Here is a 56932-nt window from a genome sequence, read left to right on the forward strand (position 1 = left end):
GGACCCCTCCGGGGCGCGGCGCACGCGGGGTGTTCGGGGTCGGGGTGTCCGCTGGTCGGGGGCTCGTTCGGTCGGTCGCTCGGTGGGCGATCCGCGGGGGAGGGCGGCCGGTCGGCAATCCGGTCACCGTCCCGGTCCCGACCAGCACCAGTGCGAGATGATCCGGCTGAGGAGGAGGGTTTCTCAGTGGAGTGCCGTTCTCTGTCCGGTCAAGTCTTCCCTCTCCGGTGCTTCTGCCGAGGAGGTGGCGTTGCTTCGGAGGGTGGGATCCGGTAGTAAGTCGGAAGGCGTGGTTGGCGGGTGGGTGATTTGTCTGTTTCTTGAGAAGTTGCAAAATCGCCTGGTTTCCATTGGAATCTTCCCAGGTCATTTACTCTGCTCCCCGCGCACGCGGGGATGGTCCCAGATGTACGCGGGGTTCCTGGGCGGGATGCTCCTGCTCCCCGCGCACGCGGGGATGGTCCCGATCTCCCCGTGCTCCAGCAGCTTCGGGCCCGCTGCTCCCCGCGCACGCGGGGATGGTCCCGCCGCGTCCGGGTGCCCGTCCGCAACGAGCCGCTGCTCCCCGCGCACGCGGGGATGGTCCCAGCCTGCTGGGCGCCGCCCAGGCCCAGGCGCTCTGCTCCCCGCGCACGCGGGGATGGTCCCGCCGCGATCCCGGCCGCGACCGCCTCGGCCTTCTGCTCCCCGCGCACGCGGGGATGGTCCCGCCGCGATCCCGGCCGCGACCGCCTCGGCCTTCTGCTCCCCGCGCACGCGGGGATGGTCCCCGTTCGTGCTCTACCCGGAGCAAGAGGACTTCCTGCTCCCCGCGCACGCGGGGATGGTCCCCTGCGCAAGGCCTGAGGGCGGCCGGTGAGGGTCTGCTCCCCGCGCACGCGGGGATGGTCCCGGCCCCGGCCGCCAGGACGGCGGTGGCGACCACTGCTCCCCGCGCACGCGGGGATGGTCCCCGGGGCATGTCCCCGGGGTCGGTGTCCGCGCGCTGCTCCCCGCGCACGCGGGGATGGTCCCCTAGTGAGCAACCTCGGGGCCTACTCCGCCCGCTGCTCCCCGCGCACGCGGGGATGGTCCCCCCTGCGCGAGGAGGACCTCGCCCCCTGCGGCCTGCTCCCCGCGCACGCGGGGATGGTCCCCCCGCGCACATGCGCCCGGACGCGACCCCCCCGGGGTCCCGTCCGCCGTACGCTGCTCCCCGCGCACGCGGGGATGGTCCCGCCTCACGCACGATGACCGTGGAGCCCCCCGGCTGCTCCCCGCGCACGCGGGGATGGTCCCCCATGGACATCTACCGTGAGCGCGCCCATCTGCTGCTCCCCGCGCACGCGGGGATGGTCCCCCATGGACATCTACCGTGAGCGCGCCCATCTGCTGCTCCCCGCGCACGCGGGGATGGTCCCAAGGTGAAGTAGTAGGTGAAGTAGTAGCGGTCCTGCTCCCCGCGCACGCGGGGATGGTCCCCAAGGAGCCACCCATGGACCACACGCCCTTCCCTGCTCCCCGCGCACGCGGGGATGGTCCCAGGACGGCGGTCGGATCGGCGGCGCGGACCAACTGCTCCCCGCGCACGCGGGGATGGTCCCTCATCGCATCGGGTCACGGTCGCGGCCTGTACCTGCTCCCCGCGCACGCGGGGATGGTCCTGGCCTGGACAGCGCCGATGACGTTCGTCGCACCTGCTCCCCGCGCACGCGGGGATGGTCCCGCCGACCTGCGCCCCCTGCCCACTTGGCTCAACTGCTCCCCGCGCACGCGGGGATGGTCCCACGTCGAGCATCGAGTTCTCCGCCTCTCGGGCCTGCTCCCCGCGCACGCGGGGATGGTCCCTCGAAGAGGCACTCGCCGAGCGCCTGCGCACGCTGCTCCCCGCGCACGCAGGGCGGTGCAAGGACGAGCCCCGGTCGTATGCCGGCCGGGGCTCGTTCTGCGCGTTAACGGTGGCGGGCCTTGTTCCAAGGGGCGGGCAGCGTCCCTCCGCGTTTGAGATGGTCATGGAGGGTGTTGAAGGCCCGGTCGGCTCGGCGGAGAGCCGTGGCGGGATCGACGCCGGGTTCCTCAATATCGCGCAGGGCCGAGGAGACCTCATCGAACAGCTCATCGGCCCGCTCCCGCTGGGAGCCGGTCGAGGGCCGCTCGCAGCGCACGGTGGCGGGTTCGATTCGGGACATGCTCTCGTCCTCTCCTTCGGGTGGGCGCTGGGCGCGAGTGCGTCGTGGCAGCGTGGTCCGCTCTGCCGGGCGCGGTCCCGGGAGCGCGCGGGTCCGCGGCGCGGTGAGCCGGGCGAATTCCTCCCAGATCAGCGGCTTGCGCGGCATCACAGCCGCCCCAGGAGTTCGGCCACCAGATCGCGGGCGAGCACGTCCTCGTCCCCGGAACGGGCGACGGGGACGGTGACGTCCGGTTCGCCCGGCATCGGCCGCCACCACCGCCGGTCCACGTAACGGACCATCACCCGGCGACCGGCGTACTCCACGCACACGCTCCCGGGCAGATCGCCCTCCATCGCGGCGATACCCCGACGCCGCAAGGCGGAGTGCAGAGCGAGCACGGCTTCCTCGTGAAGTTCCGAAGACGGTGCGGGTGGCATTGGCGGCTCCCAGTGCGTAGCGAACTTGGTACACCTGAAGTGTCCGCTCATGGAAAGCCGCAGGTAAAGCGCGCTGTCTGTCCATCGGCAGTGTTCCGGTCGCTTCGGAATTCCTCGGAATCGCTCCAGCGGGTGCGGCGAATGTGGTCTGCTGAGAACATGCCTCCTGTACCGAAGCAAGTTCTGCTGCGTTATGGCCGAGAGGTGGCGCGTCTACGCACCGAGGCGGAACTGACACAAACCGCTCTGGCTCATCGAGTTCAGAGCAGCAAAAGCCAGATATCGGACGTGGAGCGAGGGAAGGCCCCGCCGTCCCCCGCGCTTCGCAAGGCGCTGGACGGGACGATCGGCTTCGGGAGACTCTCGCGCTTGTGGGAGGACCTGACCGGTAGCAATCGCGCTCCCTGGCTGTCGGAGATCGCGACGGCGATCCAGGAGGCTGAGGCGATATGGGAGTATCAGGCCTTGGCTCTGCCCAGTTACCTTCAGGTCGAGCGCTACGCCCACACCCTGATCCGAACGGCTTTGCCGTGGCTCTCTCCAGACGAACTCGCGAAGAGCGTGGAGGAGCGTGTTACGAGGGCGAAGAATTTCGCGGAGTCACTGCGTCCACTGCTGTGGCTGGTACTCGACGAAACCCTGATCCACCGCCGGTACGGGGGAGTCCGTGTCACGAAGGATCAGCTTACCTACCTCGCTGATCTGGCAGAGAGCGGGCGCATTACGCTACAGATCATGCCGGCCGATCATCCTGGACATCCTGGTAACTCGGGTTCCTTCCGGGTGATCACCATGCGGGACGCCACAGAACTCGCCTACGTTGAGAGCGCCGAAGAAGGGCGCATCCTGACCAGCCCGACGGTGGTCGCTCAACGCAGGATGTTGCTGGGGAGTCTGCAAGGGTTGGCATGGGAACCGGAGACCTCGCTCCGGGCCGTCCGCGAAGAAGTGAAGAGGTTGGTCAGTGACTGAGTGGCACAAGTCGAGCTATAGCGGGGGATCGAATGACTGCTTGGAGGCGCGGGAAGGCTCCCAAGGTGCGGATGTCCGTGACACGCAGAACCGTGAGGCCGGGCACCTGAGATTCGATCGGGTGGAGTGGACCGCACTGGTGCAGTCCGTGGGACGCTGATCTCTTCCCGGTTCTCTCGCCTGGCCCCCTGCGTTTTCGCAGGGGGTTTCTCGTGTGCGGATGTGAATTTCATCCGTGAGCGCGGAAGCGACGGTCCCGCGAGCATGGACCGCATCTACTTCTCAACGTTTTGGGGTCCCGCTCATGGCCGCCGTCCCATGGGCCCCACACGATCGAGGTCGGGGGAGTGGGTCGTGCTCCTGGGTGCCTTCATGTAGTAGCACCGAAGGGACGAGACCGGCTCCTACCAGAGATGCCGAAGGGGACAGGCCGTTGCTGCATGCGGCCATTTGCGCTTCCTGTAGTGCTTCGTCGAGGCAACCGCTCGGCCAGTCCTGAACCGCTTTGATGAACATGTCCTGTATGACCGAGTCCCGCGACATCGACACGGTGTTTTCCTCTCCAGTGCCTCTGCGGGGCAGGTGGCGTTGCTTCGGAGGGTGGGATCCGGTAGGAAGTTGGAAGGCGTGGTCGGCGGGTGGGTGATTTGTCTGTTTCTTGAGAAGTTGCAAAATCGCCTGGTTTCCAGTGGAATCTTCCCAGGTCATTTGGTCTGCTCTCCGCGCACGCGGGGATGGTCCCCAGGCGCACCAGACCGGCTCCAGGCCGGGCCGCTGCTCTCCGCGCACGCGGGGATGGTCCCGATGCCCGCCCCGAACGCCAGCACCAGGGCGGCTGCTCTCCGCGCACGCGGGGATGGTCCCGCTGGACGGTGATTTCGAGGCGGGCGTGGACGCTGCTCTCCGCGCACGCGGGGATGGTCCCCCGAAGCTGATGAGGCGGACCAGGGGCGGGAGCTGCTCTCCGCGCACGCGGGGATGGTCCAGCGGGCTCCCCGCCGTCGCGACCGCCTCGCGCTGCTCTCCGCGCACGCGGGGATGGTCCTAGGGCCTCGGGTTTACCTCGGAAGGTAATCAACTGCTCTCCGCGCACGCGGGGATGGTCCCCAGCGACCCCGCAAGGGGTGCCGCGCCAGCTTCTGCTCTCCGCGCACGCGGGGCTGGTCCCTGGGGGCTGATCTGAGCGGCTGCGGCCAGGGACTGCTCTCCGCGCACGCGGGGATGGTCCCGAGCTGGGCGCCTACACCTACACCTCCCGGATCTGCTCTCCGCGCACGCGGGGATGGTCCCGCCCGCCTGAACCGGTCCGCCCGGCGCGGGCACTGCTCCCCGCGCACGCGGGGATGGTCCCCCGAACCGGGCCATCATCAGCGAGCCCGGCCTCTGCTCCCCGCGCACGCGGGGATGGTTCCGTCGCAGCCATCGCTTCTTGGAGCCTCGGCCCCTCGGATGCTCGGCTTCCTCGTGCTGTCGGCGGTGGTACCCCTCTATCGTTTCCGAGGGGGTCAACAGGAAGGGTGTTAACACGACGTCGATCAATCCTGGCCACGCGAGCCACACGGCAGGTGAAGATCAGTGCCGTCCCCTGACGTTCCCCATGGTCCTCTCTTCAGAGAAGGATTTTATTCGTGGGCGTGAATACTCCCAAGAATCTTGACCGCCACCCCTGGAGTCTCTACCGTGAATTCTGAATTGTGCTGGACGGAAAGGCTGTTTCGTGGCACTTCAGAAGCTTTCTGGTGATTGCAACCGTAACGACTGTCCCGGGGTCTACACGAGCGGAGACGGATCCGTCATCGTTCAAGGGCCGTTGTTGACCTCCACCGAGGGGCTGACCTTCTCCGAGGGAGAGGTGGCCGTTCGCATCCCGGCCCACCTGATCGAGGAGGCCGCCCGTGCGCTTGGAGGGTGAGGCCTGGCAGGAGTTCTTCCACTCTTTCCAGCGGGAGGCGTTCCGACTCGAAACGCTCCCCGGCTATACCGTGCCCGAGGAGGAGGATGAACTGCGCCAGTTCCTGGCCGGGGTGTCCCGACCGGCCCAGGAGTTGCACACCGACACCTACCTGGTCCGGGTCCGTGAACACGTCGAGGCGGGCCGTAGGATGCGCCGGGTACACACCCTCACGAGCCCGCTCAACGACCATCTCCGCTTTCAGTTCGAGTGGGGGTACGCCTTCAGCGTCGCCGCGGGAGAGGAGGTCAACATCCTTGACTTCGCCGCCACCCCTGACCCCGGACTGCCCCAGCAGGACTTCTGGCTCTTCGACGACGAACACGTGGTGCTGATGCACTACGCTGCCGACGGCACCCAGATCGGCCGGGAACTCCTGGAGGGTGTGGATCCCGCCCCCTACGTCCGGTATAAGGACCTGGCCCTGGAACACGCCGTCCCCTTCAACGAGTACTACAAGGCCGCACCGCTTGACCCTTGAGCCCGAACACGCCGACCGGCAGCGCGGCGAACTGGCAGACGCCCTACGTCGCCTGCGCCGCGCCGCCGGTCTGACCGGAGCCAGTCTCGCCTCCCGCACCGGGATGAGCCAGGCCAAGGTCAGCAAGATCGAGAACAACCGCGTCCGCCCCTCGGTGGTGGACGTCGAGCGCATCCTCACCGCACTCGGTGTGCCCGCCAGGGGGGAGGACGGGAGCCGTCTGCTGGAACTGGCGCGCGTGGCCAACTCCGACTACCAGGGTTTTCGCACCGCGCTCCAGCGAGGTTTGGGAGAGCTCCAGCGTGACCTGGCCGCCGTGGAATCCTCCGCCGCCACGATCCGCTTCTTCCTGCCCTGTATGATCACCGGGCTGCTACAGACACCCGAGTACGCTCGGCAGACTCTGGCGCACCCGCTGGTGAACCGGGGCGCGGAATGGCAGTCCGCTCTGGCCCGGCGTCTGGAACGCCAACAGGTCCTCTACCGCACCGGTAAGCGGTTCGTGTTCGTGCTCACCGAGGCTGCGCTGCGGTGGCCATTGTGCCCGCCCGCGATCATGGCCTTGCAGGTGGACCGGATCGCCTCGCTCAGTGAACTGTCCGGGGTGGAGATCGCTGTGGTGCCTTCCGATTCTCTGGTGCCCAGCGGTCCGCTCAACGGCTTCACGCTCTACGACGACCGTCTGGTGACCGTGGAGGTTTTCACTGGGGAGCTCGCCCTACGCGACCCCCGGGAGGTCTCCTACAGCCGGGAGATCTTCGACTTCTTCCACGAGCACGCGCTCACAGGAGAGAGCATGCGTTCTTTCCTGGAAGAAATCGCCCGAGGGTTCCGTTCAGACGCGAAATATGACATTTCGTAGCGCGAATTTATTCGCACCCGAGAAAGCCCTTCAGTCGGTTGTTCCGGGTGCCTAGTGTTTCCCATGCACAAGCCCTTATGGCGAAGGAGCCACCCTTGCAGGCTGCACCGGAAACTCGACAGGACAACCCTTCTTCTCCCTTCACCCTGGACATCCGCCTGATCGAGAACAGCGACACCGCACCGCTGATCAACCTGACCGACGACGGGTGCGGATCCAGCTGCCCCAGCGCTTGCGCCACCAGCGCCTCGGACTGATCGGGCGAGTCGATGGGCGGGCCGGACCGTTCCGGCCCGCCCCCCTTGAGGAGAGCGGGAACCATGGCTGTGGAAACCCCGTCCTGGCGGGTGGTGGGTGACCCCCAAGTGCGTGTCGGTGCACTCGATCTCGCGGATACCGCGGTTCCGGACCTGTCAGGCGCGGATGTCGTCGCATGGATCGAATGGGTGCGTGTGATCTGGGCCGATGAGGGGGTGGCGGAGGCGATCACGCACGCCTCCCCCGCTCTGGCGGAGGGCATCGAGGCACTGTGCGGTCGGCAGGTGCCGGATGTCCCTCTGCGACGTGCTCGCAAGGTGACCGCGGCTCTACTGCGCTACGTGCTCCGCATGCGGTACCGAGCCACTCCCTTCGGGTTGTTCGCAGGGGTGGCACCGGCCGAGTTCGCCGATCGCGCCATGGCCAGGTTCGGAACCCGTCACGAGCGCGTCGCCCAGGTGGGTGGGGTGTGGGTGGCGGAGGTCGTCAGAGAGCTCGTATCGCTGCCCCAACTCTGCGAACGCCTACTGTTGGCAGCGGACGACACCATCGTCGAACGAGATGGTGAGTTCGTGGTCCCGCAGTTCGCCCGCCTGGATCCGGGAAACAGCCCCAGGGAGGTACGGATCCGTGCCACCGCACCGGTCCGTTTCGCATTGGACAGAGCGCGGGTACCGGTCACCTGGGAGTTCCTGATTCAGGAACTCGTCAGTGCTCATCCGAACGGTTCTCGAACGGAAGCCGAGCACATGATCATTCGACTTCTCGATGCGCGGGCGTTGCACCCTCAGGTGTCCGTCCCCCTCACCGCCGAGGACCCTCTTGAGTACCTGTTGAGCGTCCTCTTCGCCCTACGCGCCCACACTCTGCCCCAAGCCCACCCCTAGGTGTCCCGCCTCGAACAGGCTCACTCCGCGATCCGGGCGCACAACCGGATCGGCACCGATTCCGCCTTGCTGAGGAAGGCACAGGAAGCCATCGCGGAACTGTCACCCGCACGACCTCTGGCAGTGGACGTGCGCATCGATGCCCGGCTCGTACTCCCTCCACTGGTCGTGCAAGAAGCCGAGCGAGCCGCCCACCTCCTCGGTGTGCTCTCGACCCACACGGACGGTCTCCCGTCCTGGCGCGGTTACCGGGACCGTTTCGTTGATCGCTATGCGGACCGCCTTGTACCCCTGGCCGAAGTGACGGGTCCCGAAGGGCTGGGGCCACCTCCCGGCCACCGATCACCGGACCACCCCTCATTCCCGAGCGGTCTGCAACAGCGCGACCGATGGCTACTGACCCGAACCCAGGTCGCGGCGTTGGAAGGTGAGCGGGAGATCGTCGTGGACGAACTCGTGGAGGAGTTGTCCGCCGAACAGGACCTGCGTCTACCGGTGCACACCGAGCTGAACGTGCGCGTGGAGTCGTCTTCGCTCCAGGCATTGGAAGGTGGCCGTTTCCGACTGGCGGTGTTGGGCGCCTCCCGAGCGATGGCCACCATGGCAGGGCGGTTCACCGACCTCACCAACGCGAAGGCGGACTGGAACGACCTGTTCTCCCAGATCACCGATGCCGTACCGGTCCAGCTGTCGTTCCCTCCCGTGCGGGCCGCGAGCGCCCACATCGCTCGAACCCCGCGGCTGGTGGATCACGTTCTGCATGTGGGTGAGTATCCGGGCAGCGGGCCGGGCGCCGTGCGGGTGGAGGACCTGTCGGTCGGCGATGACGGCCGCGAACTGTTCCTGTGGTCCCGCACTCTCGGCACTCGTGTCGAACCGTTCGTCCCCCACGCGTTGAACCTGCGCTACGCCCCGCCCCTGGCCCGGTTCCTTGCAGAACTCCCTCGGGCCGACAGGACCGGGCTCACCGGTTTCGACTGGGGCTCGGCCTCGATCCTTCCGTTCCTGCCCCGGGTCCGGTCCGGCCGGGTCGTGCTGGCCAACGCCCGTTGGCGCATCACCACGACGGACCTTGCCCCTGCCAGCGCCTCCTGGCCACGCTGGCGACAGTCCTGGACAGCGTGGGCTCGGCGGCGCGGCGTTCCGGAAACGGTGGAACTGGGGCAGGCCGACCAGAGGCTCCGCTTGGACTTGAAGGAACCAGGGCACCTGTTCCTGCTCCGCACCCACCTGAACAAGGAAGGCCGTGCAGTGCTGACCGAAGCCCCCACCCCCAGCGCCTCCGGATGGTGCGAGGGACGACCGGTCGAGGTCCTCCTTCAACTGTGTCAGAAGTCCGTATGAGTACGCCTTCCACCACCGGCAAGGCGACCGCTGTGGCGACCCATGTCGCCGATCTACTCGCCACCCCTGAACACGGGCGCGCCTGGGCCGGGGGCCGCTGGTGGCCCCAGTCTCTCGCCCAAGGCGCGGCCGGGGTGGCACTGCTCCACATCGAGCGAGCCCGCACCGGGGACGGTCCATGGGAGAGGGCGCAGGCGTGGTTGGAGTGTGCCGTGGCCCAAGGTGTGGACGCCTCTCCCACAGCCCATCTGCACTACGGGGCGCCCGCGCTCGCCTTCGTCCTGAACCGTGCTCAGAGCGTTCGATCACGGTTCGGGCCGCAACTCACCCTGCTCGATGAGGCTGTGAATCGGATCGTCACCGACCGGTTGGAGAGGGCACACGAACGCCTCGCTGCTGGAGAGCTTCCGGTGCTGGCGGAGTTCGACACCATCCGAGGCCTGACCGGGCTCGGAGCCCTGCTCTTGGCTCGCGACGCCCAGAACCCGCGCCTGCGCGAGATGGCCTCCTACCTTGTGGCACTGACCGAACCACTCGTGGAGAAGGGCTCGCGCGTCCCCGGCTGGTGGACCGCGGTCGGCCTCGACGGGAAGGAGGATCCTCGTTTTCCTGGAGGTCACGCGAACACCGGCGTGGCACACGGAATCAGCGGTCCGCTCTCGTTGCTCGCCTTGACCTTGGGTCGGGGTATCGCGGTTGAAGGTCACGCGGAGGCGATCGGCCGGATTCTGGTCTGGCTGGAGACCTGGCAGCAGAACGGCGCGGATGGGGTCTGGTGGCCCTACTGGATCACCAAGGGCCAGTTCGAAGGCATCGAGCACATCGTTGGTCCTCGGCGACCGTCCTGGTGCTATGGCGCTGTCGGGGTCGCCCACGCCCAGTTGGCCGGTGCTCTGGCCCTGCGGGACGAAGCCCGGACGAAGCGGATCAGGCGTGTGCTCGACCGGGAGTTCGCTGCGGCCCCCACCTCTCCTTTGATGAGAGACGCTTCGCTGTGCCACGGATACGCGGGCCTGGCTTTGTCGGCTCACTCCACCGGGGTCGGACACGTCGAGGAACTGCTTTCCCCTGTCCTGGCCGAGGACGACCCGCGCACGATCGCGATGGGGCTGATCACCGGCGGCGGCATCGGTCTTCTGGAGGGCGCGGCCGGAACCGCGCTTGCCCTGCACACGCTGACCTGCTCCGCCACGGAGGTCGGGTGGGCCGGGTTCCTGTTGTGCGGCGACTCGGAGGACGATCGTGGTTGAGGAACAGGGCCAGGTCCTCATCACCTGGTCGGACTGGGAAAGGGCCGAACAAACGGCGGCACGGTTGCCCCCTGTGCTGGATGGCTCTCCGTCCCTGCGGGAGTGGTGGTTCATCCGTAAACGCCCCCACTGGCGGCTGCGCTACAGCGGAGACCCGGGAGCCGGAGATCTCCTCGACACCGAGCTCGAACGACTCCAAGCCCAAGGGCTCGTGTCCGGCTGGGTGCACTCCGCCTACGAACCGGAGACCTTCGCCTTCGGGGGTCGGGCGAGTATGGCCCTCGCCCACCGATTGTTCCAGGCCGACAGCCGCTACACCCTGGCCTACCTCGACCGCGCTTCCACCGACCCGGAACGAGAGCCGGGCCGACGCGAACTCTCACTGCTCCTCGGTTCCGCCCTGCTGCGTGGGGCGGGCCTGGACTGGTTCGAGCAGGCAGACGTGTGGGCACGCGTAGCCGAGCTGCGCCCCTCCACGGAACCCTTCACCCCTGACGACCGGCTACGCGTGCAGGTGCACTCCCTGATGCGCACCGACCCGGGCCGGACCGGCGCCGCAGACCTGTTGAGAGCTCTCGTCCCGTGGGCGGATGCCTTCACCACGACCGGCCGATCCCTGGCCGACCTGTCCAACCGCGGCCTTCTGACCCGAGGCATCAGATCCGTGCTCGCCCACCACCTGATCTTCGCCTTCAACCGGTGGGGCCTGCCCTACCGAGACCAGCACATCCTGACCACGACCGCGAGAGAAGTCGTCATGACCGACACCACCCACACGACCACTTCCTCAGTCGACGCAGACCGGCTCCGGGGAGAACTCGTCGACCGACTACGCCAGAGCGGCAGTATCCGGACAGATGCTGTGGCCGACGCGTTCCGATCGGTACCCCGGCATTCCTTCGTTCCCAACGCCAGCCTGGAAGAGGCCTACGCCAACGCGCCCGTGCACATCAAGCACGACGAGAACGGCGTGTCGATCAGCTGCGGCTCCCAGCCCGGAGTGGTGGCGATGATGCTCGAACAGGCGGCCCTGGAACCCGGCATGCGTGTCCTCGAAGTCGGCGCCGGCACCGGGTTCAACGCCGCCCTCCTGGGACACCTGGTCGGCCCGAACGGATCGGTGACCACCATCGACGTCGACACCGATCTGGCCGACGGAGCACGGGCCCGGTTGAAGGAGAACGGCGTCACCAACGTGCGGGTCCTCCTCGGTGACGGATCCCTCGGCCATCCTGAGGGCGCGCCCTTCGACCGGATCATCGCCACGGTCGGCTCACACGACGTCCCACGCGCCTGGGTGGACCAGCTCGCGCCGGGCGGCAGGCTCATCGCCCCGGTGCGCATCGCCGGGGACGTCTCCCGATCCATCGTCTTCGAAGCCGACGACGACCAGTGGGCGAGTACCGACAGCCGACTGTGCACGTTCATGCCGCTGCGAGGCGGCGGGATCGGCGATGATCCCCGCACCGTCCTGGCCCTGGACGAAGATGCCTCCGTGCTACTCCAGGCCAATCAGGACCAGGCCATCGAACGCGCCCAGGTCCACGAAGTACTGGCCGAACCTTCCCGAACGGTTTGGTCGGGGGTGACGTTCGGCAAGGGACAGCCTCTGGACCCGATGTGGCTGTGGCTGGCCACCCACCTGCCCAACCGCCTCTCACGGATGGCCGCCACTCGGGTCGCCGTGGACAGCCGCCTGGTCTCACCCGGCCTGCCCTGGGGCGATATGGCCGGGGTGCCCGTGGTCGAGCGCGGCCTGGCCTATCTCACCCTGCGCCCCCTGGAGGACCAGCCGGACCGTCACGAACTCGGTGTCATCGGACATGCCGAGGCCGGGTACGTGCTAGCTGAGCAGATGGCCGCGCACGTGGCCGCTTGGGCACCGCACCGGGAGGAACCGTTGAACTTCACGCTGCGCTACGGTTCGGTGCCCGCCGGGGAGAGTGCGACGCGGCGCGTCATGGCGCGAGAGCGTTCCTCCCTGGTGGTCACCTGGGGCGAACCCGCATGATGCTCGAACGGTTGTTCCCCCTCGTTCCGAGGCCTCGCCCACCCGGCCACCGGCTCGCGGACCGAGTGGACATGATCAGTCGTGACGCGGCCCTGACCCGTGACCGGATCGGCCAGGAGGCGCTGGACGCGGCTTCACGTGTCTACAACGGGGCGGCTCTGGTCGCTTCCGACACCGGCCGGTCGGACCTGGCCCGCACCTGGTGCTGGAAGCACACTGAGCACTACCTCCGCCGACTTCCGTTGAGCGGGATGATGGCCCGACGCGCCCTGGAACCCGTGGTGAACCTGGCTCGGTTGCGCATCCGCGCGGGTAGCGGTGAGGAGGCCTTCACCATGCTCACCGCACTTCACGAAGGGGCGAGCGCGCTTCGCCCCATCGTGATCGACGGCCGAGAACTGCCCCTGGATCGCATCACCGCAACCGAGAGGGATCACGCTGAGCTCTGTCAGTGGCTGTGGAGCGTTCTTCTCAGCGATGGGCTCCGGGCCCTGGCCTCGGCAGGCCGATGGGACGAAGCCGCGACTCAGGCCCAACGGCTCGGCGGTGTCGGAGACCGTCTTTTCGACGGGCGTCAGACGGTGATCATCGCTCACCGGTTGTCGGGCAGACCAGAACATGCGCTGTCGCTGGTCGAGGACTCGGTCGTTGACGAACGATGGGAAGTGGCACTCCAATCGGTTCTGAGTCTGTGGTGTCGGGTGGAGACATCGGCTCAGGCCTCACACGAAGCCGAAGAACTCCGATGGAATGTCCGGGAGGCGCTCGACGTGAGTCGACCTCTGTTCTCCACCCGCCTCGGGTTGGCGGCGTTGCACCTCCTTCGGTGCGTGGGAGCCGAAACGGCAGATCTCGCAGCCATGGTGATCGCTACCGCCTTACGAGCCCGGGACGGTCACGCAGCCCGGGACCTGCTCGACTCCTGGAAGCCCAGGGGCGATCAGAGGAGGGAACTGCGAGCCGTACTCGCCATCTCCGGCCTCACCGAAGTCAAGCTCCCGAGTCATCTGAGAGAGCAGTTGGAGAACGCGGTCGTCACAGCTGCCAACAGACTCAACGACGCCATCCCACCGGTGGTCTCTGTGACCCACGGACCCCGGTAGTCCAGAACCTGAGCGCCGGGTCCTCCGCGACCGAGAACGATCGCGAAGGACGGACCGTTCGTCGGTGCGGTGGCCGCAGGTGGGGCAGGGGACGGCGGTGACGTCCCGGCCGTCGGGGGTGGGGCGCAGGACGGTGCGGTAGCGAGGCGACCCCCTGTCGGGGTTGCAGCGTTCGTTGTCGCACTTGGGCGCCGGGAAACGCGTGTCGACGTCGGGTGGGCCGAGCCAGGTTCCGAAGGGGGCGGCCCCGGCGGGCGCGGGCGGATGGACGATCTCGTCGGGTTCGGTGCGGCAGAGACCCCCGCACAGGGCGCAGGTCCCGCCCGGAACGTTCCGAACGCTGGGATGGGCCGGGCAGGTGCCGGTGGCCTTGCCCTGGGCGTCCGAGGCGAAGGCGGGCCGTCGGGAGAAGGCGTCCTCGGGCGGCGCAGGGAGCCGGGGGAGGGCCCGCCCCAGGGCGCCGCCGTTCCAGGCGCGCACGGACTCGGGGGAGACCAACCGGGTGCGCAGGGCGGCGAAGGGTCGGGCGGTGTCCTGCCACCCCGTCAGGGCATCGGTGAGTTCCTCCACGGACACGCCCGAGGCGCGCAGGTCCACCAGCCGGGCGGCCAGGGTGCCCCGGTCGCGGCGCGGATGGGTCAGGGCCGCGTCCGGGATGGACCGGAGCAGGTCCAGCGCCCAGGCCGGTGCCGGGACCGGGGCGGGTTCCCCCGGGGTGCGCGGGCGGGGCACGGCGGGGACCGGGCGTCCGGTGGGCCGGGGTGAGGGTCGCCGGTCCGGTTCCGGTTCCCGGTACGGCCCCGTGGGGCCGCCGACCTCCGCGCCGACCTCCGCGCCCGACGCTGCGCGCGGAAGCGGCACCGCGACCCCCGGCCGCCCTGTGGTGACCCGCCCACGGACGGGATCCGGAGAGGGGTCGCTGGAGTGGGGGTCGGTGGAGTAAGGGTCTGTCGGTCGATCCGACACCTCGCGGCCGTTCACCGTGACCGGTCGCGGCCTGTCGATCCGACCGGTCGTGGGCGGTGCGGGCCGGTTCTGCGGGGTCAGGGGCTCCTCGCCCAGCAGGGCGCGCGCCTCGTTGACCCGCTCCAGGACATCGGCGGGGAAGGCCTCGGCCGGGATGAGCAGTTCCAGCACGTCCGGCAGGGCGTCCGGACGTCGGTGCCCGGCGGCCAGGTCCTCGGCGAAGAACACGCGCACGTGCTCGCGGGGGAGTTTGCGGACCAGGCCGGCCCGGACGAGGTCGTCGATGGCGCGCTGGGCGGTGGTGACGCTGAGGTTGCCCCCGGAGCGTTCGGCCAGGGTGACCTGGCGCAGGAAGCACCAGCGTCCGTCGCGGTCGGCGGCGTCGGCGATGAGGACGGCCGCCATGTGGGAGCGGGGAGTGGGGAACAGCCCCTTCTTGAGGGCCGCGGTCACCCAGTGGAGAGGGGAGAACCCGCGAAGGTCCAGTGAACCTTCGGGACGTTTGCGCGGGTAGGGGACGGGACTCGCGGCCCGGTTTCGGGCATGCGGTATTCGGGGACTAGGATTCATGCCTAGCCGCCTTCCTGGTGTTGCAGGACGGTCGGTCAGGAGCCGTTCGGTGTTGGCGCACCGGGCGGTTCCGCTTTTCGTGTGACGGGGAGTCACCGGCTGAAGCCTAGTGGCATCGGGAGGGCGGCCGGGGGCGGTTTTCTGGATTTGTGTTCGAGTTCCCCGCGCGACTGTATGAATCTACGTCGTAAAGGTGGGGGTTTTAGAGAAGAAAACCCCGAAAAGGGAAAACGAGTACGGCTGCGCCGCACCCGCCCCATCACTTTGGGCACCCTTCTGTGCTCCGAGGGTGACGAAGCGGGGGTGTGGGGCGTCGAGGAGACGCCCCACACCCCCCTGGGGTCAGCCGAGGGTGTCGACGACCACCTCGGTGGCTTCGGCCACCAGTGCGTTGATCGGTTCGGCGTCCTGTTCGTCCTGGCTGCTGAAGACGGAGATGATGATCGGGTCCGCGCCCTCCTCCGGCCAGGCCAGGGCGATGTCGTTGCGGCCCCCGTAGGCGGCCGAGCCCGTCTTGTCGCCCACGATCCACCCCTCGGGGACGCCGGCGCGGATCGTCTCGTCACCCGTGGTGTTGCGGACGAGCAGGTCGATGAGCACGTCCCGCTTCTCCTCCGGGAGCACGTCCTCCAGGGTGTAGGCCCGCAGGCTCTCCGCCATGGCGCGCGGGGTGCTGGTGTCGCGGATGTCGCCGGGGGTGGCCTCGTTCAACTCGGTCTCGTAGCGCGCCGGCTCGCTGACCTCGTCACCGATCGCGCGCAGGTCCTCCTTGAAGGCCTCCACTCCGCCGAGCTCCTCCAGGACCAGGTTCCCGGCGGTGTTGTCGCTGTAGCGCACGGAGGCGTCGATGATCTCCATGCGGGTCATGCCGGTGTCCACGTGCTCCTCGGTGATCGGGGAGTACTCGACCAGGTCGTCCTCGGTGTAGGTGACGGTCACCTCCATCTCCTCCAGGGTGTACTGGTCCAGCAGGGCCCCCGCCGAGAGCGCCTTGTGGGTGGAGGCGTAGGCGAAGCGCTCGTCGGCCCGGTAGAACACCTCCTCGCCCGTGCCGGTGTCGATCGCGTACACGCCCAGGCGGGCGTCGAACTCCTGCTCCAGCGAGGCGAACAGCGCGTCGGAGGCGGCGTCGGGCGCGGAGGCCGAGGGGGAGGCGGGCGCCGAACCGGACTGCGATTCCGCTCCCGTCGCCCCGCAGGCGGTGAGCGCGGCCAGCGACAGGGCCGCCAGTGTCGCGGTGGTGGGGAGATGGGCGGATCGGATGAACATCTTCGTGTGTCCCTTCGTGTACGGAGAGCGCGGACGTACCAGGGCCCGGGGAACGTCGAGCCGCGCGAAGCGGCGTCGAGAGCAGTCTGTGGCCGGTGTGGTCATGCTGTCCAAGACGGAAACCGGCTTTTCCATGCGTTTCCCGCATAGGATCAGCTCATGGATCTCGTCGGAGCCTGTCGGGCCTTCGTCCATGTGAGCGACCGGGGGAGTTTCACCCTCGGTGCGGCGGCAGCCCGTATCCCGCAACCGGTCGCCAGCCGCCGGGTGGCGGCGCTGGAACGTCATCTGGGCGGCCGTCTGTTCGACCGGTCGACCAGGCGGGCCGTGCTCACCCCGTTCGGGCGCGAGGTGCTGCCCGCCGCCCGCCGGTTGATCCTGCTCGCCGAGGATCTGGAGTACGACGCCGAGCGCGCCCGGCACAGCCCCGTGCGCCTCGCCCTCCCGGAGGTGTGCGGCACCCGCGATCTGGCGGCCCTGGGGGCGGCCGGCCGTGACGCAGGCCTGCGTCTGGACTTCCGCCGGGTCCCACCCGCCGCCCGTGCGGACGCGTTGCGCGACCGCGACGTGCACGCCGCGGTGTTGGCGGTGCCCCCCGACGGGGCGGCCTGGACCGTTCCGCTGGGGGTGGGCGCGGCGGCCCGGCCCGGTGTTCGGGCCGTCTACCTGGAGACCCTGCGTGTGGGGCGGGGGCAGCGTCCCTCCACCGGTCGCAGGTTGTGGATCCAACCCGAGGACGACGTCCCGCACGTGCGCGATCCGCTGCTGCGCCTGCGTGACGCGCTCGGGTTGGGCCCGGCCCAGATCGCCGTCGCCCCGTCCCTCGCCGACGCCGCCACCGAGGTCCTTGTCTCGTCGGATCTCCTGTTGTGTCCGGCGGGGCAGGCCGAGGCGCTCGGTCTGTACTGGTGTGAACTCGGTGATCCCGTGCTGGTGAGGGGTTACGATCTGGTGGCCGAGAGCACCGAGGAGTCCGAGCGGTTGCGCGATGCCCTCGCCGACGCGCTGGCCCACTGCCTGGACGCCGCCCCCTCGGGGGTGGCCGCCCCCGGACCGAGGAGGACCGATTGACCACGACCGCCCTGTTGCGAGAACTGCGCCGGGAGTTGGAGGAGGGCGGGCTGCGCGGCTCTTTCCTGGTCCGGGACCTGCGCACCGGTGAGGAGGTCGGTATCGATCCCGAGGTGGAGTTCCCCTCGGCGTCCCTGGTGAAGGTCCCCCTGGCGATCGCCGTCCTGGAGCGCGTTCACGCCGGTGAGATCGACGGTGCGGCTCCGGTGCTGGTCCAGCCCGGCGGGGTCACCACCTTCGGTCCGACCGGCATCGCGCGGTTCCGTCACCCGGCCCGGGTCGCCGTCGACGATCTGGTCTACCTCAGCACCTGTCTCAGCGACGGTTCCGCCGCCGACGCCCTGCTGGAGTTCACGCCGCCCGACCGGGTCGCGGCGACGCTGCGCGCCGCCGGTCTGGTCGGTATCACCGTGCGGCACGCCGCCGGCGAGCTGCACCACACCCCGGTCGATCGGCTGAATCCGGACGAGGGGCATCTGGCGCACAGTCTGGCGATCGACGCCGGGACGGCGGGGCGCGGTCATCGGATTCCGCAGCTGGACGTCGCTCGGGCCAGTACGGGTACGGCGCGGGCGTTCACCGATCTGCTCCAGGCGTTGTGGGTCCCGTCGAAGATCCATCCGGAGGTGGCGGCCCGGGTGCGCTGGTTGATGTCGAACAACGTGCTGCGTCACCGGCTCACCCCGGATTTCGCCTCCGACGCCACGACCTGGTCGTCCAAGACCGGGAGTCTGCTCAACCTGCGCCATGAGATCGGTGTGGTCGAGCATTCCGATGGCGCGATGTACGCGGTGGCGGCTCTGACGGAGTCGCGGGTTCCGGCGGTCCACCAGCCCGGGGCCGAGGCGCTCATGGCCCGGGTGGCCCGTACGCTGCGCGATCATCTGCGCGCCGGTGGGGTGGGCTGAATCCGATCCGGCGGCCCCGGGGCCGTCCGCGAGAGCGGTTCTCCTCACCCCGGGGCCAGTGGGTGCAGGCGGGCGGCGGCGTGGCGGCGGACCACGTCGGTGAGCAGGTCCAGGGCGGGGGAGCGCAGGTTCCAGCGCTGCCAGTACAGGCGTACGTCCACCGGGTGGTCGGGTGCCATGGCCACCAGTTCCCCGGTGGCGAGCGCCTCGTGGCACTGCCGTTCGGGCACCGCGCCCCAGCCCATGCCGAGGTGGACGGCGCGGGCGAAGTCCTGTGAGGCGGGGATGTAGTGGCGCGGCCCTCGGGGTTCCTCTCCGAGGGCCTGGCGTACGAACCGGTCCTGGAGGTCGTCGCGTCGGTCGAAGGTGACCATGGGGGCCTGGGCGAGGAGGGCGGGGTCGGCCGGGTCGCCCAGGTGGCGGCGGGCGAACCCGGGGGTGCACACCACCAGGTAGCGCATGGTGCCCAGGCCTTCGACGGTGCAGCCCTGGACGGCTTCGGGGGTGGAGGTGACGGCGGCCATCACGGTTCCGGAGCGCAGGAGCGAGGTGGTGTACTCCTCGTCCTCGCGGTGGACCTCGAAGACCTCTCCGAGTTCTTCGGCGACGGTGGCCAGTGCTTCCAGGAACCAGGTGGACAGGCTGTCGGCGTTGACGGCGACCGGCAGGAGCCGGTTCCCGTCGCCCGTGCCCAGTTCGGTGAGGGCGTCCTCGTCGAGTACCAGTACCTGTCGGGCGTGGCGGAGCACCACGTCGCCCGCCGGGGTGGTGGTCACCGGGGTGGTGCGACGTACCAGGACCTTGCCCACCGCCTGTTCCATCGCCCGGACCCGCTGGGACACGGCGGAGGGGGTGACGTGCAGGTGGCGGGCGGCGGCCTCGAACGTCCCCTCGTCGACCAGGGCGGTCAGGGTGCGCAGGTGGTCGTACTGGAACGGCATGTGAAGCCTCTCTTAGGGGTTCTAAGAAAGTTTAGCTTTACTGCACACGGTGTCGGGGCCTAGCGTTCCACGGGTGAACGCAACACTTCTTCCCGCGCTGCTCGGTCTGGGGACCGGGCTCGCCCTCATCGTGGCCATCGGCTCGCAGAACGCCTTCGTCCTGCGGCTGGGCATCGACGGCCGGATCGGTGTCGTCCTGCCGGTGGTCCTGGTCTGTGCCGTCTCCGACGCGCTCCTCATCACCCTGGGTGTCCTGGGCATCGGCGCGGTCGTCGCCGCGCTGCCCGCGCTGGTCACCGTCGTCCGTGTGCTCGGCGCGGGGTTCCTGCTGGTCTACGGGGCCCTGGCGGCCCGTCGGGCGCTGCGACCCGCCGGGGAGGCCCTGTCGGTGGGGGCGGGGGCCACCGTCGGGCGCGGTGCGGCCATCGCCACCGCCGTCGTGCTGACCTGGCTCAATCCCCACGTCTACCTGGACACGGTCCTCTTCCTGGGTTCCCTGGCCAACCAGTACGACGGTGCGCGTTGGTGGTGGGCGGCCGGCGCGGTCTCCGCCAGCTTCCTGTGGTTCTTCTCGCTGGGGTTCGGCGCGCGCCTGTTGCGCCCGGTGTTCGCCCGTCCGGGGGCCTGGCGGGTCCTGGACGGGGTGATCGCCCTCGTCATGCTCGCCCTGGGTGTGCGGATGCTCCTGGGCGCCTGAGGTCGGCCCCGGGTGGTGGGCGGCCGGTGGGCGGTGGTCTCCACCAGGACCGTTCCCGCGGGTCAGTGGCCCCGGCACGGTGAGGACGCGCCTGCGTTCGCGATGTGGATCGTCCTCACCTCCCCGGTCGTGGTCGCCCGCCCACGGTGGCGGCGGCCCCGTGGGCGGGCGACGTTCTTCAGCGGGTGTCGGTGACGCGCTTGTCGTCGCCGTCCTTGTCGATGGTGAAGGCGTCCACGACGGTGCCGTCGGCGGTGCGGGCGGTGTACACCAGCACGTCGCCGTCGACGTCCACGGTCTGGTAGGTCTGGGTGTCCTCGAACTGGACCCGGATCTCGGCGCCGTTGTCGGTCCAGTTGCCCGGGTCGATGTCGTACATCTTGGGGCCGGTGACGGTGACCGTGTAGACGGGCCCGGTGTGCACGTCGGGGTCGTCGGTGCGGTGGGCGGTGAGGTTGCCGCGTCCGTAGGAGTGGTCGTGTCCCTGGAGGACGAGGTCGACGTCGTGCTCTTCCAGGGTGTTCAGCCAGGCGGTGCGCAGTCGCCCGTTGTCGCGGCTGGGGCTGTTGGAGAACAACGGGTGGTGGAAGAGCACCACGGTCCAGGTGTGGGGGTTGTCGGTCAGGACCCGGTCCAGCCACCGCTGCTGGGTGTTCAGCCAGCTGGAGGCGCTCAAGGGTGCGGCGTTGCGGTAGTTGGAGTTGAGGACGACGAACCGCACCCCGTTGTAGTCGGTGTAGTGGGCGGTCCGGGACAGGTCGCGTCCGCTGGTGGGGCCGTTGCCCGAGGTGGGGAACTGCGGGGCCCACCGGGAGCTGAGGGAGAGGGCGGAGTACTCGTGGTTGCCGGGCGCCGCCAGGTGGTCCATGCCGCCGGTGGCCTGGGGGCCGAAGGCGGCGAACCACTCCGACCACTGGGAGTCGCTGTTGGCCGAGTCGACGAGGTCGCCGACGTGGACGGCCAGGTCGGCGTCGGGCTCGGCGGCCAGGGCGGCGCGCACCACGGGGGCGGCGCCCGCGGTGATGTTGTTCTGGATGTCGCCGAAGTACAGGAACGTGAACGGGTCGGCTTCGTCGGCGGTGGTGGTGAAGGTGTGCCAGGGGCCGAAGGTCGTGCCGTCGCCGACCCGGTACCGGTAGTCGGTGTCGGGGGTCAGGCCGGTGGCGGTGGCGGCGTGGTGGGTGCGCCCGGACAGGGTGGCGGTGGTGGTGCCGGAGACGGCGCGCACGTCGTCGGGGGCGGTGGCCGGGGCGATCTGCACGGTCGGGGTGGAGGTGCCGGCCGAGCGCCAGGTGAAGGTGCGGGCGGTGTCGGGGGTGGCGGGGGGCGACAGCAGGATCCGGTCGGAGGTGTCGGTGGTGGTGGGGGCGGCCGTGGCGGCGGGGGCGCTCGCCAGGGTCAGGGCCAGGGTGGTGGCGGCGAGCAGCGCCAGGGGTGCGGTGGGGCGGGCGGGCATGGGCCGGGGCCTTTCTGCCGGTGTCGCTGACGCCGGTGACGCTAACCACCACGTGGCAACGGAGGGTGAACCCGTCGTGGCGGGGTGTCGCATGGTGGGTGACGCCCCGCCTCGCCGGGCGGTGGTGCCGGTCAGGCGCGGCGGTAGCGCAGCAGGACGACCTGGGAGTCGAACACCCGCGACTCCACCAGGTTCAGCCTCAGCCGTTCGGGGGAGGTCGGGAAGGCGGGCTTGCCTCCGCCCAGGACCACCGGGTGCACGAACACCCGGTACTCGTCGATGAGCCCGTGGCGGGTGAGGTCGGCGGCCAGGGCGGCGCCGCCGAAGAGCACCATGTCGGTCCCCGCCGCCTTGAGCGCGGCGATCTTCTCGATGTCCCCGACGACCCGGGTGTTCCAGTCGGCCTTCTCCAGGGTGCGGGAGACGACGATCTTGGGTTTGTCCCGCCAGAGGGGGGCGAACGCCAGGTCGTGCGGGTCGTCGGAGTGCTCCTCCGCCTCGGGCCAGAACCCGGACATCATGTCCCATACGACGCGCCCGTAGAGGAAGGCGTCGCAGCGGTCGCTCAGGGCGCGGGAGTCCTCGGACAGTTCGGGTCCCATGACGGGCCAGTCGAACTCGCCGTTCGGGCCCTCGATGTGGCCGTCGAGCGACTGGTGGACGAAGTGGACGAGTTCCGCCATGAGGGCTCCCCGAGGTGTCGGTTCCGGTGCTTCCCATCGGACGGGGTCCACCTTAGGAAGCGGTCGTGACATTCGGCCGGAGGCCCGGAGGGGAGCGGCGTCCCCTGCGCCGACACGCCCGTCACCGCCCGACCTCCGCGGCCCGCGTGGTAACCAGGGGCCATGGACGAACGCATCCCGCTGCCCGCGAGCACCGGACCCGAGGAGGCGGAGCGCGCCGCGCCCGCCGCCGTGCTGCCCGTCGGCAGTCTCGAACAGCACGGTCCCCATCTGCCGCTGACCACCGACACCCTCATCGCCTGTGCCCTGGCGGCGGCGATCGCCGCCGCCCACGGCCCGCGCGCGCTCCCGCCGCTCACCTTCGGCTGCTCCCACGAACACGCCGCCTGGTCGGGCACCGTCAGCGTCTCGGCCACCACCCTGCACGCCGTCGTCACCGACATCGCCGACTCCCTCGGTGACACGCCCCTGATGCTGGTCAACGGGCACGGCGGCAATCACGTGCTCGCCAACACGGTCCAGCAGTCCGGCGGGCGCATGGCCCTGTTCCCCTCGGCGGGGGAGTGGGAGGCCGCCCGCGTCGCCGCGGGGATCACCCTCACCAACGACCAGGACATGCACGCCGGCGAACTGGAGACGTCCGTACTGCTGCACACCCACCCCGATCTGGTGCGTCCGGGGTACGAGAAGGCCGATCACCGGGCCGACGAACGCGACCACATGGGCACCCTGGGCCTGGCCGCCTACACCGACAACGGCGTGGTGGGGACGCCCTCACGGGCGGACGCCGCCAAGGGCCGGCTCCTGCTGGCGTTCCTCACGGATCGGGCCGCCGGACACCTGGCCGCCCTGGAACAGGCGCGCCACCAGGACCGCCGCCCCCGGTGAGGCCGCGATCAGCGCGAACAGGCCGTAGACCACCGACACGGTCAGTCCCTGTTCGGCGCCCAGCCCGGCCGCGCCGAACGCCGCCGCCGTGGCGACCTCGCGCGGCCCCCACCCGCCCACGTTGACCGGCACGCTCATCGCCGCCAACGCCAGGACCGCCAACGGCACCAGCCGCGTCAGTGGGGCGTCCACCCCGACCAGGTGGGCGGCCAGCAGGAACAGGGCCACGTGGCCGACCAGCGCCGCCGCCGACAGCACGATCACCGTCGGGGCCCGGCCCACCAGCCCCACCCGGACGTCCCGGGCCGTCGCCACCAGGATCCGGCCCGCGCGCGAGCCGCGCGCCCGGGGCGAACGCGCGCCGACGGCCACCACCGCCCCGGCCACCGCCACCAGGGCCAGGGGCAGCGCGACCGCGCCCCACCCCGGGCCCCACAACGTCGCCGGCAGCACGAAGATCAGCGCCGCCACGGCGACCGCCAGCACCACCTGGCCCGCCACCCGTTCCAGGACCACGGCGCGCACCCCGCGTCCCAGGTCGCCGTTGGCCCGGCCGTGCCCGACCGCCCGGTGGGCGTCGCCCAGGACCCCGGCGGGCAGCACCGCGTTGAGGAACAGCGCCAGGTAGTAGTCGGACACCGCTCGCGTCGGGGACAGGCTCAGGCCCACGGCCCGTGCGATCACGCGCCAGCGGGCCGCGCACAGCACGGTGGTGGCCGCGCCGACGCCCAGGGTCGTCGCGACCGCGCCGGCGTTCACCACCGCGAACGCCGCGGTGAACGCCTCCAGGGGGTACCACCACAGCACCCATCCCAGGATCGCGGCCCCGATCAGGGTCCGCGTCAGTGCGCCGCCGTGCCCGCGGGCCCACTCGCCTCGGCCGCGCCCCGCGGGTCGGCGCGGGCCCCGGTGGCGGTGTGCGCCGGGGCGGGCGTCCTCTTGGGTGACGGTCGAGGCCGTCGGCCCGGCGAGGCGCCGCGCGGCGTCGTCCTCGATCCCGGTGCGCGGGTGCGGTGGGCGGTTCATGGGCGGTCCCCGGGTTCGGGGGGCATGAGCAGCAGGTCGTCGTGGTGGACCACGGCCGTCAGCCGTCCCTGCTCCAGTGCGGCCAGTCGGCGGCGCAGGTAGTCGGCCACGGGCAGGTCCGGGGCCTGCTCGGCGGCGGCCCCCGCCCACCCGCGCAGCCACATCCCGGTGACCTCCGGGTGATCGGGGCCCAACCGCCACGGGCTCGGGAAGGTCGTCGCCCGGTACCCGCGTCGGGCGAACGCGTCGATGGTCGCGTCGATCGCGTCCGGGCCGAGCCGTTGCGCCCGTCGTTGGTGGGCGTTGAAGGCGGCGGTCACCGCGCCGTCCAGTGGATCCTCGGGGGTCAACGCCACCCGGCCCGCCACCGACAACGTGAACCAGGCCGGGCACCCCGTCGACGCCACCGCGTCGGTGACGGCCCGCACTTCCTCGGCGGTGAGCAGGTCGAGCAGCGCCGACGCCGCCACCAGTGTCACCCCCGTCAGGTCGGCGGCGCGCAATCGGGCCAGTTCCACCAGGCGGGTCTCCACCCGTCCCGGTACCCGGTCGGCGGCCAGGGCCAGCAGGCGCGGGTCGCGGTCGAAGAGCAGCCATCGCTCCACTCCCGGGGCCCGGGCGGCGGTCCAGCGGCCCAGTGAGCCGGTGCCGCACCCCAGGTCGGCGACGACCCGGTGGTGTTCGGCCAGGACGGGCAGCGGGCCGTGCGAGCGGGCCAGTGCGTCCACGCCCTCGCGCGCGGCCAACCACTCCGGCGCGAACTCCTCGGTCTCGACGGTGTTCAACGGAACTCCTCCGGGTCAAGGACGGCGGCCACCCCCCGGGCCACCTCCGCCCATCCTGTCAAGTCGGTGCGGCGCAGGCGGGCCGAACTCCGAAGCCTGTCCCGCAGGTCCGGTTCGGTGAGCCATCGGCGCAGCCCGGTCGCCAGTGCCTCCGGATCCTGTGGGGGTACGAGGAGGCCGGGGGGTCGTCCGGCGCGGTCGCGGCCCAGTGCCTCGGGGATCCCGCCGACCTCGGAGGCCAGGACGGGGACGGCGCGGGCCAGTGCCTCGGTGACGACCATCCCGTAGGTCTCCGCGCGCGAGGGCAGGGTCAGGAGGTCGGCCGCCGCGTAGGCGGCGGCGAGGTCGTCGCCGACCAGTGCCCCGGGCAGGGTGACGCGTCCGGCGAAACGTTGCGCCCCGGCCCGGATCCGCTCGGCCCACGCGTCGGAGTCGTCCGGTGTCGGGCCGACGCAGACGCAGGTCCACGGCAGGTCCGACACCCGGTCCAGGGCGGAGAAGAGCACGTCGTGGCCCTTGCGGGGGGTGGGGGAGGCCACGCACAGCAGCCGGGAACCGTCTCCGGGCACGGTCGCCGGGGCCGGGTCGACGCCGGGTGGGACGGCTCTCACGCCGGGCAGGTCGTGTCGGGCGGCCAGGTCGCGCGCGGCCGTGCGGCTGGTGGCGATCACCGCTGCCGCGCCGCGCAGCACCGACCGTTCCCGTGTCTCCAGGTCGGCCGCCTGGGCCGGGTCCGTGCCGGTCTCGTCGGCCAGGGGCAGGTGGACCAGGACCACGATCCGCAGGCGGGTGGCGTGGGGGAGCACCACCTCGGGGACTCCGCACGCCACCAATCCGTCCAGCAGGACCGTCTCCCCGTCGGGTGCCGACGCCAGCACCTCGTCCAGTGCCGTGCGGGCCGTCGCGTCCGGGCGCGGCCACGATCCGGCCACCGTCACCGGGCGCAGCCGGGGGAGGGCCCGCGCCAGGCGCCGGTCGTAGGTGTGGCCGCCGCTGGGTGCGAGGGCCGGCGGGACCGCGAACATCGTCACAGGTCGCGCTCGTAGGACGCCCACGCCACGTGGGACTCGTGCAGGGTCACCGCGATCGCGCTCAGTCCTCGGGCTCGGGCGTCCAACCGCTCCACCAGCCGGTCGGCCACCGTCTTGGCCAGGAACTCCGTGGTCGTGTTGACCCCGGCGAACTCCGGTACCTCGTCCAGGTTGCGGTGGTTCAGTTCGCCCACCACCCCGGCCAGCACCTCGGAGAACAGTCCGATGTCCACCACGATCCCGTCGGCGTCCAACTCCGGTCGGCGCACCGTGGCGTCCACGGTGAAGGTCGCCCCGTGCAACGCCTGGGCGGGACCGAACACCTCACCGTGGAAACTGTGGGCGACCATCATGTGGTCGCGGACCGTCACACTGAACACGGGGTTCTCCTCACGGGTAGACGACGCGGTGGCACAGGGCGGGCAGCGAACCGTCGGCGAGTCGGGGCAGCACCGACGGCAGTTCCTCGAACGGGCTCTCGCCGGTCAGCAGGGCGTCGAACGCCGGGTCGGCCAGCAGCCGCAACGCCAGTCCCAGTCGTTCGGCGTGGTCGTAGCGCGATCGGCGGGCGGGGGAGATCATGCCCACCTGGCTGGCCCGCATCGTCAGCCGTCGCGAGTGGAACTCCTCGCCCAGCGGCAGGATCACCCGTCGGTCGCCGTACCAGCTCAGCTCGACGACCTCGCCCTCGGTGGCGAGCAGTTCCAGCGACCGGATCAGTCCCGCCTCGGTGGCGCTGGCGTGGAAGACGAGGTCGCAGCCGTCTGCGGCGTCCGGGGCCAGGGCGAAGTCGACGCCCAACCGGTCGGCGGTGTCGGCTCGTTCGGGGGCGGTGTCCACCAGTTGCACCCGTACTCCCGGGATTTCGGCGAGGAGGCGGGCCACGCAGCATCCGACCATGCCGGCGCCGACCACCGCGATCCGGTCGCCGATCAGGGGGGAGGCGTCCCACAGGGCGTTCACGGCCGTCTCGACCGTGCCGGCGAGTACCGCGCGTTCGGCGGGCACCCCTTCGGGCAGTGGTGAGACGGCTTCGATCGGCACCGTGAACAGGTCCTGGTGGGGGTACAGCGTGAACACCGTCCGCCCGACGAGTTCCTCGGGTCCCTCCCGCACGGTTCCCACGTTGAGGTACCCGTACTTGAGCGGGCCGGGGAAGTCGCCCTCCTGGAAGGGGGCGCGCATCACCTCGTACTGGTTGGGCGGCACGCCGCCGCCGAACACCAGTGTCTCCGTTCCCCTGCTGATCCCCGAGTACAGGGTGCGCACCAGCACCTCCCCGGGGCCGGGGTCGGGGATCCCCACCTCTCGGATCTCCCCCCGGCCGGGGGACTGCGTCCAGAAGGCCCTCGCGGTCCGACCCATCGTTCTCCTCACCGTGGACATCGTCTCGACGACCACCCTTTCAGGTCGGGGCCGATCCCGTCGGTCGGATGGTGGGTCCGTCCGTGCGGGATCGCCACAGGGTGAGGACGTCGCGTCCGAACGACCAGAACAGCAGGGCCAGTGCCCCGGCCACCACGGCCGTGCCGAGCGCGGGCGGGACGGCCGGTGCGATGCCGGCGACCAGGGCCACCCCCTGGACCGCCGCCACCACCTTGCGGGCCCGGCCGGGCGGTAGCGGGCCGCCCATCCAGGGCGCCCACCACACGGCGGTCGCGAACAGGTAGCGCATCGCCCCGATCGCGATCGTCCACGGCCCCAGGAGCGGTGCGGCGCACACGCTCAGCACGAGCAGCAGGAAGGCGTCGGCCTCCATGTCGAATCGGGCCCCGAACCGTGAGGAGGTGCCGGTGCGGCGTGCCACCGGTCCGTCGACCAGGTCCAGTGCCAGGGCGAGCGAGGCCAGGGCGACCACCGCCCAGGCGGGTCCGCCGTCGACGACCAGTGCCGTGACCGCGACGATGAGCGTCGAACGGGTCAGGGTCACCAGGTCGGCGGGCCCGAAACGGTGTCCGGTGCGGGCCGCCGCCCACGCCAGCGTGGCGGCCCCGGCCGTGGCGACGACGATCAGGGTCGCCCAGCCGGCCGGGCCCAACCCCACGGTCACCGCCACCGCCACGGCCACGGCGGCCTGCGCGGTCGCGGCCCCGGCGAGCACCCGGCGGGCCCTCGGGCGCGCCGGGCGCTCCGCGGTGGCTCCCGTGGACGGGCCGGCGTGACGGGCCGGGGCCGGCCCGTCGCTCAGGTGGCGGACCGGATCAGGCACCGGGTGCGTCCAGGTGCGGTAGGTCGTGTCCCAGCCGGTCGCGTTTGGCGACCAGGTAGGGGAGGTTCTCGGGGCGGACCGGGGCGTGCAGCGGTTCGCGGACCGCGACCTTGACCCCGTGCGCCTCCAGGACCCGGGCCTTGTCGGGGTTGTTGGACAGCAATCGGACCGACCGCACCCCCAGGTGCAGGAGCACCCGTGCGGCGGGGCCGTAGTCGCGCACGTCCACCGGCAGGCCCAACGCCGTGGCCGAGTCCACGGTGTCCAGTCCCTCGGTGTCCTGGAGGGTGAGGGAGCGCACCTTGTCCAACAGGCCGATGCCCCGGCCCTCGTGGCCGCGCAGGTACACCAGCACGCCCCGGTCGGCCGCCGCGATCGTCTCGACGGCGGCGGCCAACTGGTCTCCGCACTCGCAGCGCAGCGCGCCGAACACATCACCGGTCACGCATTCGGAGTGGACCCGTACCGGTACCTCGTCGTGGTCGCGGACCGGGCCGCGTACCAGGGCCAGGTGTTCCTGGTGGTCCACCGGGTCGCGGAAGGCCACCAGGCGGAACGGTCCCCACCGGGTCGCCAGTTCCGCCTCGGCGGCCTCGTCCAGCGCGTCGTCGCTCATCCGTTCCCCTCGGGCCGTGTCTGTAGAGGACTACGGACGGGGGAGTCGACCGGTTCACGTTCGGGCCCGCCCGATATAACCAGCCGCGTGCCCCCGCCGGAGGGGTCCGAAACCCGACGCTACTTGCCGCCCACCCCCATCAGGCCGTCGGCGAGGGAGCGGCGTGCCACCAGGTAGATGATGAACAGCGGCACGGTCGACAGCACCACGGCGGTCAGCAGTCCCGGCACGTCGACCCGGTACTCGCCCTGGAACTCGAACAGGCCCATGGTGATGAGCCGTTTGTCGGCCGACTGGGTGAGGATGAGCGGGAAGAGGAAACCGTTCCAGGCCTGGAGCGCGGAGTACACGGCCACCGTGCTCAGCCCCGACCGTGACATCGGTACCACCAGCCACAGGAATGCGCGTACCGATCCGGCCCCGTCCAGGGCCATCGCCTCGTAGAGTTCCTCGGAGATGTCGCGCATCGATCCCACCAGGATGAGTACGCACACCGGGAGTGCGAACGCGGCGGTGGGCAGCACGATCGCGGTGAGGGAGTCGTACAGTCCCAGCCGGACGATGATCAGGTACACGGGGATGATCACCGCTTGGGAGGGGATGGCCAGCCCCAGCAGGAACATCCGGAACGCGGCGTCGGTGAGGCGGCGGCGTGAGCGCACGATGGCGAACGAGGTCGTCGCCGCCAGGACGACGACCAGGATCACGACCGCGACCGTCACCAGCGCGGTGTTCCATACGAATCCGAGGAGTCCCTTCTCCACGGCGGTGGCGTAGTTGCCCAGGGTGGGGTCCGAGGGTGGGGCCAGCGGCCCCTCGGGCACGTAGTTCTCCCCGCGTTGGACGGTCGCGATGAGCAGCGCGTACAGCGGTACCGCCACCACGAGCAGCCAGATGAGCGCGCCCAGTCCGCCCAGGACGTTGGGTCGCTCGCCCACGCCCCGACGCCGGGTCCGGGCGGTTCCGGGGCGCGGTGGTCGTGTCCCGCCGGGTGTGTTCACGGGTGCGCGTTCCTGAACGACGCTCATATCCCCTCCCTGGTGCTGCGCATCGAGCCGAACCCGGTCAGGCGCACCATCACGAGTGCGATCAGGGTCGCGGCGACGACGAGGGTGAACGCGATGGCGCTCGCGTACCCGAGTTCCCAGCTGCGAAAGCCCGCCCGGTACATCAGGTACGGGACGATCGTGGTGTCGGTGCCCGGGCCGCCGCCGGTCATGATGAGCACCGTGTCGAAGTAGGTCAGTGAGCCCACCACCATCAGGATCGACGACGTGGTCATGGTGTTGCGCAACTGCGGCAGGGTGATGTGCCAGAACATGCCGAGCCGGCCGGCCCCGTCGATCCGCGCCGCCTGGTAGAGCGTTGCGGGGATCTGTCGGGCGCCGCCCTGGTACAGCAGCATGTGCAGTGGGATGAACTGCCAGGAGGCGACGAACACGATCACCCAGAACGCACTGGTGCTCCCGCCCAGCAGGTCCACCGTTCCCAGGCCCAGGAACGGGCCGGCCCAGGCCAGCGGCCCGAAGTTGGGGTCCAGCAGGGCCCGCCACACGATCGCCACCGCCGCGGAGGACAGCAGCAACGGTAGGAAGAACAGCGCCGACACCACGGCCCGTCCGCGTTGGCGGCCCGCCGACCACACCCCGAGCAGGAGGCTGATCGGGGTCTGGATGGCCCAGCTGGCGACGGTCAACAGCAGGCTCAGCCCCACGGCGCGGTGCATGAGCCGGTCGCCGGCCAGCCGGGTCCAGTTGTCGAATCCGGCGAAGCGGGGGTCGCCGAGTCCGCCCCAGTGGGTGAACGACAGGTACGCCACCAGCACCATCGGCAGGGCCGCGAACAACGCGAAGAACGCGACGCCGGGCAGGGCCCACAGGGGGCCGGGCCGCCCGGTGCGCGGGGCGGCCCGGTCTCGGAGGGTCGCGCTCACAGGGCGGCCAGGGCGTCGACGAACTCCTGGGGGGTGCGCTGCCCGTTGAACAGGGCCTCGATCTCGGTGACCATGGGGGTGGCCACCTCCGGGGTCAGCGCCTGGTCCCAGGAGAGCTGGAAGTGGGGGGCGTCGCGCACCAGCTCGTACTGGAAGGTCGCGAACTCGGGGTTGGGGCTGTCGGCCAGGACCTCCTCGGCGTTGGCGGTGGTGGGCACCTCGCCGTTGGCGACCATGTCGGCGACGTACTCGTCCTGGGCGGTGTAGCGGAGGAACTCCAGGGCGTGTTCCACGTGCGGGCCGTCGGCGCTCACGGAGAAGTAGTTGGTGGGGTTGCCGACGACGTTGGCGGGGTCGCCCGTGCCGCCGGGGATGGGCGGGAACTCCACGTAGCCCAGGTCGTTCTCGGCGAATGCGCGGGCCTGGTCGAGGTGGGTGGAGTACTCCCAGGACCCCATCAGGTGCATGGCCGCCCGTCCTTCGGACAGGAGGGTGGAGGCGCCGCCCTCGGTGTAGCTGACCGAGGCGTAGGAGTCGCCGAAGGCGCCCCGGTCGACCAGGTCGACGACCATGTCGGCGGCCTCCAGTACGGCCGGGTCGCGCCAGCCCTCGGAGTCGCCCTCGGCGATGCGCGCGAACACGTCGGGGCCGCCGATGCGGTCGACCAGGTACTGCAACCACATCTGCTCGGTCCAGGGGTCGGCGCCGGCCAGGGCGAAGGGGGTGACCTCGGCCTCGGTGAAGTCGTCGACGAGGTTCAGGACGTCCTCCCAGGTCTGGGGGGGTTCGACGCCGACCTCCTCGAACACGGCCCGGTTGTAGAAGAGCACCACCGGCTGGGTGCCGCGCAGCGGGATGCCGTACTGGACGCCGTCGACCTTGCCCGATTCCAGGACGGAGGGCAGGAACGCGTCGGCGAATTCGGGGTCTTCGGCGAGGAGGTCGTCGAGGGGTTCGAGCAGGCCCTGTTCGGCGTAGGGCGCGATGCTGCCCGACCCCCAGTTGAAGAACACGTCGGGTTGCTCGCCGGATCCCATGGCGGTGCGCAGCCGTTCGACGTAGTTGTCGCCGGGCACCTGGTCGATGACGGCCTGGAAGCCGTCGTCCGCGTGGTCGGTGTTGAAGCGTTCCACGGCTCCTTCCTGTACGACGACCAGGGTGTCCTGGTACATCCACACGTGCATCTCGTCGTCGGAGGAGGAGCCGCCACCGCCGCAGGCCGTGGCGGTGAGCAGGGTGAGCGCGGCCAGTGCGGCGGCCGTTCGGGGGGAGGTCATCGCGCATCCTTTTCGAAACTATCGGACTTTATTCCGAAACTTGTGGTGCCCGAATGTACGGCGCGACGTGAGGCGCGTCAATATCCGCTGTGGCTCAGATCACCGATCGTTTCCGATCAACGGTGATGAACAGCGCGAAGGCGCGTAGTATCTGGCGGCGTGAGTACACAGCCGCAGGGGGAGACCCCGGGAACGACCATCACCGAGCCGGTGACCATCGCGAAAATTGCGGAAGCGGCGGGGGTCTCCGTCCCGACCGTCTCCAAGGTCCTCAACGGTCGTGCCGACGTGGCCGAGGGCACCCGGGCCCGGGTCGAGGAGCTCATCCGCGTGCACGGCTACCGCCGCCGCAAGGGTCCGGGCGGAGGCCGTTCCGCCCTCATCGACCTGGTGTTCCACGAACTCGACAGCGCCTGGGCCATCGAGGTCGTGCGCGGCGTGGAGAACGTGGCCCGCGAGGAGGGCCTGAGCGTGGTGCTCACCGAGTCCGGCGGCCAGACCCCCCGCGACGACTGGGTCGACGCCGTCCTGGCGCGCCGCCCCACCGCCGTCGTCCTGGTCTTCTCCGACCTGGCCGCCGAACAGCGCACCCGGCTGTCCGCGCGCGGCATCCCCTTCGTCGTCGTCGACCCCGCCGGCGACCCCGGCCCGGACATGCCCGCCGTGGGCTCGGCCAACTGGAGCGGCGGTCTGGCCGCCACCCGTCACCTGGTCGAACTCGGCCACCGGCGCATCGCCGTCATCGGCGGCCCGCGCGAGGTGCTGTGCAGCAAGGCCCGCATCGACGGCTACACCTCGGCCCTGGACGCCGCCGGCATCGCCGTCGATCCCGCGCTCATCCGGCACGGTGACTTCCACGTGGAGAGCGGACGCCACCGGGGCCGCGAACTGCTCACCCTGGACGATCCGCCCACCGCCGTGTTCGCCGGCAGCGACCTCCAGGCCATGGGCCTGTACGAGGCGGCGCGCGAACTGGGCGTGCGCATCCCCGAGGACCTCAGCGTGGTGGGCTACGACGACCTGCCGGTCGCCCGCTGGGTGGGCCCGCCCCTGACCACGGTGCGCCAGCCCCTCACGGAGATGGCCGAGGAGGCCACCCGCATGGCGCTCATCCTGGCGCGCGGCGGTCGTCCCGCCAACCTGCGCCTGGACCTGGCCACCGCGCTGATCGTGCGCGGCAGCACCGCGCCACCGCTCCGGGGGTGAGACCCGGCCGGGGCGCGGGGAACGCCCCGTTCAGGGCCGCCGTCGCGCTCGCGTGCGGGGACGCCGTGCCGTGGCCCCGGGGTGTCGCTCCACCGGGGCGCACGGGCCGCCCGGGTCGGGGCCGCCGGCGCTCCGGGGCGCGCCGGGGCGGCCCGGAGCCGGGCGGGCCGCGGTCGGGGGTCGGTCGCCCTCACTCCCGCGGCAGCGACACGGCGATCTCCCCGCCCAGGGCGTGGCCGCCCTCCAGCCGCAGGTCGTCGCCGCTCCAGAACCGTCCCGGGTCGTAGTAGCCGGGTCGCCGGCCGGCCGGCAGCAGCCCCATCTCCTCGTAGGTCAGGGCGATGACCTCCGCGCAGTAGGCGGTCTCCAGGGCGCGTTCGCCCTGCTCGACCTCCGAACGCCGACGCAGGAACGACGGCCGGCGCAACGGCATCCGACCCCGCGCCCACCGCCCGGCCAGCTGCGCGGTGGAGGGGAAGGGCGTGCCGTCCAGCCGCGCGATGACGCGCAGCACGGCGTCCTCCATCTCCCGGCCCACCTCCGGGTCGATCTGGCGCAACCAGCCGCGCTGCCCGTACTTGCGCCCCCACACCACGACGGCGTCGCGCAGATCGTGCAACTGCACGCCGCGCTGGTGCTGCCCCGTCCACATGTCCGGGAGGGAGCGGCCCAGCTCGGCGTGCCACATCAACGGCGGCAGGTCGTCGATCACCACGGACATGCCCACGTGGTTGACCGGGCTGTTGGTGGTGATCTGAATGGCGCGGTCGGCGGCGCTGCTCCCCCGGAAGACCCACACGTCGCCGGTGCGGGTGAGTTCCAGGGCTCGGTCCAAGGACATCTCGGTGTCTACCACACCGCTAGCCTAGGCACATGCGATGGTGGAAGGTCCTCGGAGTGGCCGCGTTCGTGGGCGTGGCGGCCACCGGTGCGGCGATCGCCCGTGCCGAACGACAGCGCCGCGCCTACACCCCCGACCAGGTGCGCGACCGGTTGCGCGAACGGCTGGCCCAGGCCGAGGCCTCCGCCGGACCGGAGGTGGGCGTCCCCGAACAGGGGGAATCCGCGCCGGGGCGGCTGCGGCGCCTGCTGGGCCGGGTGCGCGCCCTCGCCGGGAGGATTCCGGGCCGGTTCGGCCGCCAGGTCGACCCCCAGGGCTGATCGGCGCTCGAAGCCGTGGCCGGATCCGGCCATTCTCAGGCCGCGCCGTCCGTCTCGCGCACGGCCTCGACGATCCGTCCGGCCACCTCGGTGGGCTCCTCGTGCTCCCAGAACCGCAGCACGGTCCATCCCGCCTCGGTGAGCCGACGGTCGGTGTCGGCGTCACGGGACCGGTTGGTCTCCACCTTCTCCGACCAGTAGGCGGCGTTCGTGCGCGCCCGGGTGTGGTGCTCGGGGCAGCCGTGCCAGAAGCAGCCGTCGATGAAGACCGCCACGCGCCGTCGGGTGAACACCAGGTCGGCGGTGCGGCGCAGCGTGGGCACGGGACGCGCCGAGACCCGGTAGCGCAGCCCTGCGGCGTGCACCAGCCGCCGCACGGCCAGCTCGGGTCCGGTGTCGCGGCCCTTGTTGGACCGCATGCTCTTGCGGACGCCCTCGTTGAGCGCCCCGGTGGGCCTGGGAACCGCCATGGCCGCATCCTAGACCCCACCCGCGACGGGTCGGTCTCTGTACGCTGAGCCCCATGTCCAGCGACGACACCTTCACCGTCCTCGACCTCTTCGCCGGGTGCGGCGGCCTCTCCACCGGGTTCCACGCCTTCGTCCCCGAGGGCGGGGGCGAGAGGGCCTTTCGCGCGGTGGGCGCGGTGGAGATGGACCTGGCGGCGGCCTCCACCTACGCGGTCAACACCGGGCTGGACTCCGCTCGGGTGCACGCCGGTCGCATCGAGGACTGGGATCCGGCCGCGATCCCCGAGCGGGTCGACCTCATCCTGGGCGGCCCGCCCTGTCAGGGGTTCTCCTCGCTCAACCACAAGAACCGCAGGCCGGTGGGCTCCGATGACGTGCGCAACCGGCTCTGGCGCGAGTACGCCCGGGCGGTGCGGGTCCTGGAGCCGCGGGCGTTCATCATCGAGAACGTCGACCGGTTCTTCCGCTCCCCGGAGTTCGCGCTGCTCAAGGCGGCGACGGAGGATCCCGACGGTGAACTGCGCGATTACGTGCTCACCGCCGAGCGGGTCGTCAACGCCGCCGACCACGGGGTCCCCCAGGCCCGGCGTCGGGCCATCCTGCTCGCCACCCACCGGGACCTGGTCTCCTCCCACCCCTCGGGGCGGGGGTTGGTCTACCCCGATCCCACCCACGCCAAGGCGCCGGGCGCGGGGTCGTTGGCGCCGTGGGTGAGCGCCGCGACGGTGTTCGACCGCACCCCGGCCGGCACCTCGACCACGGTGCTGCCCGATCGGGTCTGTGCTCCGTTGGGCGCTCGGATCCGCGGTCCGTTCACCATGGCCGAGCTGCACGTGGGCCGGAATCCGACCGCGCGTTCGCTGCTGCGCTACGCGAGGATCCCGCCCGGCGGCAACCGGTGGGACCTGCCGCCGGAGCTGTCCACGCGGGGGTGGCTGCGGCATCGGGGCGGGTCCGGCGACGTCATGGGGCGCATGCACCGGGACCGGCCGTCGGTGACCATCCGCACCGAGTTCTACAAACCGGAGAAGGGACGTTACCTGCATCCGACCGAGCATCGGCCGATCACCCACCTGGAGGCGGCCCGGATCCAGGGGTTCCCCGAGGACTTCCTGTGGTGCGGCAGCAAGACCCAGATCGCCCGGCAGATCGGCAATGCCGTGCCGGTGGGGCTGGCCGCGGCCCTGGCCGGGAGCGTGTACGCCTACCTCACCGGGGCGCCGGTGCCCGCGACCGGCTGAACCCCCGTGTTACCGATGGGTGTTACCGGCTGGTAGGTTCGCGATGTCGCGGCGGACCCGTCGCGGGTGGACCTCGACGGGGGAGTGCGGTGAGGCGGGAGACCCTGATCCGGATCCGGCCCGTGCCCGAGAAGGGCTTTCGGCTGTTCGTCCTGCACCACGCGGGCGGTTCGGCGCAGGCCTACCGTCCCTGGGTGCGCCACCTGCCGCCCGACTGGGACGTGTGCCTGCTCCAGGCCCCGGGCCGCGACGGCACGGACGCCCCGATGCGCGACGGCCGTGCACTGGCCGAGTTCCTGTACCCGCACGTCACCGCCGAACACGACCGGCCCTTCGGGCTGTTCGGCCACAGCATGGGCGCGCTCGTCGCCTATGAGATCGCCCTGCTCGCCGTCGCCGGAGAGGGGCCCGCGCCCGCCTGGCTGGGGATGTCGGCGTGGAGTCCCGAGCCCGGACCCGAACGGGACGAACCCCGCCACCTGCTGCCCGACGAGCGGCTCCGTAGGGGCCTGGCCCGCATGGGCGGCACCTCCGCGGGCATCCTGGACGACCCCGACCGGTGGCGGGCCGCCGCGCCCCTGATCCGCGCCGACCTGGAACTCGTCGACACCTGGCGGCCCCCTACGGGGATCCCGCCGTTGCGGGTGCCCGTCTCCGCGTTCGCCGGTGCCGACGACATCGGGATGCCGCCCGAGCGCATGGACGCCTGGCGCGATCACGTCGACGGTCCGCTCGTCCGGCACACCCTGAGCGGGGGACACTTCTACTTCGTCGGACGGATCGCCGACGTGGCGGCCCGCATCACCGCCGACGTCCGCACCGCCGTGGGCGCCTGCGTCTGACCCCCGCCCCGCCCGACCGCTCGACCCTGTCCGGGACCCCGGGTGCGTTTCGCGCGGTCCCGGAACAGGGGTCCTCGGGCGTGGGCGACGGATCATTGCGCCTCGCGGCCTCCGGGCCTCCTCTCGCCGCGCCGTCTTCGCTGGCCGGCCCCGGGCCGACCCGCGCCCGCCGTCCTGCGAGAGACCGCCCGGAGGCGGCTCGTGTCACTCGGCGCGAGCGCGGAAGCGAACGAGGGCATCCGCCGAACACGTCCTAGACGTGCTCGGGGAGCGGGAGGGAGCCCAGGGCGAGGGCGACGGTGGCGGCGCTGATCTGCTCCAGGCAGCGCCGTTCGGCCTCCTCGTCGGGGGCGGCCAGGTGCTGGGAGAGCAGTCCTTCGAACGCGGCCAGGAAGAAGCGCGCCACCGTCGGCGCCGGTAGCGCCAGCGCGGCGCCGCTGCGCTCGGCCAGGGTGGTCAACAGCTCGGCCGTGATCCCGCGCATGTTCATCGTGTGCTCGGCGTGGGTCCGCCGCAGTACCGGGTCGCGCAGCGCGTGCGTCTCCAGTTCGCTCCACAGCGTGTTGGCCCCGTCGTCCTCCACGCTGGCCCGCCACAGCACGCGGACGGTGTGCGCCAGCGCCTCGGCGAATCCGCCCTCGACCGGGTGCTCGGCGACCGGGCGCACCTGGTCCACGACCCGACGTCCCAGTTCCTCGAACACGGCCCGGGTGAACTCCGCCTTGGAGCCGAACACGTAGTGCACCGTCATCTGCGCCACGCCCAGTTCGGCGGCCACGGCGCGGGTGCTGCCGGCGGCCATCCCCTCGCGCTTCATCAGATCGATCGCGGCGTCGATGAGCTGGGAGCGCCGTTCTGCGGCGGGGACGTGGGCCATGGTCCCCATGGTAGCGAAGCGGGCACATGACTTTGTCGCTTGACATAGTTGTGTAACTTGGTCATATGACAAAGTCGGTTGCACGCCTTCAGGGGAGGCGTGACCGACCCAGCCGAAGGAGGCTCCCGTGAGCACGTTCGTTCCGGAGACCACGGCCACCCCGGAGGGCACGGCCGCCGCGCGGACCGTCCCCATCCCCGAGCCCCCGGGCCTGCCGTTGCTCGGCAACACCCTCGATCTCCTCGGCGCGCGCGACTTCATCCGCTCCACCCTCGACCTGACCCGCAGGATGGGCCCGATCCTGCGTCTGCGCCTGCCCGGCCAGAACCTCGTCATCGTCACCGGCGGCGACCTGGTCGCCGAACTCTCCGACCAGACGCGGTTCCGCAAGAACGTCCACGAGGACCTGGAGTTCCTGCGCGCCCTGGCCGGCGACGGCCTCTTCACCGCCTACGGCGACGAACCCAACTGGCGCAAGGCCCACGACGTCCTGCTGCCCGCCTTCTCCCTGGGCGCCATGCGCGGCTACCACGGCACCATGCTCGACGTCGCCCGCGGCCTCCTCGGCGCCTGGGACCGCGCCGCGACCGACGGCACGACCGTCGACGTCTCCGCCGACACGACCCGCCTGACCTTCGACACCATCGGCCGCTGCGGGTTCGGATTCGACTTCGGCTCCTTCGAGCGCACCGACCCCCACCCGTTCATCGCCGCCCTGGGCCGCGCGCTGTCCCACGCGCAAAGACGCGCCACCTACCTGCCGGGCACCGAGCCCCTGCACGTGGCCGCCAACCGCGCCTTCCGCCGTGACGTGGCCTTCATGGAGGAGACCGTCGACGACGTCATCCGGGCCCGCCGCGCCTCCGGCGACACCTCCACCGCCGACCTGCTCGGCCGCATGCTGCACACCCCCGACCCGGTCACCGGTCGCCCCCTGGACGACGTCAACATCCGCCACCAGGTCATCACGTTCCTCATCGCCGGACACGAGACCACCAGCGGCGCCCTCTCCTTCGCCCTGCACCACCTCACCAAGCACCCCGAGGCGCTGGCCCGCGCCCGTGCCGAGGTGGACGCCCTGTGGGGCGACACCGACCGCCCCGATCCCGAACACGACGACGTGGGCCGACTGCGCTACGTCCGCCAGGTCCTCAACGAGGCGCTGAGGCTGTGGCCCACCGCCCCCGCCTTCGCCGTCGAACCCCTGGAGGACACCGTCATCGGCGGCCGTCACCCCGTCTCCGCGGGCGAGAGCCTGCTGATCTTCACCCCCCGACTGCACCGGGGCCCCGGCTGGGGCGACAACGTCGAACTGTTCGACCCCGACCGCTTCTCGCCCGAACGCGAACGGGAGCGCCCCGCCCACCTGTTCAAGCCCTTCGGCGGAGGCGAACGCGCCTGCATCGGCCGCCAGTTCGCCCTTCACGAGGCCGTCCTGGTCCTGGGCCTGCTCGTGCACCGGTACCGCTTCCTCGACCACGAGGACTACGAGTTGAGGATCAAGGAGACCCTCACGATCAAACCCGACGGCTTCACCCTGCGCCTGGCACGCCGCACCCCGGCCGACCGACGCCTCCCCGAGGCGGCCGGCGCCGCCGGTCCGGTCGCCGCGTCGCCGACCCCGCGCACCGCCGTGCGGCGCGCGCCCGGCACCGCCCTGACGGTCCTGTACGGCTCCAACCTCGGCACCTGTGCCGGGCTCGCCCGCGACCTGGCCGCCGACGCCGCCGAGGCGGGCTTCGCGCCCCGGGTGCGCGCCCTCGACGAGGCCACGGGCGCGCTCGACCCCGCGGACGGTCCCGTCCTCATCGTCGCCGCCTCCTACAACGGTCGCCCCACCGACGACGCGGTCGCCTTCCTGGAATGGCTGCCCACCCTGGGCCCCGGGGACCTGGACGGGCTGCGCCACGCCGTCCTGGGTGTGGGGGACCGCAACTGGTCGGCCACCTACCAGCGGATCCCCACCCTCCTCGACGACCACCTGGGCGCGGCGGGATCCACCCGGCTGGCCGAGCGCGCCGTCGCCGACACCTCCGGCGACTTCGCCTCCGTCGTGACCGACTGGACCACCCGGGTCCTGGACCTCCTCCTCGACGCCCACGGCGCACCCGTCGCCGACGCCGGTGCCCCCGTCGAACCGGGGGAGGGGGCCGACGCCCCGCCCTACGCCCTCGTCGACGCCCCGGCCACGGCCCTGGACGGCCTCGCCGCCCGTCACGGTCTGCGCCCCATGCGGATCCTGGCCGTCGGCGACCTCGCCGACACCTCCCATCCCCTGGGCCGACCCAAACGCCTCGTGCGCCTGGCCCTGCCCGCGGGGGAGGCCTACCGCACCGGCGATCACCTGGCCGTCCTGCCGCGCAACTCCCCCGACCTGGTCGAACGGGTCATCGTCCGGCTGGGTGTGGATCCCCGTCGCACCGTGCGCCTGGAGCCCCGTCGGCGCACCCGTTCACCGCTGCCGGTGGACCGCCCCCTCGCCCTCGGCGCGCTGCTCGCCGAGGTCGTCGAACTCCAGGCGCCCGCCACCCGCGATCAGGTGCGGACCCTGGTCGGCCACACCCCCTGCCCGTTCACCGCGCGCGCCCTGGGCGACCTCGCCGACGCGGAGGCGTTCGCCGACCGGCTCGCCGGCCGCAGCGTCCTGGACCTGCTTGAGGAGCACCCGGCCTGCGACCTGCCCTTCGAGCACTACCTGGGCGTGCTCCCGGCCCTGACCCCACGTCATTACTCGATCTCCTCGGCCGCCGAGACCGATCCCGACACGGTGGACCTGATGATCTCCCCACTCACCGCCCCGCACCGCTCGGGGCGGGGCGAGTACCGGGGCACCGCCTCGCACTTCATGGCCGGCTCGACGGAGGGCGAGGAGGTGCGCGCCCGGGTCCTTCCCGCCGCCGACGCCTTCCGGGTGCCGCTCGACCCCGACGTCCCGGTGATCATGATCGCCGCCGGGACCGGTCTGGCGCCCTTCCGGGGCGCCGTGGCCGCGCGCCGACACCACGGGAGGGGCGGCCGGGCCCTGCTGTACTTCGGTTGCGATCACCCCGACGTCGACCACCTCTACCGGGAGGAGCTGGAGGAGGCCGCGGCGGCCGGCGCGGTGACGCTGCGACCGACGTTCTCGGCGGCCCCGGTGGCGGGGGCGCGGTTCGTCCAGGACCGGATCCTCGCCGAGGCGGACGAGGTCCTGGAACTGCTGGGGGCGGGCGGGCGCGTGTTCGTGTGCGGTGACGGCCGGGCCATGGCGCCCGGGGTGCGCGCGGCGTTCGTCCGACTGCGCCGGGAGGCCCTCGGATGCGATGAGGAGACGGCCGGCGCGTGGCTGGAGGGCCTCATCGCCGACGGGCGTTACACCGAGGACGTCTGGGCGGGGTGATCCCGGGGCGCCGAACGGATCGGCGCCCCGGGAGGCCCGGGTCCGTCCCCCACGGCCGGGGCCCGGGCGGTTCCCCGGTCGGGTCGCGGGGGAGTCGGTCCGCGGCGCCCCCAAGATTGGGAGCGCTCCCACGCCGGGGGTTCCACGATAAGGGACGCGGCGACCCTGGGTAAAGGGGGGATGACCAACCGTTTCCGCTCGTTTGGGGCGTGTTCGGGTACCCGGACACCCGATCGGGCCGGAACGCCGTTCCCGGAACGGATGCCGACTCTTGCCCTTGCTCCCCTGTCCCGGTGCTCGCGCTGCCGCTACCGTTGTGTTATGAGCCTTGAGCTGCCGACCGACCGACTGCACATCAGGGAGTGGGAGCTGGACGACGCCGAGGCCGCCCTGGGGATCTACGGGGCGGACGAGGTGGCGCACTGGCTGACGCCGGAATGGCAACCGGTGAACGACGCGGACGCGATGCGCTCGGTCCTGCACGCCTGGATCGAGGCGGGTCCCAACCTCATCCCGCCCGCCGGACGCTGGGCGATCGTCCGCAAGGACGACGACGAACTGGTGGGCGGCCTGTCCCTGAAACTCCTGCCGCCCTACGAGGAGGACTTCGAGCTCACCTGGGCGCTGCGCCCCGACGTCTGGGGTGAGGGCTATGCCACCGAGGCCAGCCGCGCCGTCATCGACTGGGCCTTCGGGCAGGGCATCGAAGAGCTCTTCGCGGTGGCCCGCCCCCACAACCGGCGCGCCATCGCGGTGGCCCGCCGACTGGGCATGGAATGGGTCGGCGAGACGGAGAAGTACTACGACATGCGCCTCCAGGTCTTCCGGCTGCGCCCGAGCTGACCGCGCGTCCGGCGCGGCCCGCCGGAGGCGCGCTCCGACGGGCCCCGGTCCGGGACGCGCCTCAGCTCAGGAAGCCGTCGATGCGCTCGGTCTCCTCCTCGGACAACCGGAGCGCGGCGGCCGCCGTGTTCTCCTCCAGGTGCGCCACCCGTGACGTGCCCGGGATCGGCACCATCACCGGCGACCGGTGCAGCAGCCACGCCAACGCCAACTGCACCGGGGTGACCTCGTGCTCGGCGGCCAGCGCCCTCAGCGGGGAGTCCGGACCGGCCAGCGCGCCCCGGTCCACCGGGGCCCAGGGCAGGAACGCGATCCCGTCCTTCTCGCACTGCTCCAGCACGTCCTCCGACTCCCGGAACGAGGGCGCGTACTGGTTCTGCACCGACGCGATCGGGGTGATGGCCCGGGCCGCGGACAACTCGTCCACGGTCACCTCGCTCAGCCCGATGTGGCGGATCTTGCCCTCGGCGCGCAGGTCGGCCAGGGCGCCGAGCTGGTCGGCCAGCGGCACCTCGGGGTCGATGCGGTGCAGCTGGAACAGGTCCACGCGCTCCACGCCCAGGTTGCGCAGGCTCAACTCCACCTGCTGGCGCAGGTACTCGGGGCGCCCCAGCCGGTGCCACACCCCCGGGCCGGTGCGCAGGAAACCGGCCTTGGTGCCGATGACCAGGTCCTCGGGATAGGGGTACAGCGCCTCCCGGATGAGCTGCTCGCTGATCTGGGGTCCGTAGGAGTCGGCGGTGTCGATGAAGGTGACGCCCAGCTCGACCGCTCTGCGCAGGACCGCCAGCGCCTCGTCACGGTCGCGGGGCGGTCCCCACACCCCTTCTCCGACGATCCGCATGGCCCCGAAGCCGAGCCGGTGGATCGGCAGGTCACCACCGAGGGTGAGGGTCCCCGAGAGTGCGGCGATGCCCGCCGCGTCGTGCTGGTCGGTCACGGTGTCCCTTTCGTCTGCGACGACCACCGGAAACGTGTCCCGGCGGTGTTCCGGGCAGGATCTCAGGCGGCGGCGCGCACCCGCAAGGCGCCACAGGGACCGTGTCCGGGCCGTGGCGGCGGGCCTCGCCCGTCCCGGTGGCCGCTCCAGGGGTGGTGAAGGCGATCTCCCCGGCGACCGGGAGGGGGTGCGCCCCCGGTCCGGGCGACGTGCCCACCGCGCCGGGGCGTGGGCCGCGGGGCCGGCGTCGGCCGTGAGGGGGTCGCCGGCCTCGGCCGGGTGGACGGGCGAGGCCGTGACGGGACCTGGGGCCGGGCTCCCCGCGGTCACGGACACCCGGTCGGTCGCGCGTGCGGCGGTGCCGCCCGCCAGGGCCGACGATTCCCGTCGAGGACGGCCGGGACGTCGGCCGGTCGGCGGGGCGGGCCCGCGAGCGGTGCCGTCGACGTCCTCACCGTCGGTCGGTGGAGGTGGCGGCCACGGTGACGGCGGGGGAGAGGGTGACGCGGCGTCCGCCGCAGGCGCAGTGCTGGTAGGCCACCAGGCCCTCGCTGGTGGTGTGCGCGGAGTCGGTGATCCAGTGGTGTTCGTGCTCGGTACGCATGGGATCAGTCTGATGTAATGGCATTATGCACATCAACCCTTACGGCAGGGATCCGGTGGGACTGGCCGTCGACCTCGTCAACCGGCCCGTCGAGGGCGTCGAGGACCTCGCACGGCGCTGCGCCGACGTCGGCTTCGTCCTGGAACGGGGGATCGACCCCGACGACCTCGCCCGGGTCCGCGCCTTCCTGGAACGCTGGACGGCGGTCGTCGACGCCGCCGACCCGCACGAACGCGCCGAGCGGCTCAACCCCCTGCTCATCGAGTTCGCCTCGGCGCCCCGCCTCACCGACCACACCGGCGACGGCTGGCACCTGCACTATCGTCCCGAGGACCTGCCCGCCCACCGCCAGATCGCCGTGCTCGTCTCCGTCGGCACCGCCCTGCACCTCACCGGCCGGGGCATGGACCGGCTCGGCCGCTGCGCGGCCCGGGGCTGCGACCGCGTCTACGCCGACTTCTCCCGCAACGGTCGCCAACGGTACTGCTCGCCCTCCTGCGGCAACCGCGACGCCGTCCGCCGCCACCGCGCCCGCCACCGGGGGTGACCGCGCCCGCCCGAGGCCCACGCCCCGGGTCCCTCCACCCCGCCGGATGACGGACCCCGGGGCGCAGGAGGGTCCCGGTGCAGGAGGGGAGACCCGTGTCGGCCGCCCCTGAGACCGTCCCGGCCGGACGTCCCGACGGGCCCGCACGCCACGCGGGAATCAGCGGACGCCGCGAGGCGCGCCGCGACCACGACCGTGATACGGGGTGAGCCCTCCCGGGGGGAGGACCTCAGAGGCCGGCGTCGCGCCGGGACACCGACGCCAGGTCCGCCTCGATCCGGGAGGCCGTCTCCACCAGGGCCGGCAGCAGGTCGCGGCGTACGTCCTCGATCGACGAACGACTGGCGTGCGCCGACACGTTGGCCGCCGCGATCACCTTCCCCGTCGTGTCGCGGATGGGCGCGGCCAGCGACCGCAACCCCTCCTCCAGCTCCTGGTCGACGATCGCGTACCCCCGCTCGCGCACCCGGCGCAGTTCGGCGCGCAGCTCCTGGGGATCGGTGACGGTGAACCGGGTCAGCTGTTCCAGGCGCGTCCGCGCCAGGAACGCCTCCAGTTCGTCCTCGTCGCGGTCGGCCAGCAGCACCCGGCCCATCGACGTCGCCACCGCCGGGAAACGGGTGCCCACCCGGATGCCCACCGTCATGATCCGCGAGGTCGCCACCCGCGCCACGTACAGGACGTCGTCACCCTCCAGCACCGACACCGACGCCGACTCGCGCACCCGGGCCGACAGATCCTCCAGGTGCGGCTGGGCGACGTCGGGCAGCCCCGCCGACGCCACGTAGGCGTACCCCAGCTCCAGCACCCGGGGGGTGAGCGAGAACAGGCGGCCGTCCGTGCGCACGTACCCCAGATCGGCCAGGGTCAGCAGGAAGCGGCGGGCCGCGGCCCGGGTCAGGTCCGTCTCCCGGGCCACGTCGCTCAGGGTCATCGAGGGATGCTCGGCGGAGAACGCCCGGATGACGAGCAGACCGCGCTCCAGGGACTGCACGAAGTGGGGGCCGCGTTCCGGATCGGTTCCGGCGGGCTGGGGTTCGACGGGCATCTGGTCTTCCTGGAAGTGGGGACGGACGGGAGAACGGGGCGGGAGACAGGGCCCCCGGTGATGTTCTCATACCGCACACTCGCGCCGGTTCCCCGGAGCCCCCGCACGGTTGGGATGATGGGCCCACCCGACCACCACCGTCACGAGGGCGGGACACCCGCCCCGGAAGGGAACGGCAGGCCCATGAGCGTTGATCTGCACCATGTCGAGAGCGGCCCCGCCGACGCGCCCCCGCTGCTGCTCGGCGGTTCGCTGGGCACCACCACCGCGATGTGGGCACCCCAGGTCGCGGCGCTGTCCACCGTGTTCCGGGTGATCCGGTTCGACCACCGGGGCCACGGCGGCTCCCCGATCCCGCCCGGCCCCTACGGCATGGCCGACCTGGCCGGGGACGTCGTCGCCCTGCTGGACCGGCTGGGCATCGAACGCGCCCACTACGCGGGCCTGTCCATCGGCGGAATGGTGGGCCAGTGGTTGGCGGTCCACCACGCCGACCGGCTCGACCGTCTGGCCCTGCTCGCGACCTCCCCCCACGCCGGACCCGCGGGCCCCTGGCGTGAGCGCGCCGCCCTGGTGCGGGCCCAGGGCACCGGTGCCGTCGCCGACACGGTGGTGAGCCGGTGGTTCACCCCCGGCTTCGCCGCGGAGCACCCGCACGACGTCACCGTGCTCCGCGACCAGATCGCCGCCACCTCCCCGGAGGGCTACGCGGGCTGCTGCGAGGCCGTCGCCGGTCACGACGTGCGCGAGGATCTGGCCGGTGTCACCACGCCCACTCTGGTGATCGCCGGGGCCGAGGACCCCGCGACCCCGCCCGCAGCCCACGCGAACGTCATCGCCGAACGTGTCCCCGGAGCGTGTCTGGTCACCCTGACCGACGCCGCCCACCTGCTGTCCTGGCAGCGGCCCGACGAGGTGAACGCCCTGCTCACCCGGCACTTCTCCACCGGCGCAGGGGAGTAGGGCCTGTTCTTCGAGCGGCCGAGCACGGGACCGAAGCGCGGCGGAGGTCCACAGGAGACACGGCCCGGCCGAGCGCCGCCCGTGCCGCGACACCGGCGGCGCTCTTGCCTCAAGGCTTGACGGCCACTCCCGAGAACTCCCACAACTTCACCGACAGGTCACCCGGCCGGGTGCGCGGCGCGATCTCCGGATGCCGCCAGCTCGCGCAGTCCACGATCCTCGGTTCCTCGTCACGGTCGTCGGCCCACGCGCTGACCGGCTCCAGTCCCTCGAACACCACCCCGGCCTCCTGGGGGCTGCGCACCCGCCCCCACGGGGTGCCGAAGCCCAGCATCTTGTCGGTGGTCCACCTGGCCGCCTCCGGGTCGTCGGAGACGATGTGCGAGTAGATCAGGAAGGACCCCGGGGCCAGCCGTTCCATCAGCCCGGCCACCATCCCGAACGGGTCGGCGCTGTCGGGGACGCAGTGCAGCGTCGACACCAGCATCACGCCCAGGGGCCGGTCCACGTCCAGCAGGGCGTGGGCCTCCGGTGAGGTCAGGATCGACTCCACCCCCTCGGAGAAGTCCGCGTGGAGGAACGCGGCCCCCTGCCCGCCCGCCAGCAGCGCCCTGCCGTGGGCGATGACGATGGGGTCGTTGTCCACGTACAGCACCCGCGAGCCCGGGAGGACGCGCTGGGCGGCCTGGTGGGTGTTGTCCGCCGTGGGCAGCCCGGCGCCCAGGTCGAGGAACTGGTCGATGCCCCGGGCCGCCGCGTACTCCACGGCCCGGGTCAGGAAGGCGCGGTTCTGGTGGGAGAGCGATAGGAACTCGGGGACCTGCGCCAAGAGGACGTCACAGGCCTTCCGGTCCACCTCGAAGTTGTCCTTGCCGCCCAACAGGTAGTCGTACATGCGGGCGACACTGGGTGTCTCCATGTCGATGTCGGGGGGGAAGCGATCGGCCATGAGCGGTCCGGGGCGGCACCCGGCGGCCCGCGCCGGGCAGAGGGCGCCCCTGCCTCCTTCGTCGTGTGAGTGCGGTCGTCGCGTGCGGGGGCGGCGGCACGGAAGAGAGAGGACCTTCCCGGCGGAAGGGGTGGCGGTCGGACGGCGCGGCGCTGTGGACCGGCATCGTCGACCTCCTGTGCTCGGCCGACGCGGCGGCGTCCGCGTCGGAACCGGATCCCGTTTCCGATACGGGAATCCGCCACGCCGTGCGACGTGATCTTCAGCCGAATCGTAACCGCCCGGGTCCGTTCCCACCGGCGTTTTCCCGAGGAAATCCGAAAGCGCGTATTCGATCGGCGGATGTTCACGTTCGAAGGGGTCCGAATGGGGGGAGTTCGTCGGCCACGGCCCCCGGAGCGGCTGTTCTGACGCGATCCCCGGCCCCGGAGGGTATCTCCGGAGGCCCGGGCGGCATCGGTGCGGACCAGAACCCGGCCGCCGAGTTCGGCGCGTGTTCGAAGCGATCGTCACCGTCTTCGATTTTCGCCTCGGAGACATTATCCCCCACCGTCTCCTCTGAGGTCGAAGGTCCTTTTATGGCACCCTCCGCCATGACCTGTGAGCGGAGCGCGAGCCGGTCCCGCCCCGCCCACCGGGTGAGCGTGAACGGATCCCGGTCGGCCTCGGTGCCCAACACCCCCGCCACCGCCCGCAGGTGCGCGCACACGCCGTCCCACCGGTCGCAGGAGCAGGTCGCCACGAGGGCGTCCCACCCCCGGGGCACCAGGTCCACCCCCAACAGCGCGCACACCTCGCCGACCGGCACCGGCAGTTCGCCGGCCAGCACCCGCGCCCGGAACACCTCCTGGGAGGCCAGCGCCGCGCACACCCGACCCCACGCCTCCTCGGTGGGCACCGCGCGGATCAGGCTCACCTCGTGTCCGCCCGCCCGCGCCGTGATCTCGCCCGGGGCCACCGACCACCGCTCGACCGTGCCCGAGCCGGCGCCCAGGCGCCGGGCCACCTCCCGCGACCAGCTCACGCCACGGCCTCCGGCGACAGGCGCACCACCTCGCGCAGGTCCTCCACCGACAACCCCGCCAGCCACTCCTCGCCCGTGGTCACCGCGCCCCGGGCCAGCGCGCTCTTGCGTTCGATCATCTCGTCCACCCGCTCCTCCACGGTGCCCACGCACACCATCTTGCGCACCTGCACGTCGCGCCGCTGCCCGATCCGGAACGCCCGGTCGGTGGCCTGGTCCTCCACCGCCGGGTTCCACCACCGGTCCACGTGGACCACGTGGTTGGCGGCGGTCAGGTTCAGCCCGGTACCGGCCGCCTTCAGCGACAGCAGGAACACGGCCGGGCCGTCCATCGACTGGAACCGTCGCGTCATCTCCTCCCGGTCCGCGCGCGGGGTGCCCCCGTGCAGCCACAGCACCGGAACGCCCAGGCGTGAGCGCAGGTAGGGGGCCAACCGGTCGCCGAACCGGGCGTACTGCGTGAAGCAGAGCGCCCTGTCGCCCTCGGCGGCGGCCTCGCCCAGGATCGACTCCAGCCGGTCCAGCTTCCCGGAGCGGCCCGCCAGGGCCGACCCGTCGCCGAGGAACTGGGCGGGGTGGTTGCAGACCTGTTTGAGCCGGGTCATGGTCGCCAGCACCAGGCCCTTGCGCTCGCGTTCGTCGGCCTCGCGCAGGCGTTCGGTCATCTCGTCGACCACGGCCTTGTACAGCGACGCCTGCTCGGGGGTGAGCGTGCACCAGGTGCGCATCTCGACCTTCTCGGGGAGGTCGGCGATGATCGACCGGTCCGTCTTGAGGCGGCGCAGCACGAACGGGCCGGTCATCCGCCGCACCCGGGCGGTGTCGGGCCCCTCGTCGCCGGCCACGGCCTGCTGGAACGACGCCGCCGAACCCAGCAGGCCCGGGTTGGCGAAGTCCATGATCGACCACAGTTCGCCCAGGTCGTTCTCCACCGGGGTGCCGGTGAGCGCGATCCGGGTGCGCGCCGGCAGGGAGCGCACCGCCTTCGCCTGGAGGGTGTCGTGGTTCTTCAACGCCTGGGCCTCGTCGCACACCACCCGTTCCCAGGGAAGGCCCGCCAGTTCGTCGGTGTCGCGGGCGACCACGCCGTAGGTGGTGACGACCAGGTCGCAGTGGCCCACCAGCCGGGCCAGGGCGTTGGCGTGCGGCCGGTCCGGGCCGTGCTGGACGTGCACCCGCAGGTCGGGGGCGAACCGTTCGGCCTCCCGACGCCAGTTGCCGACCAGCGACACCGGGCACACCAGCAGGGTGGGGCCCGCGTCGCGCCCGCGCGCGTCGGTGAGCAGGGCCAGCAGCTGCACGGTCTTGCCCAGGCCCATGTCGTCGGCGAGCACCGCCCCCAGGCCCAGGTCGCCCAGGAACCGCAGCCAGGAGGCGCCCCGGTCCTGGTAGGGGCGCAGCCGTGCCTTGAACCCGTCGGGTGTGCCCATGGGCCGCCGGTCGGCGGCGGCGCCCCCGTCGAACAGCGCGCCCAGGGGGCCGTCCGCGACGACCTCCTCCACCGGTATCGGCGGGGCCCCGGCCGCTCCGACGGCGGCGCGCACCACCTCCTCGGGGCGCATCCGCCGGCCCCGCTCGGCGATCCACTCCAGGGCGGCCTGGACCCGCTCGGGGTCCATCTGCGTCCACCGGCCGCGCACCCGTACCAGGGAGCGTTTGAGGCGGGCGAGTTCGGCGAGTTCGGCCAGTTCGTCCTCGGTGAGCGGGTCGGCCGCGACCTCGGGGTCGCCGCGCAGCACCGCCTCGAAGGACACGTCGACGAGGTCGGAGGGGCCCACCCCGCCGGTGCCTCGCCTGCCCTTGGCGGGTTCGGCGGTCATCCGCAGGCCCAGCGCGGGGCCCTTGCGCAGCTCGGGGAGGACCACCCCGAACCCGGCGGCGGTCAACCGGGGCGCGGCCTCGGCCACGAACCGCTGGGCGTCCTCGACGTTCAACAGCAGCCGGGTGGGTGCCAGGTCGCCCAGGGCACGGCCCACCAGGGGGTGGTGGCGGGCGGCCCGGCGCAGGTCGGCCAGGGCGGTGACGCCCACGTCGCCGGGCAGCCAGGCGGCGCCCTCGCCCGACCACACCTGTTCCAGTGGCAGTCGCAGCCCGGGGTCGGTCACCGACCGCACCCAGAACTCGACGGTCCAGGGGGTGCCGCGTTCGGGTTCGCGCAGCAGGAACAGCAGGGCGGCGCGGCCCGCGCCGCGCACCCGCGCCCGCCAGTCCCTCAACGCGGGGCGCAACCGTGCGGCGTCCTCGGGGTCCATCGCGCCGTCGTCGTCCACGAGGGCGGTCGCGAGCAGCGCCCCGGGGGAGGCGGCCTCGGCCGGGGGGCCCGTGGGGCGGGCGGCCCGGCGGGCCAGGGCGTCGGTGAGCAGTTCCACGGGGGCCAGCACACAGGATCGGGCGGTCGTGTCGGGCCCCGCGTCGGGCAGGTGGGCGCGGGCCGAGGCGGGCAGGGCGGCGCTCAGCGCGGCCAGGTGTTCCTCGGCCCAGGTCATGGGCGCCGGTCGCCACCGGGCCCGGGGCGGGTCACCGACCAGGTCCGGCAGCACGCACCCGGTCTCCACCAGGGTCCGGGCGAAGGCGTGCACCGCCTTGAGGTGCCGCAGTGACGGGCCGACGTCCCGGGGCATCGTGGCGCACCACCGCTCGGCGGCGGCCGGTGCCAGCCGCAGTCCGGGCACGGTCCAGGTGTGGAACGCCGCCGGTTCCGGGGAGGGGGCGGTGGACCGGTCGGGCGCGGCGGTCGTCCCGGGCAGTCGCAGCTCCAGGGTGACGGTTCCGGCGGGTACCGGGACCAGGTCGCGCAGTGCCCGGTGGCCGAGCGCGAACGGGTGCGGCCGGTCCCCGGCCCGCCCGCCGCCGGGGGCCTCGCCCTCACCCCACACCACCAGCGCGTCCCGATCCCACACACCGTGCAGCACCCGCATCCGTCCCCCCGTTCGCATCGCGTCCCCAGTATCCCGGCCCCCACCGACACCCCGGGCGTGGAGGTGATCGGGTTCGGGCGGGTCCACCGGGCCACGCGCGAACCTCGGCCAGGCCGAGGCGGGGACCTGCCTGGACGAGCCGGTGCGGGTGTCCGGCACCGAGCCGGGCGGGTGGCCCGGCTGGGTCCAGGGTCCGCAGTGGCCCGCGTGCGCGGGCTGGAGGTGATGGAGCACCTGCTCACCGTGGCCTCCTGGGAGTTCTCCCCCGGATCGGAGCGGCTGTGGACGCCGTCGGAGGACCGGGGGGAACAGGAGCGGGACGGGTTCCCGCCCGCGGTGGACCCCACCGGCCCGATGCCGGGCGATGTGGGGTCGATCCAGGTGTTCGAGTGCCGCTCCCGCCCCGGCCGTCCGAGCGCCTTCTCCTTCGACCGCTCCTGACACGCGCGAGGACCCCGGCGCGCGTTGATCCAAGGCGTGCCGGGGCCCTCGCGGTGCACGGACCGGGTCAGAGGCGTGCGGGGACCTCGTTGCCGACGGCGCGGATGCCCTCCTCCATGCGGGTGCGCCACAGCAGGAGGCCGCCGATGATGAAGAAGGCGATCAGCGACACCACCGCCACCCGGTAACCACCGGTCATCGACACCGCGACGGTCACCGCCAGCGACCCCAGGAACGTCGACCCCTTGTCGGAGATCTGGTAGAGGCTGAAGTACTCCGCCTCCCGGCCCTTGGGGATGAGCTGGGAGAACAGCGACCGCGCCAGCGACTGGGTGCCGCCCAGCACCAGGCCGATGCCCACGCCCAGGGCGATGAACATGGGCACGTTCCCCGCCGGCAGGAAGTACGCCGCCGCGACCAGGCCGCCCCAGACGACCAGGGTCGCGAGCACGGTGTTCTTCGCGCCCAGGTACCGGGCCAGCCATCCGGTGGCGAAGGCGCCGCCGAAGGCCACGAACTGGATGATGAGGATCGTCGTGATCAGGATGCCCTGGTCCAGGCCCAGGTCCTGGGTGGCGAACGGGGCGGCGTAGCGGATGGCCGCCTGCACCCCGTCGTTGAAGAAGATGAACGCCACCAGGAACAGGATGGTGTTGGGGTACTTGCGCATGTCCTTGAGCGTGCGTCCGAACTGGCGCAGCGACGCCCCGACCCTGGGTCGGCCGCCCAGGGCCAGCGCCCCGTACCGGTTGCGCAGCGGTCGCAACGACAGGATGGTGAAGCCCACCCACCACACGCCGCAGGAGGCGAACGCGATGCGGGCGGCGTGTCCGGCGTCGATGCCCAGCGCGTCGGCGTTCAGCACCAGCACCAGGTGCACGACCAGCAGCAGCGCCCCGCCCAGGTAGCCGATGCCCCAGCCGGCGACCGACACCCGGTCGCGTTCGTCGGCGGTGGAGATCTCCGGCAGGAACGCGTGGTACACCACGATGGAGAAGCCGTACAGCAGGTTGGCCAGCACGAACAGCGCCGACGCCACCAGGTACCCGTCGGTGGCGAAGTACAGGCCGACGGTGGCCGCCGAGCCGCTGAACGCCAACCAGAACAGCCAGCGCTTCTTGTTCCGGGAGTGGTCGACCATCGACCCGACCACGGGCAGCAGCAGGATCTGCAACAGGATCGCCGCGGTCGTCAGCGCCGGGTACAGCGCGTTGGGGTGCAGCCCGAACAGCCCCAGGGACAGGCCCGGGTCCAGGCAGGCCTCGGCGGTGTCGGCTCCGACCGAGGAGCAGGCCAGGCCGCTCAGGTAGGGGCCGATGAGCACGGTGACCACCGAGGTGATGAACACCGAGTTCGCCCAGTCGTACAGGTACCAGCCGCGTTGCTCACGTCTGCGCTGTGTCGGGTCGGGGGAGGGGCCGGAGTGCGCGGTGGCCTCCGAGGCTTCGGTCATGGTGGGGGTTTCCTATCGGTTGCGGTGCGCGGTGGCGGTGTCGCCGGTCCATCGGCCACGGCGGACCAGGACGTCCCGGAGGGCGGTGATGTTGTCGGTGACGATCCCGTCGACCCCCGCGTCCAGGAGGCGTTCCATCACCTGGGGCTCGTTGACGGTCCACACGTGGACCTGGACGCCGAGCCGGTGGGCGGTGTGGATCAGGTCGCGGCTCAACACGGGGAAGGAACCCTGCCAGAGGGGGATCTGCGCGCACCGCGGGGCCCGGGGGGCCAACGGGCGCAGCAGCCCCGACAGGGAGGCCACGCGCAACCGGGCGACCTCGACGGGGCCGCACGAGGTGGTGACGGGGCGGGGGAGGAGCCGACGGGCCCGGTCGAGGCGGTTCTGGTCGAAGGAGCCCACACAGACCCGGTCCCAGGCGTCGGTACGGCGCAGCACCTCGATGAGGGGTGCCACGGCCCCGTCGGACTTCAGGTCGATGTTGAACCGCGCGTGCGGCCAGGACCCGAGCAGGTCCTCCAGCAGGGGGACGGGCTCGCGACCGCCGACCCGGGCGCGCGCCACCTCGCGGTAGGGCAGGTCGGCGATGGCGCCGTTCATGTCGGTGGTGCGGTCCAGGGTGTCGTCGTGGAACGCCATCAGCACACCGTCGGAGGTGGCGTGGACGTCCGTCTCCAGGTGGGTGTAGCCCATGTCGACGGCGTGCTGGAAGGCCACGGCGGTGTTCTCCAGCTCGGTGTGGCGCACACCCTGGTCGTCGGTGAGCCAGCCGCCCCGGTGGGCGAGGGCCAGCGGGCCGGGGGAGGAAAGGTACGCGTGAGTCACGTTAGGCAGTATGCCTCCTGACCGGGACGTCGTGCCTCGTGGCGGATCGGTCGGTGGCCGAAACGAAACCTGGTATTCCAGGTGGCGATGGGCCGGAGGAGCGTGCTCTGTAGGTGGATGTGACCGGATGTCGTCCATGTGGAAGGGAAACGTTCATGTCCCACTCTCCCGACCGTCACCAGTGCCCCCGCCCGGTCTGCGCGGGCACGGTCGCCCCGCACGCCCGCCGGGGCCGTGCCGCCGACCCGTACCGGCCGATGATCACGCCGGGCCGGACCCCGGTGCGCCGTCCCCTCCCCGGCCGCTGCCGTGCTGTGTTGGAGGGGCACCGGACCCCGGGCGAGGTACGCCTGCTGGCGCAGCAGATGGCCGAGGTCCTGGTGGGGCGGCGCGCCCCGGAGGCGCTGCGCGACCGGTCGAGCCCGGCCGTGCGCGAGGAACTGCGCCGTCTGCGGGGCGCGCTGCCGTGCCGGTCGGCGCCCCGCCTGGAACGGGTCTTCCACCAGCGGTCGGGGGATCGGTTGGAGGCCGGCGCCGTGATCGCCTGCGATCTGCGCTCCCGGGTGTTCGCGTTCGGGGCCCGCCGCCGGGGCGGGGCGTGGGTGTGCACCGACCTGGAGACCGACGGTTCGCTGTGAGCGCCGGGGTGCGGGCGGATCGGTGTTCGAAACTCCCTGGATCTTCCCGGGGCGGCGCCGATAGTGTCCGTGGGGGACCGGTGCCCGGATCGGGGCCGTCCCCTGGCGGACAGGCCGACCGCACCCCACGGTCGTGCCCGGTACGCGGTGGGCCCGGACGGCGGGTCCGCCGCCGAACGAACAAGGAGAGGGCGCTCTCGTGCCCCCGTGCCGGGAGCGCCGTGACCGTATGAAACCCACTGACATCGTTCATCTGCACACCGTCGGCGCGCCGACCCTGGCGCCGGACGGCACCCGCGCGGTCTTCTCGCTGGTCCGTCCGGACCTGGACGAGGACGCCTACCTCGGGTCCCTCTGGTCGGTGCCCACCGACGGCTCGGAGGCGCCGACCCGGTTGACCCGGGGCGACCGGGACCGGGCCCCGGTCTTCTCCCCCGACGGCCGGTGGATCGCGTTCCTGCGACCGGACGGGGACGAGCGCCCGCAGATCCACGTCCTGCCCGCCCGGGGCGGTGAGGCGTGGAGGATCACGGCGCACCCGCTGGGCGCCGGGGTCCCCGTGTGGAGCCCGGACTCGACCCGGGTGGCGTACACGGCCCGCGTCCCCGAGCCGGGCCGGTACGTGGACGTGGAGCCGGGCAAGGAGCCGCCGCGCCGGATCACCTCGTTCAAGTACCGGTTGGACGGCCTCGGCTTCTTCGGCGACCGGCGTTCGCACGTGTTCGTGTCCGCGCCGATCGACCCCGCCCGGGAGGCGGGCGAGCCGGTGCGGGTCACCGAGGGCGACTTCGACCACTCCGACGTGGCCTGGAGCCCGGACGGCGGTGAGCTGGTCTTCGCGGCGGCCCGCCACGAGGATCGGGACGTCGACCTGGTCGTGGACCTGTGGGCGGCGGCCCCGGAGGAGGGCGCGACGCCGCGTCGGGTCACGGACGGGACCCTGGGCGCCGGCGCGCCGAGGTACTCCGCGGACGGGTCGACCGTGTTCTTCCTCGGTGACCGCCTGGGCGAGGACCTCACGGACTTCGTGGGGCGGACCACGGCGGCCTGGTCGGTGCCCGCCGACGGGTCGGCGGCGCCGAGGCGGCTCACCCCGGAGGAGGACCCGCGCCTGTCCGGCGGACCCGAGGTGACGTCGGAGGGCCTGCTGGTCCTGGCGGAGCGGCGCGGCGCGGTGGACCTGCTCCTGGTGCCCTTCGAGGGCGGTGGGCTCCGTGAGGTGCTCGCCGACAAGGCGCAGGTGCAGTCGTTCGACGCCGCGGGCGGGACCACCGTGGCGGTGGTCTCCGACGGTCGCGGCAGCGGTGAGCTGGTGGTGGTCTCGGAGTCGGGGGCCCGACCGTTGACGTCGTTCGCGGAGGGCCTCGACCCGCTGCCGATGACGGAACTGGTCGCGCACGCCGAGGACGGGTACCCGGTCCACGGCTGGGTGGCGGTCCCCGAGGGCGAGGGGCCGCACCCGGTGCTGTTGATGATCCACGGTGGTCCCTTCGCGCCCTACGGGCACCAGCTCTTCGACGAGACCCAGGTCTACACGGCCGCCGGGTACGCCGTGGTGATGTGCAACCCGCGCGGCTCCTCCGGCTACGGCCAGGAGCACGGGCGGGCGATCATCGGCGCGGTGGGCGAGATCAGCGCGCGCGACCTGCTGGCGTTCCTGGACGAGGCGCTCAAGGACGAGCGTCTGGACGCGTCCCGGGTGGGAGTGATGGGCGGCTCGCACGGCGGGTTCATGACGACGTGGATGTCGGCCCACCACGGCGACCGTTTCCGGGCCGCCGTGAGCGAGCGCGCGGTGAACGCGATCGACAGTTTCCGCGGGTCGTCCGACATCGGTTCGCTGTTCCCCGAGCCGTTGTACGGGCCGGCGGAGACCTGGGTGGAGCAGAGCCCGCTCACCTACGCGGACCGGATCGACATCCCGGTGTTCATCATCCACTCGGAGGAGGACTGGCGGTGCCCGGTGGAGCAGGCGCAGCGCCTGTTCGTGGCGTTGAAGGCGCGCGGCGCCGAGACGGAGATGCTCCTCTTCCCGGGTGAGGGGCACGAGCTGTCGCGGTCGGGGCTGCCGAGCCACCGGGTGGCGCGGTTCGAGGCGATCCTCGACTGGTGGTCGCGGTACCTGTGACGGAGGGCGGGGGCGGGGGATCCCCGCCCCCTTCCTTTCGTTCACATGACGCACATCACATTTTCGGCGGTTTTGACCTTGTTTTGGGGCTCTTTCGTCGGGCATGAAAAGGGGTCGTTTCCGCCCATCGGTGGGCTTTCCCGCGTCTCCGAAGCAACCTCGCAGGTGGGAAGGTTGCCCAAGGAAAAGTAACGAAAGGGTCGCGTCCGGTCCGGGGGGTGGATTACTGTTCCCTCAGACCGGGTCGCCCCCGTGAGTCGCCACCAGGCGACGGCACCCGGTGCCGCCGCGCTCCGCTCGCTCCAGAGTCCTTTTCCCAGGAGCGGAGGCCGCCGCAGAACGCCCGACACCCGCGGTCCCCCGCGTCGTCCGTCGGGACCCCCTCGCTCCCGCATCCCCT

The 56932-nt window shown here is 71.8% G+C and carries 50 protein-coding genes, 1 pseudogene and 2 CRISPR repeat arrays; of the genes and pseudogenes, 23 read left to right on the top strand and 28 right to left on the bottom strand.

The features are described 5' to 3' along the window. Nucleotides 1-375: 375 nt before the first annotated feature. Nucleotides 376-1827: a CRISPR direct-repeat array (repeat unit 29 nt; unit sequence CTGCTCCCCGCGCACGCGGGGATGGTCCC). 104 nt (nt 1828-1931) lie between these two features. After that, nucleotides 1932-2168 carry a hypothetical protein gene (locus RM479_RS16955; RefSeq protein WP_311512688.1) on the bottom strand — a complete coding sequence of 79 codons (237 nt, stop codon included), beginning with the start codon at nt 2166-2168 and terminating at the stop codon, nt 1932-1934. A 146-nt stretch (nt 2169-2314) separates the two neighbouring features. After that, entirely contained in the window at nt 2315-2548 is a 234-nt protein-coding gene (locus RM479_RS16960; RefSeq protein ID WP_311512689.1) for a hypothetical protein, read from the bottom strand. 198 nt (nt 2549-2746) lie between these two features. Between RM479_RS16960 and RM479_RS16965 the strand changes: the two genes are divergently transcribed. The 8 genes and pseudogenes from RM479_RS16965 (at nt 2747) to fxlM (ending at nt 12603) form a co-directional block, all read left to right on the top strand. Further along, nucleotides 2747-3559, top strand: coding sequence for a helix-turn-helix domain-containing protein (locus tag RM479_RS16965; protein ID WP_311512690.1), 813 nt, complete (start codon nt 2747-2749; stop codon nt 3557-3559). Beyond that, nucleotides 3552-3719, top strand: a complete 168-nt coding sequence (locus RM479_RS16970; RefSeq protein ID WP_311512691.1) for a DUF397 domain-containing protein — start codon at nt 3552-3554, stop codon at nt 3717-3719. Before RM479_RS16965 ends, RM479_RS16970 begins: the two co-directional genes overlap by 8 nt. 552 nt (nt 3720-4271) lie before the next feature. Further along, a CRISPR array of direct repeats spans nt 4272-4970; the repeat unit is 29 nt; unit sequence GCTGCTCTCCGCGCACGCGGGGATGGTCC. Between the two features lie 484 nt (nt 4971-5454). Continuing rightward, on the top strand, nt 5455-5991 hold the full coding sequence (locus RM479_RS16975) for a DUF6879 family protein (protein WP_311512692.1): 537 nt from the start codon (nt 5455-5457) through the stop codon (nt 5989-5991). Further along, nucleotides 5981-6853 (top strand): helix-turn-helix domain-containing protein, encoded by an 873-nt coding sequence (locus RM479_RS16980; protein WP_311512693.1) that lies wholly within the window; start codon nt 5981-5983, stop codon nt 6851-6853. Before RM479_RS16975 ends, RM479_RS16980 begins: the two co-directional genes overlap by 11 nt. Nucleotides 6854-6948: 95 nt before the next feature. Further along, nucleotides 6949-7110 carry an FxLD family lanthipeptide gene (locus tag RM479_RS16985; protein WP_311512694.1) on the top strand — a complete coding sequence of 54 codons (162 nt, stop codon included), beginning with the start codon at nt 6949-6951 and terminating at the stop codon, nt 7108-7110. Nucleotides 7111-7173: 63 nt separating this feature from the next. Continuing rightward, nucleotides 7174-9342, top strand: a pseudogene (locus tag RM479_RS16990) (lantibiotic dehydratase family protein). Next, a complete protein-coding gene (locus RM479_RS16995; RefSeq protein ID WP_311512695.1) occupies nt 9339-10592 on the top strand; it encodes a lanthionine synthetase C family protein in 1254 nt (417 codons plus the stop codon). Before RM479_RS16990 ends, RM479_RS16995 begins: the two are co-directional and overlap by 4 nt. After that, nucleotides 10585-12603: a methyltransferase, FxLD system gene (fxlM, locus tag RM479_RS17000; protein WP_311512696.1), complete on the top strand. Its 2019-nt coding sequence runs from the start codon at nt 10585-10587 to the stop codon at nt 12601-12603. The genes RM479_RS16995 and fxlM overlap by 8 nt, the downstream gene beginning before the upstream one ends. Before the next feature lie 878 nt (nt 12604-13481). Here fxlM and RM479_RS17005 read toward each other — a convergent pair. Both RM479_RS17005 and bla read right to left on the bottom strand, forming a co-directional pair. Continuing rightward, entirely contained in the window at nt 13482-15125 is a 1644-nt protein-coding gene (locus RM479_RS17005) for a helix-turn-helix domain-containing protein (protein WP_311512697.1), read from the bottom strand. 459 nt (nt 15126-15584) lie between these two features. After that, nucleotides 15585-16511: a class A beta-lactamase gene (gene bla / locus RM479_RS17010; protein ID WP_311512698.1), complete on the bottom strand. Its 927-nt coding sequence runs from the start codon at nt 16509-16511 to the stop codon at nt 15585-15587. A gap of 159 nt (nt 16512-16670) precedes the next feature. Between bla and RM479_RS17015 the strand changes: the two genes are divergently transcribed. Both RM479_RS17015 and RM479_RS17020 read left to right on the top strand, forming a co-directional pair. After that, entirely contained in the window at nt 16671-17582 is a 912-nt protein-coding gene (locus RM479_RS17015) for a LysR family transcriptional regulator (protein ID WP_311512699.1), read from the top strand. Further along, entirely contained in the window at nt 17579-18490 is a 912-nt protein-coding gene (locus tag RM479_RS17020) for a serine hydrolase (protein ID WP_311512700.1), read from the top strand. The genes RM479_RS17015 and RM479_RS17020 overlap by 4 nt, the downstream gene beginning before the upstream one ends. 44 nt (nt 18491-18534) lie before the next feature. Here the strand turns inward: RM479_RS17020 and RM479_RS17025 are convergent, their stop codons facing one another. After that, entirely contained in the window at nt 18535-19431 is an 897-nt protein-coding gene (locus RM479_RS17025; protein WP_311512701.1) for a LysR family transcriptional regulator ArgP, read from the bottom strand. A 73-nt stretch (nt 19432-19504) separates the two neighbouring features. On the opposite strand from RM479_RS17025, the gene RM479_RS17030 reads away from it, so the two are divergent. Further along, entirely contained in the window at nt 19505-20128 is a 624-nt protein-coding gene (locus RM479_RS17030; protein WP_311512702.1) for a LysE/ArgO family amino acid transporter, read from the top strand. Nucleotides 20129-20306: 178 nt separating this feature from the next. Here RM479_RS17030 and RM479_RS17035 read toward each other — a convergent pair whose 3' ends face one another. Both RM479_RS17035 and RM479_RS17040 read right to left on the bottom strand, forming a co-directional pair. Continuing rightward, nucleotides 20307-21584 carry a metallophosphoesterase family protein gene (locus RM479_RS17035; protein WP_311512703.1) on the bottom strand — a complete coding sequence of 426 codons (1278 nt, stop codon included), beginning with the start codon at nt 21582-21584 and terminating at the stop codon, nt 20307-20309. Nucleotides 21585-21715: 131 nt separating this feature from the next. After that, nucleotides 21716-22267: a dihydrofolate reductase family protein gene (locus tag RM479_RS17040; RefSeq protein WP_311512704.1), complete on the bottom strand. Its 552-nt coding sequence runs from the start codon at nt 22265-22267 to the stop codon at nt 21716-21718. A 162-nt stretch (nt 22268-22429) separates the two neighbouring features. On the opposite strand from RM479_RS17040, the gene RM479_RS17045 reads away from it, so the two are divergent. Then, nucleotides 22430-23155, top strand: a complete 726-nt coding sequence (locus RM479_RS17045; RefSeq protein WP_311512705.1) for a creatininase family protein — start codon at nt 22430-22432, stop codon at nt 23153-23155. Here the strand turns inward: RM479_RS17045 and RM479_RS17050 are convergent. From RM479_RS17050 to RM479_RS17095, 10 genes are all read right to left on the bottom strand, one after another. Then, nucleotides 23042-24181, bottom strand: coding sequence for a lysylphosphatidylglycerol synthase transmembrane domain-containing protein (locus RM479_RS17050; protein WP_311512706.1), 1140 nt, complete (start codon nt 24179-24181; stop codon nt 23042-23044). The genes RM479_RS17045 and RM479_RS17050 overlap by 114 nt on opposite strands. Next, entirely contained in the window at nt 24178-24966 is a 789-nt protein-coding gene (locus RM479_RS17055; protein WP_311512707.1) for a class I SAM-dependent methyltransferase, read from the bottom strand. Before RM479_RS17055 ends, RM479_RS17050 begins: the two co-directional genes overlap by 4 nt. Next, a complete protein-coding gene (locus RM479_RS17060; RefSeq protein ID WP_311512882.1) occupies nt 24963-25991 on the bottom strand; it encodes a glycosyltransferase family 4 protein in 1029 nt (342 codons plus the stop codon). The genes RM479_RS17055 and RM479_RS17060 overlap by 4 nt, the downstream gene beginning before the upstream one ends. Nucleotides 25992-25993: 2 nt before the next feature. Further along, the gene (locus tag RM479_RS17065; protein WP_311512708.1) at nt 25994-26377 is read right to left on the bottom strand and encodes a 6-pyruvoyl trahydropterin synthase family protein; all 384 of its coding nucleotides are present in this window, start codon (nt 26375-26377) and stop codon (nt 25994-25996) included. Between the two features lie 10 nt (nt 26378-26387). Further along, nucleotides 26388-27362: a zinc-dependent alcohol dehydrogenase gene (locus RM479_RS17070; protein WP_311512709.1), complete on the bottom strand. Its 975-nt coding sequence runs from the start codon at nt 27360-27362 to the stop codon at nt 26388-26390. A gap of 40 nt (nt 27363-27402) precedes the next feature. Beyond that, complete coding sequence (locus RM479_RS17075; RefSeq protein WP_311512710.1) at nt 27403-28206, bottom strand: CDP-alcohol phosphatidyltransferase family protein; 804 nt, start codon at nt 28204-28206, stop codon at nt 27403-27405. Then, nucleotides 28199-28822, bottom strand: coding sequence for a GTP cyclohydrolase II (locus RM479_RS17080; RefSeq protein ID WP_311512711.1), 624 nt, complete (start codon nt 28820-28822; stop codon nt 28199-28201). The genes RM479_RS17075 and RM479_RS17080 overlap by 8 nt, the downstream gene beginning before the upstream one ends. A gap of 119 nt (nt 28823-28941) precedes the next feature. After that, a complete protein-coding gene (locus RM479_RS17085; RefSeq protein ID WP_311512712.1) occupies nt 28942-29850 on the bottom strand; it encodes a carbohydrate ABC transporter permease in 909 nt (302 codons plus the stop codon). Then, on the bottom strand, nt 29847-30650 hold the full coding sequence (locus RM479_RS17090) for a carbohydrate ABC transporter permease (RefSeq protein WP_397222476.1): 804 nt from the start codon (nt 30648-30650) through the stop codon (nt 29847-29849). The genes RM479_RS17085 and RM479_RS17090 overlap by 4 nt, the downstream gene beginning before the upstream one ends. 101 nt (nt 30651-30751) lie before the next feature. After that, nucleotides 30752-32032: an ABC transporter substrate-binding protein gene (locus tag RM479_RS17095; RefSeq protein ID WP_311512714.1), complete on the bottom strand. Its 1281-nt coding sequence runs from the start codon at nt 32030-32032 to the stop codon at nt 30752-30754. Between the two features lie 210 nt (nt 32033-32242). On the opposite strand from RM479_RS17095, the gene RM479_RS17100 reads away from it, so the two are divergent. Then, complete coding sequence (locus RM479_RS17100) at nt 32243-33238, top strand: LacI family DNA-binding transcriptional regulator (protein WP_397222478.1); 996 nt, start codon at nt 32243-32245, stop codon at nt 33236-33238. Nucleotides 33239-33428: 190 nt separating this feature from the next. Here RM479_RS17100 and RM479_RS17105 read toward each other — a convergent pair whose 3' ends face one another. Further along, nucleotides 33429-34079: a hypothetical protein gene (locus tag RM479_RS17105; protein ID WP_274811996.1), complete on the bottom strand. Its 651-nt coding sequence runs from the start codon at nt 34077-34079 to the stop codon at nt 33429-33431. A 56-nt stretch (nt 34080-34135) separates the two neighbouring features. On the opposite strand from RM479_RS17105, the gene RM479_RS17110 reads away from it, so the two are divergent. Further along, nucleotides 34136-34399 (top strand): hypothetical protein, encoded by a 264-nt coding sequence (locus tag RM479_RS17110; protein ID WP_311512883.1) that lies wholly within the window; start codon nt 34136-34138, stop codon nt 34397-34399. Between the two features lie 35 nt (nt 34400-34434). Here the strand turns inward: RM479_RS17110 and RM479_RS17115 are convergent, their stop codons facing one another. Further along, nucleotides 34435-34869: a very short patch repair endonuclease gene (locus tag RM479_RS17115; protein ID WP_311512715.1), complete on the bottom strand. Its 435-nt coding sequence runs from the start codon at nt 34867-34869 to the stop codon at nt 34435-34437. A gap of 53 nt (nt 34870-34922) precedes the next feature. On the opposite strand from RM479_RS17115, the gene RM479_RS17120 reads away from it, so the two are divergent. Both RM479_RS17120 and RM479_RS17125 read left to right on the top strand, forming a co-directional pair. Beyond that, a complete protein-coding gene (locus RM479_RS17120) occupies nt 34923-36110 on the top strand; it encodes a DNA cytosine methyltransferase (protein ID WP_311512716.1) in 1188 nt (395 codons plus the stop codon). Nucleotides 36111-36199: 89 nt separating this feature from the next. Next, nucleotides 36200-36952 (top strand): thioesterase II family protein, encoded by a 753-nt coding sequence (locus tag RM479_RS17125; protein WP_311512717.1) that lies wholly within the window; start codon nt 36200-36202, stop codon nt 36950-36952. 253 nt (nt 36953-37205) lie between these two features. Here RM479_RS17125 and RM479_RS17130 read toward each other — a convergent pair whose 3' ends face one another. Further along, nucleotides 37206-37829 carry a TetR/AcrR family transcriptional regulator gene (locus RM479_RS17130; protein WP_311512718.1) on the bottom strand — a complete coding sequence of 208 codons (624 nt, stop codon included), beginning with the start codon at nt 37827-37829 and terminating at the stop codon, nt 37206-37208. A 127-nt stretch (nt 37830-37956) separates the two neighbouring features. On the opposite strand from RM479_RS17130, the gene RM479_RS17135 reads away from it, so the two are divergent. Both RM479_RS17135 and RM479_RS17140 read left to right on the top strand, forming a co-directional pair. Next, nucleotides 37957-41208 (top strand): cytochrome P450, encoded by a 3252-nt coding sequence (locus RM479_RS17135; RefSeq protein WP_311512719.1) that lies wholly within the window; start codon nt 37957-37959, stop codon nt 41206-41208. Between the two features lie 321 nt (nt 41209-41529). Next, the gene (locus RM479_RS17140; RefSeq protein WP_311512720.1) at nt 41530-42051 is read left to right on the top strand and encodes a GNAT family N-acetyltransferase; all 522 of its coding nucleotides are present in this window, start codon (nt 41530-41532) and stop codon (nt 42049-42051) included. Between the two features lie 61 nt (nt 42052-42112). Here RM479_RS17140 and RM479_RS17145 read toward each other — a convergent pair whose 3' ends face one another. Both RM479_RS17145 and RM479_RS17150 read right to left on the bottom strand, forming a co-directional pair. After that, nucleotides 42113-42991, bottom strand: coding sequence for an aldo/keto reductase (locus RM479_RS17145; RefSeq protein WP_311512721.1), 879 nt, complete (start codon nt 42989-42991; stop codon nt 42113-42115). A 451-nt stretch (nt 42992-43442) separates the two neighbouring features. Further along, a complete protein-coding gene (locus tag RM479_RS17150) occupies nt 43443-43595 on the bottom strand; it encodes a hypothetical protein (protein ID WP_311512722.1) in 153 nt (50 codons plus the stop codon). 25 nt (nt 43596-43620) lie between these two features. On the opposite strand from RM479_RS17150, the gene RM479_RS17155 reads away from it, so the two are divergent. Beyond that, nucleotides 43621-44142 (top strand): CGNR zinc finger domain-containing protein, encoded by a 522-nt coding sequence (locus RM479_RS17155; RefSeq protein WP_311512723.1) that lies wholly within the window; start codon nt 43621-43623, stop codon nt 44140-44142. Between the two features lie 229 nt (nt 44143-44371). On the opposite strand, the gene RM479_RS17160 is transcribed toward RM479_RS17155, so the two are convergent. Continuing rightward, entirely contained in the window at nt 44372-45190 is an 819-nt protein-coding gene (locus tag RM479_RS17160) for an IclR family transcriptional regulator domain-containing protein (protein WP_311512724.1), read from the bottom strand. A gap of 183 nt (nt 45191-45373) precedes the next feature. Here RM479_RS17160 and pcaD point away from each other — a divergent pair, with 183 nt between their 5' ends. Continuing rightward, entirely contained in the window at nt 45374-46153 is a 780-nt protein-coding gene (gene pcaD / locus RM479_RS17165) for a 3-oxoadipate enol-lactonase (RefSeq protein WP_311512725.1), read from the top strand. A gap of 109 nt (nt 46154-46262) precedes the next feature. Here pcaD and RM479_RS17170 read toward each other — a convergent pair whose 3' ends face one another. The 3 genes from RM479_RS17170 to RM479_RS17180 form a co-directional block, all read right to left on the bottom strand. Next, nucleotides 46263-47102, bottom strand: coding sequence for an SAM-dependent methyltransferase (locus RM479_RS17170; RefSeq protein WP_311512726.1), 840 nt, complete (start codon nt 47100-47102; stop codon nt 46263-46265). Nucleotides 47103-47448: 346 nt separating this feature from the next. After that, nucleotides 47449-48126, bottom strand: a complete 678-nt coding sequence (locus RM479_RS17175) for a hypothetical protein (RefSeq protein WP_311512727.1) — start codon at nt 48124-48126, stop codon at nt 47449-47451. Then, nucleotides 48123-51044 (bottom strand): DEAD/DEAH box helicase, encoded by a 2922-nt coding sequence (locus RM479_RS17180; RefSeq protein ID WP_311512884.1) that lies wholly within the window; start codon nt 51042-51044, stop codon nt 48123-48125. The genes RM479_RS17175 and RM479_RS17180 overlap by 4 nt, the downstream gene beginning before the upstream one ends. A gap of 198 nt (nt 51045-51242) precedes the next feature. Here RM479_RS17180 and RM479_RS17185 point away from each other — a divergent pair, with 198 nt between their 5' ends. Beyond that, nucleotides 51243-51485 carry a hypothetical protein gene (locus RM479_RS17185; RefSeq protein ID WP_311512728.1) on the top strand — a complete coding sequence of 81 codons (243 nt, stop codon included), beginning with the start codon at nt 51243-51245 and terminating at the stop codon, nt 51483-51485. 67 nt (nt 51486-51552) lie between these two features. On the opposite strand, the gene RM479_RS17190 is transcribed toward RM479_RS17185, so the two are convergent. Both RM479_RS17190 and RM479_RS17195 read right to left on the bottom strand, forming a co-directional pair. Next, on the bottom strand, nt 51553-52938 hold the full coding sequence (locus RM479_RS17190; protein ID WP_311512729.1) for an MFS transporter: 1386 nt from the start codon (nt 52936-52938) through the stop codon (nt 51553-51555). A 12-nt stretch (nt 52939-52950) separates the two neighbouring features. Then, nucleotides 52951-53766, bottom strand: a complete 816-nt coding sequence (locus RM479_RS17195; protein ID WP_311512730.1) for a glycerophosphodiester phosphodiesterase — start codon at nt 53764-53766, stop codon at nt 52951-52953. 155 nt (nt 53767-53921) lie between these two features. Here RM479_RS17195 and RM479_RS17200 point away from each other — a divergent pair, with 155 nt between their 5' ends. Both RM479_RS17200 and RM479_RS17205 read left to right on the top strand, forming a co-directional pair. Beyond that, on the top strand, nt 53922-54404 hold the full coding sequence (locus tag RM479_RS17200) for an Rv3235 family protein (protein ID WP_311512731.1): 483 nt from the start codon (nt 53922-53924) through the stop codon (nt 54402-54404). Nucleotides 54405-54633: 229 nt separating this feature from the next. Continuing rightward, nucleotides 54634-56532 carry a S9 family peptidase gene (locus RM479_RS17205; RefSeq protein WP_311512732.1) on the top strand — a complete coding sequence of 633 codons (1899 nt, stop codon included), beginning with the start codon at nt 54634-54636 and terminating at the stop codon, nt 56530-56532. Nucleotides 56533-56932: the final 400 nt, after the last annotated feature.

Source organism: Nocardiopsis lambiniae (assembly GCF_031845465.1).
Lineage (GTDB): Bacteria > Actinomycetota > Actinomycetes > Streptosporangiales > Streptosporangiaceae > Nocardiopsis > Nocardiopsis lambiniae.

Bases quoted from the DNA above. Each gene is read 5' to 3' on its own strand.
- RM479_RS16955 (WP_311512688.1), bottom strand. From the start codon at position 2,168: ATGTCCCGAATCGAACCCGCCACCGTGCGCTGCGAGCGGCCCTCGACC.
- RM479_RS16965 (WP_311512690.1), top strand. From the start codon at position 2,747: ATGCCTCCTGTACCGAAGCAAGTTCTGCTGCGTTATGGCCGAGAGGTG.
- RM479_RS16995 (WP_311512695.1), top strand. From the start codon at position 9,339: ATGAGTACGCCTTCCACCACCGGCAAGGCGACCGCTGTGGCGACCCAT.
- bla (WP_311512698.1), bottom strand. From the start codon at position 16,511: ATGTTCATCCGATCCGCCCATCTCCCCACCACCGCGACACTGGCGGCC.
- RM479_RS17015 (WP_311512699.1), top strand. From the start codon at position 16,671: ATGGATCTCGTCGGAGCCTGTCGGGCCTTCGTCCATGTGAGCGACCGG.
- RM479_RS17025 (WP_311512701.1), bottom strand. From the start codon at position 19,431: ATGCCGTTCCAGTACGACCACCTGCGCACCCTGACCGCCCTGGTCGAC.
- RM479_RS17035 (WP_311512703.1), bottom strand. From the start codon at position 21,584: ATGCCCGCCCGCCCCACCGCACCCCTGGCGCTGCTCGCCGCCACCACC.
- RM479_RS17040 (WP_311512704.1), bottom strand. From the start codon at position 22,267: ATGGCGGAACTCGTCCACTTCGTCCACCAGTCGCTCGACGGCCACATC.
- RM479_RS17045 (WP_311512705.1), top strand. From the start codon at position 22,430: ATGGACGAACGCATCCCGCTGCCCGCGAGCACCGGACCCGAGGAGGCG.
- RM479_RS17050 (WP_311512706.1), bottom strand. From the start codon at position 24,181: ATGAACCGCCCACCGCACCCGCGCACCGGGATCGAGGACGACGCCGCG.
- RM479_RS17060 (WP_311512882.1), bottom strand. From the start codon at position 25,991: ATGTTCGCGGTCCCGCCGGCCCTCGCACCCAGCGGCGGCCACACCTAC.
- RM479_RS17070 (WP_311512709.1), bottom strand. From the start codon at position 27,362: ATGGGTCGGACCGCGAGGGCCTTCTGGACGCAGTCCCCCGGCCGGGGG.
- RM479_RS17080 (WP_311512711.1), bottom strand. From the start codon at position 28,822: ATGAGCGACGACGCGCTGGACGAGGCCGCCGAGGCGGAACTGGCGACC.
- RM479_RS17085 (WP_311512712.1), bottom strand. From the start codon at position 29,850: ATGAGCGTCGTTCAGGAACGCGCACCCGTGAACACACCCGGCGGGACA.
- RM479_RS17090 (WP_397222476.1), bottom strand. From the start codon at position 30,650: ATGGTGCTGGTGGCGTACCTGTCGTTCACCCACTGGGGCGGACTCGGC.
- RM479_RS17095 (WP_311512714.1), bottom strand. From the start codon at position 32,032: ATGACCTCCCCCCGAACGGCCGCCGCACTGGCCGCGCTCACCCTGCTC.
- RM479_RS17105 (WP_274811996.1), bottom strand. From the start codon at position 34,079: ATGTCCTTGGACCGAGCCCTGGAACTCACCCGCACCGGCGACGTGTGG.
- RM479_RS17115 (WP_311512715.1), bottom strand. From the start codon at position 34,869: ATGGCGGTTCCCAGGCCCACCGGGGCGCTCAACGAGGGCGTCCGCAAG.
- RM479_RS17120 (WP_311512716.1), top strand. From the start codon at position 34,923: ATGTCCAGCGACGACACCTTCACCGTCCTCGACCTCTTCGCCGGGTGC.
- RM479_RS17130 (WP_311512718.1), bottom strand. From the start codon at position 37,829: ATGGCCCACGTCCCCGCCGCAGAACGGCGCTCCCAGCTCATCGACGCC.
- RM479_RS17140 (WP_311512720.1), top strand. From the start codon at position 41,530: ATGAGCCTTGAGCTGCCGACCGACCGACTGCACATCAGGGAGTGGGAG.
- RM479_RS17150 (WP_311512722.1), bottom strand. From the start codon at position 43,595: ATGCGTACCGAGCACGAACACCACTGGATCACCGACTCCGCGCACACC.
- RM479_RS17155 (WP_311512723.1), top strand. From the start codon at position 43,621: ATGCACATCAACCCTTACGGCAGGGATCCGGTGGGACTGGCCGTCGAC.
- RM479_RS17160 (WP_311512724.1), bottom strand. From the start codon at position 45,190: ATGCCCGTCGAACCCCAGCCCGCCGGAACCGATCCGGAACGCGGCCCC.
- pcaD (WP_311512725.1), top strand. From the start codon at position 45,374: ATGAGCGTTGATCTGCACCATGTCGAGAGCGGCCCCGCCGACGCGCCC.
- RM479_RS17170 (WP_311512726.1), bottom strand. From the start codon at position 47,102: ATGGCCGATCGCTTCCCCCCCGACATCGACATGGAGACACCCAGTGTC.
- RM479_RS17180 (WP_311512884.1), bottom strand. From the start codon at position 51,044: ATGCGGGTGCTGCACGGTGTGTGGGATCGGGACGCGCTGGTGGTGTGG.
- RM479_RS17190 (WP_311512729.1), bottom strand. From the start codon at position 52,938: ATGACCGAAGCCTCGGAGGCCACCGCGCACTCCGGCCCCTCCCCCGAC.
- RM479_RS17200 (WP_311512731.1), top strand. From the start codon at position 53,922: ATGTCCCACTCTCCCGACCGTCACCAGTGCCCCCGCCCGGTCTGCGCG.
- RM479_RS17205 (WP_311512732.1), top strand. From the start codon at position 54,634: ATGAAACCCACTGACATCGTTCATCTGCACACCGTCGGCGCGCCGACC.